This window comes from Petrotoga sp. DB-2 (genome assembly GCF_054051725.1).
Window position 1 is genome coordinate 1 of sequence record NZ_JBSVZD010000017.1, and the last position, 47,064, is coordinate 47,064.

At 34.9% G+C, this 47,064-nt stretch carries 44 protein-coding genes; 30 read left to right on the forward strand and 14 right to left on the reverse strand.

The features are described from left to right. Positions 1-112 precede the first annotated feature (112 nt). Positions 113-1,663: an alpha-amylase gene (locus ACW9JY_RS06725; protein ID WP_457283787.1), complete on the reverse strand. Its 1,551-nt coding sequence runs from the start codon at positions 1,661-1,663 to the stop codon at positions 113-115. A gap of 274 nt (positions 1,664-1,937) precedes the next feature. Here ACW9JY_RS06725 and ACW9JY_RS06730 point away from each other — a divergent pair, with 274 nt between their 5' ends. The 6 genes from ACW9JY_RS06730 (at position 1,938) to ACW9JY_RS06755 (ending at position 7,231) form a co-directional block, all read left to right on the forward strand. Continuing rightward, on the forward strand, positions 1,938-2,630 hold the full coding sequence (locus ACW9JY_RS06730) for a DUF554 domain-containing protein (protein WP_457283788.1): 693 nt from the start codon (positions 1,938-1,940) through the stop codon (positions 2,628-2,630). Positions 2,631-2,838: 208 nt separating this feature from the next. After that, positions 2,839-3,981, forward strand: a complete 1,143-nt coding sequence (locus ACW9JY_RS06735; protein WP_103077662.1) for a hypothetical protein — start codon at positions 2,839-2,841, stop codon at positions 3,979-3,981. 19 nt (positions 3,982-4,000) lie between these two features. Beyond that, entirely contained in the window at positions 4,001-4,978 is a 978-nt protein-coding gene (locus tag ACW9JY_RS06740) for a glucosyl-3-phosphoglycerate synthase (protein ID WP_103077663.1), read from the forward strand. Continuing rightward, the gene (locus ACW9JY_RS06745; protein WP_457283789.1) at positions 4,975-6,471 is read left to right on the forward strand and encodes a hypothetical protein; all 1,497 of its coding nucleotides are present in this window, start codon (positions 4,975-4,977) and stop codon (positions 6,469-6,471) included. Before ACW9JY_RS06740 ends, ACW9JY_RS06745 begins: the two co-directional genes overlap by 4 nt. A gap of 42 nt (positions 6,472-6,513) precedes the next feature. Next, complete coding sequence (locus tag ACW9JY_RS06750) at positions 6,514-6,774, forward strand: DUF3783 domain-containing protein (protein WP_103077665.1); 261 nt, start codon at positions 6,514-6,516, stop codon at positions 6,772-6,774. 13 nt (positions 6,775-6,787) lie between these two features. Further along, a complete protein-coding gene (locus ACW9JY_RS06755; protein ID WP_457283820.1) occupies positions 6,788-7,231 on the forward strand; it encodes a reverse transcriptase-like protein in 444 nt (147 codons plus the stop codon). Positions 7,232-7,236: 5 nt separating this feature from the next. Here the strand turns inward: ACW9JY_RS06755 and ACW9JY_RS06760 are convergent, their stop codons facing one another. The 8 genes from ACW9JY_RS06760 to ACW9JY_RS06795 all read right to left on the reverse strand — a co-directional run bounded on the left by ACW9JY_RS06760 (position 7,237) and on the right by ACW9JY_RS06795 (position 15,401). Then, complete coding sequence (locus ACW9JY_RS06760; protein ID WP_457283790.1) at positions 7,237-8,187, reverse strand: sulfotransferase; 951 nt, start codon at positions 8,185-8,187, stop codon at positions 7,237-7,239. Positions 8,188-8,207: 20 nt separating this feature from the next. Then, positions 8,208-8,921 (reverse strand): ABC transporter ATP-binding protein, encoded by a 714-nt coding sequence (locus ACW9JY_RS06765; protein ID WP_457283791.1) that lies wholly within the window; start codon positions 8,919-8,921, stop codon positions 8,208-8,210. Next, the gene (locus ACW9JY_RS06770) at positions 8,906-9,640 is read right to left on the reverse strand and encodes an ABC transporter permease (protein ID WP_457283792.1); all 735 of its coding nucleotides are present in this window, start codon (positions 9,638-9,640) and stop codon (positions 8,906-8,908) included. Before ACW9JY_RS06770 ends, ACW9JY_RS06765 begins: the two co-directional genes overlap by 16 nt. Continuing rightward, on the reverse strand, positions 9,637-10,563 hold the full coding sequence (locus tag ACW9JY_RS06775) for an ABC transporter substrate-binding protein (RefSeq protein ID WP_457283793.1): 927 nt from the start codon (positions 10,561-10,563) through the stop codon (positions 9,637-9,639). The genes ACW9JY_RS06770 and ACW9JY_RS06775 overlap by 4 nt, the downstream gene beginning before the upstream one ends. Positions 10,564-10,722: 159 nt before the next feature. After that, a complete protein-coding gene (gene thrC, locus ACW9JY_RS06780) occupies positions 10,723-11,787 on the reverse strand; it encodes a threonine synthase (RefSeq protein WP_457283794.1) in 1,065 nt (354 codons plus the stop codon). Then, on the reverse strand, positions 11,774-13,069 hold the full coding sequence (locus tag ACW9JY_RS06785; RefSeq protein WP_457283795.1) for a homoserine dehydrogenase: 1,296 nt from the start codon (positions 13,067-13,069) through the stop codon (positions 11,774-11,776). The genes thrC and ACW9JY_RS06785 overlap by 14 nt, the downstream gene beginning before the upstream one ends. A gap of 426 nt (positions 13,070-13,495) precedes the next feature. Next, entirely contained in the window at positions 13,496-14,455 is a 960-nt protein-coding gene (locus ACW9JY_RS06790; protein ID WP_457283796.1) for a carbohydrate kinase family protein, read from the reverse strand. A gap of 10 nt (positions 14,456-14,465) precedes the next feature. Beyond that, positions 14,466-15,401, reverse strand: a complete 936-nt coding sequence (locus ACW9JY_RS06795) for an aldo/keto reductase (protein ID WP_457283797.1) — start codon at positions 15,399-15,401, stop codon at positions 14,466-14,468. A gap of 161 nt (positions 15,402-15,562) precedes the next feature. Here ACW9JY_RS06795 and ACW9JY_RS06800 point away from each other — a divergent pair, with 161 nt between their 5' ends. The 5 genes from ACW9JY_RS06800 to ACW9JY_RS06820 all read left to right on the forward strand — a co-directional run bounded on the left by ACW9JY_RS06800 (position 15,563) and on the right by ACW9JY_RS06820 (position 21,660). Beyond that, positions 15,563-17,569 (forward strand): HD domain-containing phosphohydrolase, encoded by a 2,007-nt coding sequence (locus tag ACW9JY_RS06800; protein ID WP_457283798.1) that lies wholly within the window; start codon positions 15,563-15,565, stop codon positions 17,567-17,569. Positions 17,570-17,834: 265 nt separating this feature from the next. After that, positions 17,835-18,104 (forward strand): co-chaperone GroES, encoded by a 270-nt coding sequence (groES, locus tag ACW9JY_RS06805; protein ID WP_012208976.1) that lies wholly within the window; start codon positions 17,835-17,837, stop codon positions 18,102-18,104. Positions 18,105-18,127: 23 nt separating this feature from the next. Next, on the forward strand, positions 18,128-19,750 hold the full coding sequence (groL, locus tag ACW9JY_RS06810) for a chaperonin GroEL (RefSeq protein ID WP_457283799.1): 1,623 nt from the start codon (positions 18,128-18,130) through the stop codon (positions 19,748-19,750). 92 nt (positions 19,751-19,842) lie between these two features. Then, entirely contained in the window at positions 19,843-21,021 is a 1,179-nt protein-coding gene (locus ACW9JY_RS06815) for a DUF401 family protein (protein ID WP_457283800.1), read from the forward strand. A gap of 21 nt (positions 21,022-21,042) precedes the next feature. Beyond that, the gene (locus ACW9JY_RS06820; RefSeq protein WP_457283801.1) at positions 21,043-21,660 is read left to right on the forward strand and encodes a phosphatase PAP2 family protein; all 618 of its coding nucleotides are present in this window, start codon (positions 21,043-21,045) and stop codon (positions 21,658-21,660) included. Position 21,661: 1 nt separating this feature from the next. On the opposite strand, the gene fsa is transcribed toward ACW9JY_RS06820, so the two are convergent. Beyond that, positions 21,662-22,327: a fructose-6-phosphate aldolase gene (gene fsa / locus ACW9JY_RS06825; protein WP_457283802.1), complete on the reverse strand. Its 666-nt coding sequence runs from the start codon at positions 22,325-22,327 to the stop codon at positions 21,662-21,664. Between the two features lie 51 nt (positions 22,328-22,378). After that, complete coding sequence (locus ACW9JY_RS06830; protein WP_457283803.1) at positions 22,379-23,041, reverse strand: Crp/Fnr family transcriptional regulator; 663 nt, start codon at positions 23,039-23,041, stop codon at positions 22,379-22,381. A gap of 168 nt (positions 23,042-23,209) precedes the next feature. On the opposite strand from ACW9JY_RS06830, the gene hcp reads away from it, so the two are divergent. From hcp to ACW9JY_RS06850, 4 genes are all read left to right on the forward strand, one after another. Continuing rightward, positions 23,210-24,841, forward strand: coding sequence for a hydroxylamine reductase (hcp, locus tag ACW9JY_RS06835; RefSeq protein ID WP_457283804.1), 1,632 nt, complete (start codon positions 23,210-23,212; stop codon positions 24,839-24,841). 402 nt (positions 24,842-25,243) lie between these two features. Beyond that, positions 25,244-26,425, forward strand: coding sequence for a quaternary amine ABC transporter ATP-binding protein (locus tag ACW9JY_RS06840; RefSeq protein ID WP_457283805.1), 1,182 nt, complete (start codon positions 25,244-25,246; stop codon positions 26,423-26,425). Next, a complete protein-coding gene (locus ACW9JY_RS06845) occupies positions 26,422-27,306 on the forward strand; it encodes an ABC transporter permease (protein ID WP_103077695.1) in 885 nt (294 codons plus the stop codon). Before ACW9JY_RS06840 ends, ACW9JY_RS06845 begins: the two co-directional genes overlap by 4 nt. 5 nt (positions 27,307-27,311) lie before the next feature. Further along, on the forward strand, positions 27,312-28,157 hold the full coding sequence (locus ACW9JY_RS06850) for a glycine betaine ABC transporter substrate-binding protein (RefSeq protein ID WP_457283821.1): 846 nt from the start codon (positions 27,312-27,314) through the stop codon (positions 28,155-28,157). A gap of 344 nt (positions 28,158-28,501) precedes the next feature. Here ACW9JY_RS06850 and ACW9JY_RS06855 read toward each other — a convergent pair whose 3' ends face one another. After that, complete coding sequence (locus tag ACW9JY_RS06855) at positions 28,502-28,642, reverse strand: hypothetical protein (RefSeq protein WP_457283806.1); 141 nt, start codon at positions 28,640-28,642, stop codon at positions 28,502-28,504. A gap of 291 nt (positions 28,643-28,933) precedes the next feature. Here ACW9JY_RS06855 and ACW9JY_RS06860 point away from each other — a divergent pair, with 291 nt between their 5' ends. From ACW9JY_RS06860 to trhA, 15 genes are all read left to right on the forward strand, one after another. After that, the gene (locus ACW9JY_RS06860; protein ID WP_457283807.1) at positions 28,934-30,346 is read left to right on the forward strand and encodes a TldD/PmbA family protein; all 1,413 of its coding nucleotides are present in this window, start codon (positions 28,934-28,936) and stop codon (positions 30,344-30,346) included. Beyond that, entirely contained in the window at positions 30,346-31,680 is a 1,335-nt protein-coding gene (locus ACW9JY_RS06865; protein ID WP_103077697.1) for a TldD/PmbA family protein, read from the forward strand. The genes ACW9JY_RS06860 and ACW9JY_RS06865 overlap by 1 nt, the downstream gene beginning before the upstream one ends. A 192-nt stretch (positions 31,681-31,872) precedes the next feature. Continuing rightward, positions 31,873-32,889 carry a 2,4-diaminopentanoate dehydrogenase gene (ord, locus tag ACW9JY_RS06870; protein ID WP_457283808.1) on the forward strand — a complete coding sequence of 339 codons (1,017 nt, stop codon included), beginning with the start codon at positions 31,873-31,875 and terminating at the stop codon, positions 32,887-32,889. 14 nt (positions 32,890-32,903) lie between these two features. After that, positions 32,904-33,194: a 2-amino-4-oxopentanoate thiolase subunit OrtA gene (ortA, locus tag ACW9JY_RS06875; protein WP_457283809.1), complete on the forward strand. Its 291-nt coding sequence runs from the start codon at positions 32,904-32,906 to the stop codon at positions 33,192-33,194. A gap of 176 nt (positions 33,195-33,370) precedes the next feature. Then, positions 33,371-34,789 (forward strand): 2-amino-4-oxopentanoate thiolase subunit OrtB, encoded by a 1,419-nt coding sequence (gene ortB, locus ACW9JY_RS06880; RefSeq protein WP_457283810.1) that lies wholly within the window; start codon positions 33,371-33,373, stop codon positions 34,787-34,789. Further along, positions 34,786-35,172, forward strand: coding sequence for an ornithine aminomutase subunit alpha (locus ACW9JY_RS06885; RefSeq protein ID WP_457283811.1), 387 nt, complete (start codon positions 34,786-34,788; stop codon positions 35,170-35,172). Before ortB ends, ACW9JY_RS06885 begins: the two co-directional genes overlap by 4 nt. After that, positions 35,153-37,351, forward strand: coding sequence for a D-ornithine 4,5-aminomutase subunit OraE (oraE, locus tag ACW9JY_RS06890; RefSeq protein WP_457283812.1), 2,199 nt, complete (start codon positions 35,153-35,155; stop codon positions 37,349-37,351). The genes ACW9JY_RS06885 and oraE overlap by 20 nt, the downstream gene beginning before the upstream one ends. 90 nt (positions 37,352-37,441) lie before the next feature. Further along, entirely contained in the window at positions 37,442-38,554 is a 1,113-nt protein-coding gene (gene dnaN / locus ACW9JY_RS06895; RefSeq protein WP_457283813.1) for a DNA polymerase III subunit beta, read from the forward strand. Between the two features lie 3 nt (positions 38,555-38,557). Beyond that, the gene (ispF, locus tag ACW9JY_RS06900; RefSeq protein ID WP_103077702.1) at positions 38,558-39,046 is read left to right on the forward strand and encodes a 2-C-methyl-D-erythritol 2,4-cyclodiphosphate synthase; all 489 of its coding nucleotides are present in this window, start codon (positions 38,558-38,560) and stop codon (positions 39,044-39,046) included. Then, positions 39,036-39,701: an endonuclease V gene (gene nfi, locus ACW9JY_RS06905; protein ID WP_103079070.1), complete on the forward strand. Its 666-nt coding sequence runs from the start codon at positions 39,036-39,038 to the stop codon at positions 39,699-39,701. The genes ispF and nfi overlap by 11 nt, the downstream gene beginning before the upstream one ends. A 5-nt stretch (positions 39,702-39,706) precedes the next feature. Next, positions 39,707-40,846: an MFS transporter gene (locus tag ACW9JY_RS06910; protein WP_457283814.1), complete on the forward strand. Its 1,140-nt coding sequence runs from the start codon at positions 39,707-39,709 to the stop codon at positions 40,844-40,846. Between the two features lie 29 nt (positions 40,847-40,875). Continuing rightward, positions 40,876-42,375, forward strand: a complete 1,500-nt coding sequence (locus tag ACW9JY_RS06915; protein ID WP_457283815.1) for a YifB family Mg chelatase-like AAA ATPase — start codon at positions 40,876-40,878, stop codon at positions 42,373-42,375. Continuing rightward, positions 42,372-43,220 carry a thermonuclease family protein gene (locus tag ACW9JY_RS06920; RefSeq protein ID WP_457283816.1) on the forward strand — a complete coding sequence of 283 codons (849 nt, stop codon included), beginning with the start codon at positions 42,372-42,374 and terminating at the stop codon, positions 43,218-43,220. Before ACW9JY_RS06915 ends, ACW9JY_RS06920 begins: the two co-directional genes overlap by 4 nt. Positions 43,221-43,260: 40 nt before the next feature. After that, entirely contained in the window at positions 43,261-43,830 is a 570-nt protein-coding gene (locus tag ACW9JY_RS06925; protein WP_103077707.1) for a GNAT family N-acetyltransferase, read from the forward strand. Next, positions 43,827-44,474 (forward strand): PAQR family membrane homeostasis protein TrhA, encoded by a 648-nt coding sequence (trhA, locus tag ACW9JY_RS06930; RefSeq protein ID WP_457283817.1) that lies wholly within the window; start codon positions 43,827-43,829, stop codon positions 44,472-44,474. Before ACW9JY_RS06925 ends, trhA begins: the two co-directional genes overlap by 4 nt. Positions 44,475-44,477: 3 nt before the next feature. On the opposite strand, the gene ACW9JY_RS06935 is transcribed toward trhA, so the two are convergent. Further along, complete coding sequence (locus ACW9JY_RS06935; RefSeq protein ID WP_457283818.1) at positions 44,478-45,362, reverse strand: bifunctional enoyl-CoA hydratase/phosphate acetyltransferase; 885 nt, start codon at positions 45,360-45,362, stop codon at positions 44,478-44,480. A 26-nt stretch (positions 45,363-45,388) separates the two neighbouring features. After that, complete coding sequence (locus ACW9JY_RS06940) at positions 45,389-46,756, reverse strand: MATE family efflux transporter (RefSeq protein WP_457283819.1); 1,368 nt, start codon at positions 46,754-46,756, stop codon at positions 45,389-45,391. Positions 46,757-47,064 lie beyond the last annotated feature (308 nt).

Consider the following 47,064-nt stretch of genomic DNA (forward strand, 5'->3'; position numbering starts at 1 on the left):
AAGTATGGGCATTGTCAGTTACGCTAATTTTTAACAATTTTTTTGATTTTTACCTCTTGACATATCACCGATTAGCTTTTTAAGATTTTGGTATTTGATTTTTTCCTTTTAATCAAAGAGGTACCCATACTGACCAACCTTCATTTTCACTCATTATAACTTTGAAATCCCCGTACCCATTTTCATCAGTTGTTACTGTACCTTGTATATGACCTGTATAATCGTAGAATGTTGAGTTAGGCTGGCGTGAATTAATACGTTTGGTTCTCACTTCATTTGTTTCTCCATCTGAAATCAATAAAACAAGCCCGTCTTTTTCCACCTCTGGTAGCCCTTCTCTTACATAGCCGTACACATCTTCATCGTTGTTATCAACTTCATACCCTCGCCCATATGCGTAATCTCTTCTTACTTCTAATAGTTTGTCTATTCCTTCTTTCATTCCATATATGTAGTAATCTTTCCAAAAAACAACCGGTGTTCCGTACTCTCTGGTTAAAATATAGGCATAAGCTTGATACTTTCTTCTGTAGATTCCAGGCTTATTGTCTTCGTCTCTATTAGTATCGTGGTTATCAATGAAAGTAACCGCCCTATCCTCATACCCATCTTTGTTCACCAATCCGACAAATTTTAGATTTTTTAAATCTGCGCCATCGATCATATCTTCAAAAAAGGTTCTCAAAGGAAAGTCGAATACTTTCAAACTCTCATTATCTACAGTGTCAAGAAACCTAGCTAATTCGTTTGTATTTTCTATCCATGCTTCCCCGACATAAAACAAATCTTTCGTTGAACTGTCTTGTACATCGTTTATCCATTCATTAACAAACCTATAATCAACATGCTTTACAGCATCTAAGCGAAATCCATCAAAGTTTATATCGTTTACAATCCACTTCCCCCAATTAGTAACATCTTCTTTCACAGCAACATTTTCATAATCAACGTCTGCTCCCATCAAGTAATCATCATTCAAATAAAATGTATAATCCCAATTTTTGCCTTCAAACAAATACTTGCCTTTTGTCTTGGTTTTTTCGTCCCAATCAACTCCATCAAAAGATTGCCAATTCCAAGTAAAATCACTGTATTTACCGTTTCTGCCTGGGAAGTTAAAAACCGTCCATGCTTGTATAGTTCCGCCTGGTTTGTCAGGGCTACTTTCACTCAACTTAACCTCTTCGGTCCCATCGGCACCCATCCTATGATTCAATACCGCATCGTAATAAACCTTTATGTTGTTTGAATGAAGTGAAGAAATTGCATCTTCTAACTCTTCTTTTGTCCCATACTTTGTGCGTTTCGTACCTTTTTGATAAAATTCTCCCAAATCCCAAAGGTCGTATGTTCCATACCCTACATCATCTTCTCCATGCATACCTTTGTTTGCAGGGGGTAACCAAACCGCTGTAAAACCTTTTTCAGATAGCTCAGAAGCTCTCTCTTCCAACAGGACCCATAAATCTTCTTCTTCAGGATGACCCACTAAGTAATCACCTCTTGCCATCTCCCAGTAAAAGGCTTGAAGAATTGTTTCGTTCTGCGGCGAGGGGATCTTTTGATCAAGTGGAAGTTTAAGAAAAGTACCACTGCATCCAAAGAGTACACTAATCAACAGAAATATTAGTATACCAACAAAAACTTTTCTTTTATTTACCAAAACTAAAACTCCTTCCTGTTAAAGATAATTGTCATAAATGGAAATGTTTTCATTCAATTATAACACTAATGGAAACATTTCCACAAACCCGAATAAGAACGATTATGGACGATTGTAAGAGTTTAGAGCAAAATAAATGCAATTAGAAAGCAAAATCTTAAAATTTCTTTATCTTTGTAAGTTATTTGTAATTAACCATATGATTGTTTGTTTGGTATAATTATTAAAAAACTTTTAATGGATTCAATGCCGCAAAAAGGGAGGGGAATTAAAAGTGTTCAACATCGCTGTCATTGTAAACACTTTAGCCGTTTTAATTGGGGGTACATTGGGAACATTTATTGGGAATAAATTGCCAGATAACTTGAGACTTATTTTATTTCAAAGTGTTGGTCTGACTACTTTTTTGATCGGAATAGGGATGGGGTTAGATGCAAGCAATTTGATCGTGGTTTTGGTATCTTTGGCACTGGGAGGAGTAATTGGAGAGTTATTGAGAATTGAAAACGGTCTAGGAAAATTGGCAAACATCGTTGAAAGATCACAGGGAGAAACACCTTTTGTAAGAGGATTTATTACCGCCACCGTTCTTTTTGTTATAGGCCCTATGACGATAATCGGATGTCTAAATGCCGGTCTTTCAGGAGATAACTCTGTTATTTTCTTAAAATCTGTTCTGGATGGAATTTCTTCTATGGTCTTGGCCTCGGTTTATGGTGTGGGGGTTACCTTCTCTGCTGTGAGTGTATTTTTGATTCAAGGTTTGATAGTTAGTTTGGCGGGAATGCTTTCTTTCCTTTCAAATCCTTATTATTTGAATGATTTTACAGCCGTTGGCGGGGCGATGATAATTGCCATTGGAATAAGACTTTTGGAGATAAAAGATATAAAAGTAGGAAATTTCCTTCCTTCTTTGATAATTGTCGTTTTGATAAATTATATTCTTACCTTTTTTGGCAGGTTTTGACAAATTCCTATAAAATATGTTATAATGTTTAATAGAAAGACTAACAAATGTTTTCTTCTTATTTAAACTACTATTCATATCTTTGCCGCCCATACTATATTCACCTATATTTCTAATACTGATGAATTAAACAAAACTAATTATCAAACCTTTTTCGAAAGGTCCTTGTTTTTGTTACTTGTTAAAAAGGCAGAAAGGAGGAATCTAAATGCTTAGATTAGAAGATGCTTTATGGAAACTGGAAAAATATGAGGATGAACTGTTATCTAATACGATACTTTACAATCAGCTTCCTTTAAAAAACTTCGACGAGCAAAAAAATTTTATAATAAACAGATTGAGAGAAATGAATCTACCCAATATTAAGGAAGATGATGAAGGGAACGTATATGTCTCGTTTGTTAACGACGATACATCTCCTACGGCACTTGTTTTCACAACTATAGATGAGATACACGATCCACTTGTTGAAAGATTTGCCAGGGTATTAAAAGGAAAAATAGAAGGTTTAAAAATCGTTTCGTCTTCACTTAAAGTAGCAGCTCTCTTAACTATGATAAAGTTCTTACACTCAGAAAATGTAGACTTAAGAAAGAACGTATTTTTCCTCTTTCTTAACCAGGCAAGAAAAAACAAATTTTTGAGTTTAGGACAGTTTTTACAAGAAAATATCAAAAGTTTGGACTATGCCATTAAAGTCAATGGTATCAATTTAGGAGATCTCGGTCATCGTTCTTTGGGAAAATATGTCTACAAATTAAAATTTTATTCCCGAGATTCAATACACAAAACTTCTAAAACTCCATCAACCCTAGAAATATTGTACAGAATAACTTCTAATCTGAAAGAAAATGCAGATATGGAAGGCACGTCTGTAAGCATCTTAAAACTTGACAGATTTGAGGACAACACTGAAGTGATAATGGAGATAAAGAGCGAAGGAGACCAAGATTTAGAAACTATAAGTGAAAATTTAAGATCCACCGTCACGGAATTGGCTGAAAGATACAATTTAAAGATAAAATTGAATCTACTTTCATACATTCCGACCACTTTCATACCAAAAGACCATCCCTTGATCGAACAGATCAGAGAGGTTCACAGTCATTTAAACATCAAAACCAAATTGGTTGCTTTAGACAAAGATGAAGCATTGATAATTAAATCAGGTATTCCAGCAGTTTCCCTAGGTATAGCGAAAGGTGAAATATTAGATGGCACAGAATATTTTGAAAGAGATGGTGTAATGAAAGGTCTGAATCAAATTTTGATGGTAGTTGATAATGTAACAACAGAAAACTTTGCTGAAGAAGAGATAGATCAGGACATTATAGGAGAAGAAAAAGATTAAACAGAAAGGAAGATAAAAGATGAAGGACAATATTTTAAAACGTTCTTTTCACCATTCAAAGTTTGAAAACATTAAAGAGCTTGTTAAATTAAAAGAAAAACAAGATGTAAAAATATCCCTTGCCTTTCCTTCTTTAAACGAAGAAAAAACAATTGGTAAAGAGATAATCATTATGAAAACAGAACTTATGGAAAAATATCCATTATTGGATGAAATCGCTGTAATTGACTCTGGCTCAGAGGATGAAACAGTTTCTATAGCAAAAGAGTACGGTGCAAAAGTTTTTTACTCCAGTGATATTTTACCCGAATACGGTTTTTACAAAGGAAAAGGGGAAAATTTATGGAAAAGTTTATACGCACTTAATGGTGATATAATCGTATGGGTGGATTCAGACATAGAGAACATACATCCAAAATTCGTATACGGTTTAGTTGGTGCTTTGTTGAATTATCCAGAAATAGGCTACGTCAAAGCCTTTTATGATAGACCCATTGTTGGGAAATCAGCAATGCAACCAACGGGTGGAGGAAGGGTTACCGAATTGGTTGCAAGGCCTTTATTTTCTTTGTTTTACCCGGAGTTATCAACGATAATTCAACCGTTAAGTGGTGAATATGCAGGAAGAAGGGAAATTTTAGAAAAACTACCGTTTTTTGTGGGATACGGTGTGGAAATTGCTCATCTCATTGACATAGCTGAAAAATTTGGCACCGAGATAATAGCTCAAGTGGACCTTGAACTTCGAATACACGACAACCAACCTTTACACTCACTGAGTAAAATGGCTTTTGAACTCACAAAGGTAGTATTAAAAAGATTGGAAAAATATGGAAAATTAGATTTAAAAACCGAATTGAACGATAAACACCTAATGATTCAAAAAAAAGAAAATGAGAAGATATTAGTTCCAACGGAGATACTAAGTGTTGAAAGACCTCCTATCATCACCATCCCAGAGTACAAAGAAAAGTTTTCAAAAGGGGAGAAGGTATGAACAACCTTTACATCTTCCACTATCATTACATAAAAGGTGGAGTTTCTACCGTTGTTAGAAATATTGTAAAATCTCTAAAAGACGAATACAAAATTACTCTCTTTGGTTCAAAAAAAATGGGGATAGATGGGATAGAAGAGGTCTTATCTTACAAAAATGTTGATTTTATTGATTTCCCAGAGCTCGGATACATATATTATGACAGCACCGATTATAAAACTTTTCTTGAACTCAAAGAATCTATAAAAAACAAATTGAACAATTATCACGATGAAAGGGCTATATATTGGGCCCACAACTATAATTTAGGCAAAAATCCTGCATTCACACAAGCATTTAAAGAATTTATCACAACAAAAAATGTACCCACAATTATTCAAATTCACGACTTTCCTGAATGTGCAAGATGGGAAAACTATTCTTTTATAAGAAAATTCATAAATTCTTCCCTATACCCAATAAGAGAGAATATACAGTATGCAACTATCAATCTATCCGATTACAATAGGCTTATAAAAAGTGGTATACCTTCAGAAAATACTTTTTATCTTCCAAACGCTGTTGAATTTGCTAAAAATAAAGATAAAATAAAAGACATTGACAAAGATGAAGTCATAAATAAACTAAAGAAATTGGGATATAACGTTGATCCCACAAATAAAAACATTTTGTATCCTACAAGGACGATAAGAAGAAAGAATATCTTAGAAGCGGTACTTATAAATCGTTTGTATGGAAAGAGTAATCTTCTTGTCACATTACCAGCTAATTCTGATAAAGAAAGGCCTTATGAAAAAGTTGTAAAAGAAACCTTTGAATCTGAAAAAGTTAAAGGAGCTTGGGCTATTTCAGCAAAAGATCCTTCACTTTTTCCATATATACTGAATATTTCTGATCTTTTCTTTTCTTCTTCAGTATTAGAAGGATTTGGAATGATATATTTAGAATCCAAATTCAACGAAAAAAACTTTTTAACCAGAAAATTAGATGTGATAGAAGATTTCAAAAATATACAAGAAATAAGTTATTACGATAGATTTTTGGTTAGTCTTTCTCCTAAAGAAATAAACAAAGTAAAAGAAAAATACGAAGAACAAATTAACAAGATACCTATCTCTGAAGAAAACAAAAATCACTTAAGACAAGATTTAAACAACAAATTTGATAAAGATTTAATTGACTTTTCATTTCTCCCCGTAGAACTTCAAAAGAAATTCTGTATGGAAGAAGAAACAAAACTTAAAGATTTGAAAGAAATCAACAAAGAAATATTTGATAAAATAGAAACGTTGACTACAACAAAGCACGTTGACCAAGGAATAAACATAGAAGATTTCTCTTTGAAGGCGTATAAAAGTAAAATATTTTTATTATTAGATAAAGTGCAATCTAAAAAAGGTAATACAAAGGAAATAGAAGATACAATAATTGACGAAAATATTCTAAAATCTTTTCTAACGATAAACAATATAAGATTACTCTTTTCTTATTGAGCGGGGCGAAGGGGCGCTAACACAACTTAGGAGGCTATTCCCATGTATGAAGATATTAAAAACATTCCCACAATTATAATTAACGGTATGTCTAAAGAACAGATACTCAGAATAATGAAAACGATAAAAAATATGGAAAACTTACCTGAAAATATAATTTTTGCTTCCATTACTCCAACAAGTTCTCAGTGGACAGTCGAAGAACTAATCAAAGAGCTAAAACAGGAAGACATAGAAATGAAAAAAGTAACAGAAAATCTCAAAAAAGGGGTATACGACAATTACAAAAAAGACAGCAAGTGAGAATAAAACTCTCATCGCCTATGTCGATGGAAGTTATGACGTGGAAACAAAAATATACGGTAGCGGCATAGTATTTCTAGATGATGAAGAAAAACATCTCTTCTTTTCTGGTAATAACCCAGAATACTCCTCTAGCAGAAATGTTGCCGGAGAAATAAGTGCATCCATCTGCGCAATGGAATACGCTAAAGAAAAAGGTTACGAAAAGATAATAATAAATCATGATTACATCGGATTAGAGAAATGGTGTACTGGAGAATGGAAAACGAATAAAAAAATAACCATAGCTTATAAAAATTGCTATGATTATTTTAGTAAATTTTTAACAATACAATTCAATTGGGTAAGGGGGCACTCAGGAGATCATTACAATACATTGGCAGATCAATTGGCTAAAAAAGCATTAGAAAGCAAAAATTTCCGTGATTTAATAACGAAATATTTTTATACAAATTGATTTTTTCATGCAATTTCAAACCTGTATCCTTTCTCCACCTTTTCGCGCCATTCTGATTCTTGACCATAATTAAACTTTTTCATCAATTGTCCACAATGTTTTTCCACAATAACTGCTTCCTTATTTTTCCACTCTTTCCAATGGGGGATAACGTAGTTTTTGGAACTGGAGTTAATTTTTCTATTCAATAGTTGTGGTTTGAACTCATAATTCTTTGAAAAACCGTCTTCAAAATTGGTAATAAAATCCAAAAAATCTTTGAAATACTTTTCTCTATCCTGATTTATCAAGAGATCTTCATATCTAAAAACTTTAAAATTTGCTTTGCTGCTCATTTTTTCGAGAATAAAAGAATTAAGTTTGTTATAATACCAGCAGAGTTTTTCAAATTTCGACATATTTTTCCATTTTTGTGCGTAAGGATCATCTTTGAAATCAGTTGCCTTCATGCTTATATTTAAAAAAGGAAAATCTATTTTACTATACAGTAGGGATGCCTTTGTACTCATTACAGATCTGATCCATGTTCGGGGATCTCTAATAACAAATACAACCTTGCTGTTTGGAAATACTTTCTCAAGTAAGTCTACAACTCCATGTAGATGGTTATTCGATTCAACATAAAGCTCAGTGATAACATCTTTAAGTACGGACTTTCGCATTTGTTCTATATACCTTAATGCCTTATCATCGTTAACCCTTCCCGCACGTCTGTCGCTACTAAGTTTATACATAGAATATTTTGGAGTTAATTGACCTATTGTCATTCTTAAAAATCCATATTTTTTAATATCTTTCTTCCATTTGTTCCTATCTGTCACAAAAACTCCAGCGGGCTCATGAGTAGAATAACAATCATCGATCATAGAAGGAAGAACTTTACCTATGAACTTAGTGCCGGTCCTACCTGTGGAGACAATGAAAACTGAATGTTTGTAAATTGGAATAAACTTCACCTCCAAACCTCTTTATGCTTTTAAACCAATACATCTTCAGATTGGCTCATTACAAACTTTGTAATCTGGCTTTCTAACTCTAAAAATCTTTTATCATAAATATTTTTCTCTTCTTTCAAAAGATTTATATTAAAAACATTTAATATTCTAGCAGGTCTTTGCGACAAAATAACTACTTTATTTCCCAGCATCAATGCCTCTTTTATGTCATGGGTGACCATTAATATTGAAAAATAATTTTTCTTCCACATCTTTTCTATATCTTTTATTATTGATAGTTTAATATTTAGATCCAAAGATGTGAAAGGTTCATCCATAAGCAAAATCTGTGGTTCAACTAATAAAGATCTGGCAATATTTACCCTTTGTTTCATACCTCCACTTAATTTAGAGGGTAAAAGATTTTCAAAACCTTCTAAACCTATCATATCGATAATTTGTTTAATTTTCTTTTCATCGTCTAAAACTATTTTTAGGTTGTCGTAAATCGTTCTCCAAGGTAATAATCGAGGTTCTTGGAAAACGTAACCGATCTTATCAACAAAGGTCTCAACTGCTCCTTCACTTTGCCTTTCTAATCCTGAAACGATCCTAAAAAAAGTGGTTTTTCCACAACCAGACGGCCCCAACAAAACGATTTTTTCTCCTTCTTGCATATCAAGACTCCAGCCATCTATAACCAGAAGATCTCCAAACCTTTTGGTTAAACTATCAACTTTTAGTACATTTCCCATCTTTCTAACATCCTTCTTGAAATAATTTTAAATACACGCTCTGTAACTATACCTAATACAACAGCTATGATAGTAATTGCATAGATCTTAGGAACATCGACATACTGTCTCGCCCAAGCAAGTTCTACCCCCAAACCATTTCCACCAACTAGAAACTCTGTAACTAACACAACTTTCCATACATTCCCTATCGAAACTTCTATTGCTGCAATTACAAACGGAATGATCGAAGCTAAGTATACATGCCTAAATATTTTAGACCTTGATACTTTGTACAACCGTACCATCTCAAGCAATTTTCTATCGATGTTCTTAATCCCAGAAGCGGTTGTAAAAACCGTATTAGGTAAAATGGCCATAGTGCTTATTAAAATAGGGCCACGCCATCCAACCCCCCATAGAAATACAACAAAAGCAAGCCAAGAAACCACCGGTATGGCTTGTATCATCATCAGCATAGGCCTAAAAATTTCATATATCGTATCGCTCATTCCCATTAAAAACCCCAAAATTATTCCGATAAAAGAGGAAAGAAACAAAACAATTAAAGTTTTCCATACCGTGTTCCATAATGCCACATAAAACCTCGGTGTACTTAGCTGATTTATTAAATTGCCTAAAACTTCATGAGGAAAAGGTAACACAAAAGATGAACCTATGACAAAAGAAAGAAAGTACCAAAGTAAAACGATCAACACAATTCCAAAAATAGTTTTCATCGATAATAAAATCCTTCTGTCGGTAAAGTAGGCAACCCTTCCGGATAAAGTTCATGCATCGTATTTAAAAAGTTATCTACTTCTTCTTTACATTCCACAATATGAATGTATTCAAAAACCAATCTATTCATAGCTTCTTTAAGTATTGGAACGGGGATAGTTAAGTATTCGTTGGTTATTTTTAATGATTGATCTAAATTTGCATTAGCCCACTCAACACTTTCAGAAAACGCATTCTCAACTTTTGAAACGATATCAGGTTCTTTTTCTAAAATCTCCTTTTTAACAAAAAGTCCTGCTATAGGAAGACCATACTTTGAACCTGAGATTTTATTCCATTCATTTTGAAAGTCTAAAATTATTTCTCCTTCAGTCCCTGTTATAGCTAATGTGGCAAACGGTTCTGGTAAAGCAGCATATTCTACCTTACCTGCTTTGAACAGAGAAACTATCTCCTGGGGAGGAAGGTAGCTGAATTTTACATCTTTATCTGGAACCAAACCACTTCTCACCAAAAGATACCTCATCAAAACGTCTACAGTTTGACCTCGACCATGAGGAGAATAGATTTCATAACCTTTTAAACTTTTTACATCTTCAAAATCAACATTGCTACTTCCTACCAAATAAAATGCTTTCCACTCGTGAACACCTAACAATATTATTTCTAAACCTTGAGCGTATAAATTTGCACCTACGGTTATAGGAAGCACGGCAAAATCTGCTTGATTGGAAACCAATAACGCTACAGCTTCATTAGCATCCTTCCAAAGACTTACATTTATTTCTACCTCTTCTTCTATCGTATCTTCCATCAACCCTGTTACCGGAATGACGGTTGGACCTAAAGGATTAGTGACTGTAATAGAAAAGACCAAGAGTGTAAAGAAAAAAGAGACAATTAACAAAGTTATTTTTTTCATGGGTATTTTCCTCCTGCATCTCTCTAATTTAATATCTTTAGAAACTCCAAACTTTACATATAGCGCCCCTTTACCAGACGTTAAGGGGCAAACCCCTTAAAAACCCCAAAACCTTATTTTGTTTAAAAACTTCTTTTGCACAGAACAGCAAAACACTGATTACAGTCCTATCATTTTCAATATGGTACCAATTTCTGGTTCTACTGGATTGACCCTCGGTATCACACTAATTGCAGTATCGGGATCTTTTAAACCATGTCCCGTGAGTACCGCAACAATTTTACTTCCTTTTTTTATCTTATCCAATTTGAGCATCTTTTTAACACCAGCTACCGAAGCTGCAGAAGCAGGTTCTGCAAACACACCTTCGAGTGATGCCAATTCTTTATACGTGTTCAATATCTCCTCGTCGGTAACAAAATTTATAAACCCACCGGATTCTTTTGCGGCTTCTACAGCCTTCTCCCAATTAACTGGATTCCCTATTCTTATGGCAGTTGCAACGGTTTCCGGTTCCTTTATGACCTGATTTTTTACAATAGCTGCCGAGCCTTCCGCTTCAAAACCAATCATCTTGGGCAACTTGTCTGTTTTGTGATCTTTAAAGTATTCTTTGAAACCTTTCCAGTACGCTGTGATGTTTCCTGCATTCCCCACTGGAATCGCCAATATATCAGGAGATTTACCACCTAATTGATCACATACCTCAAAAGCTGCACTTTTTTGCCCCTCTATCCTGTATGGATTAAGTGAGTTTACAAGGGTTATAGGGTAATTGTCGGCAATCTTTCTAGTAATCTCTAAGGCAACGTCAAAATTACCTTTTATCGGTATAACTATAGCCCCGTGCATTAGAGCCTGAGACAATTTTCCGAGGGCGATTTTCCCTTCAGGAATTATAACCGCTGTTTTTAATCCTGCCCTACTTCCATAAGCCGCAGCGGAGGCAGATGTGTTACCCGTTGAAGCACAGATTATGGCTTTATCACCGTTCTGAACCGCTTTGGTTACGGCTAACGTCATTCCCCTGTCTTTAAAAGATCCCGTTGGATTAGCCCCATCATATTTTAGATAAAGCTCAATATCCCAAATATTACTCATTTTTTCTGCAAATATCAAAGGAGTGTTCCCTTCTTGCAAAGTAATTATTTCTGTTTTCTCATCGACGGGCATGTATTCTTTATAAGCATTTATTATACCCGACCAAAAACTAAAATTTCTCATTGAAATCCTCCACCCTTATTATATTTTTTATTTCTATCACATCATCTAATTCTTTCAACGAATCGATTGCTTTTTTCATTTTTTTCTCTTCGATTGGATGCGTAAGTAAAAATATTGGTACAACAGGATTAAGTCTGTGTTTTTGAATTACAGAAGCGATGCTAACTTCGTTATCTCCAAAAGCCTTGGCTATTTTTGCAAAAACACCGGGTATGTCATTCACTCTCAATCTTATATAGAAAGAGTTTTCAATCTCATCTGTCCCAATTAACTTCAAGCCGTTTAACCTTCCGATACTGTATTCGTTTTCAATATGGTATTTAATACTTTTGGCAGCTTCCATAATATCTGCAACAACCGCGCTTGCGGTTGGCATTTCTCCGGCACCTTGTCCGTAAATCATTATATCTCCAACAACGTCTCCGTGAATCTGTACGACGTTGTATACACCGTTGATTTTTGAAAGCGGATTACTCTTTGGTATAAAAGTTGGATGGACCCTTATATCCAACATCTTGTCTTCGTACCTTTTTCCAATAGCCAATAATTTGATAGTGTATCCTAATTCCTCAGCTATTTCTATATCTTCCCTTTCTATCTTATCAATTCCTTCTACATAGATTGAATTAACATCTATAAAACTCTCAAAGGCTAATGAAGACAAAATACTTATTTTATATGCACAGTCCAAACCACTTACATCAAAATATGGATCACTTTCCGCATAACCTAGGCTTTGAGCCTTTTTTAAAGCATCTTCAAAATCAATGGATTTTTCAGTCATTTGAGTTAAAATATAATTCGTAGTCCCGTTTAGAATCCCATAAATTCTTCCTATTTTATTTGCAATCATAGACTCTTTCAGAGTTTTAATTATTGGGATTCCACCACCCACGCTTCCTTCATAATATACCTTGACATTATTGTTCTTTGCTAGTTGAAATATCTCTCTACCATACTTAGCTAATATTAACTTATTGGCCGTTACAATATTTTTGTGATGGTTGATAGCTTCTTTAATATACCCTAATGTTGGGGTTTCTCCACCAATTAACTCCACCACGAGCTGAATTTCAGGATCTTCTACGATCTCTTTATAGTCTTCAGTAAGCAATGAAGCATCTACATCGTACTTCCTTTTTTTATTCTTTTCATTCACCAAGATCCTTTTGATTTGAATTTCCTCACCTAGTTTTCTTTCTATATCTTCCTTTTTAGTTGTGAGGATATTGTACACGCCTCCTCCAACCGTACCGCAACCAAGAAGACCTACTTTAATCATTGTAACTCCCTCCCTTTTCATTGACAATAACTAACCCCGGATGTTGATAGTTGAAAAAGTTATGAAATATTTTCTTGAATTATGAAATTGAATGTTCAAAAGGTTTTTAATCAAAAGAATTCTATAACAACTTGGTTTTCAACAATTTTATCAACGTACTTTTCAACCTTTAATGTTTAAAAGTACTTTTTCACTAAATTTGTCAATATCTTAGTCGATAACAAAGTTGATAATCAAAGATATCAACATAACATTCGATAAAATCATTAAAAATTTTTTTTGAACATCTTAGTTGATAACGACGTTCAAAATTTTTGCCACTTTTGAACCTAAACAAACTCTCATTAAAAAAGAAAAATAGAACTTTTGAACTATCAACATTACTCTATCTTCACTACTATCACATAATTAAATATAAAAACAAATTTATAAAAATTCAAATTGTCTAACTTCAGATAAAGTTGGCATAGCATTCGCAGCACCTTGTTTCGTAGCAACAACAGCTGCACACTTATTAGCAAAATTCGCATAGTCGACAAGTTCTTCTACGGAAATACTGTAAAAATCCTCCTTAGATAAATCCCTTAGCTTATACAAAATGCCTGCCATGAAAGAATCTCCACAACCTACAGTTTCAACAACTTTTACTTTATAACCCGGAACTCTTTCAATAATACCATCTTTATAAACCAAAGAACCTTCACTTCCTAAAGTCACAAACAAAATAGAACCTTTACTGATGGAAAGTGTACCAATAGCTTCTTCAACATCTTTTTTTCCAGTTATATAAAACAGATCATCATCGCTCATCTTCAATATATCAACTTCTTTAATTATACTCTTCACAAGATTGTTGTAACTTTCCTTATTTTTCAACAAAGACTTTCTAACGTTAGGATCAAAAGAGGTTAATAAACCTCGAGAGATAAAATTGTCAAACAATCTAGTCAAAGTACTCGATGTAGGTTCATCCATAAGAGCTATAGAACCGAAATGAAAGATATTAAATTTTTCATACTGCAAATTCGCTATGTCTTTTAATTCTAACCTAGTGTCTGCAGCATTATCTCTATAAAATTCATATTCAGCCTTTCCTTGAGCATCAACTGCAGCAAAAGCCAAACAAGTTTTCAACCCCTCAGCCGTAAAAGAATAGTCAGTATTCACTCCATTCTCTTTTAAGTACTCAAAAAGAAATTTACCAAATTGATCCTGAGCTATCTTCGTTAAAAAAGAAACATCGGCACCTAACTTTGCAAGACCTACAGCCACATTAAAAGGAGATCCTCCAGGTCGCTTTTCAAAAAGCTCACTTTCTCCAAGTCCTTTGTTTGGAGATTTCGATATAAAATCAAAGAGAATTTCACCCGCACAGAGAATGGCCATATATTACCTCCTATTCACCAACTATTTTTTCGATCTTTAGATAAATGTCATCGCTAAGCTCCCAATCTCCAGCTTCAATATTTTCCAAAACGTGTTTCTCATCTTTTGAACCGGCAATAACTGTTGATACTTGTTTGTGATGTAATAACCAATTTATAGCCATTTGAGATAAAGGTCTTCCAATTCTATTGGCTAAAATCTTTAATTCTTCAACTTTTTCTACACTTTTGATAAAAAGCTCTTTATTCTTAAATATTTCATCCATTGCTCTAGGATCGTTTTTCGGTGGTTCATAATCCTTGGAAATCTTTCCCGTTAACAACCCTTTGGCAAGAGGGCTGTATGGAATCACCGTTAAATCATACTTATCAACGACTGGAAACAGATCTTTTTCAACGTTTCTGACCAATAAGTTGTAATAATTTTGGGTGGAAACAATATCCACATACTTTATCAAAGTCTCTACTTGTTGTGCGCTAAAGTTAGACACACCGACGTATCTAGCTTTTTTGCTATCTAAAATCTGTTGCAACGCCTCAGCAGTTTCTTCTAATGAAGTATTGGGATCCGGCCAATGAATTTGATATAAATCAACATAATCACATTTAAGTCTTTTCAGTGAATCATCTATTTCTTTCAATACCCTTTCCTTTTTTAAATTATTTCTAATTCTTCCCCTTTGATCCCATTCCAAACCACATTTAGTAGCAATGTAAAGATCTTCTCTCTTTTTTCCTTTTAAAAATTCTCCAACTATTTCTTCAGATTGACCTCTACCGTAGGCAGGGGCGGTATCAAAAAAATTAACTCCATTATCGTAGGCTAGGTTCAATATTTTAACACCATTTTCCTTCTCAATAGGTCCCCAATTTCCACCTAACTCCCAAGCTCCGTATCCTACAACAGATACGTTCATATCTGTCTTTCCAAACTTTTTGAACCTCACAAAAACCACTCCTTTTCTAATTGGATTCTTAACTTACAAAAACAAGGGGTATTCCTTGTTATTATTATACCATATAGAAAAATTCGTTAGTTTGTTAATTAGTTTCACAAATATGATAAAATTATATTGGAGATAAGAAATTTTTTGGGGGAGCGCATATTGTGAAAATCAAAAATATTATAGTTACTTTAATTATTATTAGTACATCTATTTTTGCTTTTTCAAAAAAACTTAATATCATTTTAGCCGAATATTATCCGGATATATACATTGAGAATAGTGAAATAGAAGGCTTTGTGATTGATATTCTGAAGGAAATAGAAAAAAACTCAGATTTAACGTTTGAAATAACGGTGAAAAACTGGACTGATGCATACAATACTTTTTTAAGCGACGAAAATTACGACTTAATAGGACTAATAGCGCCAACTCCAGGAAGAAAAGATATTTTGAATTTTTATAAGACGGTTACTTTTATAGACTCATTAATAATGACAAGGTACGATAACAACCAAACGTACGAAGAATTGAAAAATTATCCAGTAGGGGTTTTAGATGGGAGCTTTTTAATAGATACTCTAAAAAATGAAGGATTTAAAGATATTAGAAAGTACACATCAAATGAGAACATCATATCAGATTTGTTAAACGAAAAATTGTCTTCTGCTGCCATAGAAGATGAAAGAATTGTTTCAAACTATGTTATTATTAATAATTTAAAACCTAACATCCGATATGTAAAGGTATTTGACTCGACCCCTCTAACCTTTGCCTCAAAAAAAAATAGCGAAAAAGAACAAGCCTTGAAGATATTTGAAAGTACTCTGAATAAAGTTCTGAAAAGTGAAAGATTCGACATGATTGAAAACTTATGGATGGGAATAAGCACTTCTTTGAGTGTTGAACGTCAAAAAAGTATCAATAGAATGCTTATTGTTTTGATAATAATTTTGATTGGTTTTGTTGTTACTTTAGTTTTCTTTTATTTTAGAAGTAGAAAAATGGTTAACACCATAAACAAAGCTAATATACAATTAAGAGATTCCTATAACAAAATAAGTGATCTTAGCAATGAAAAAGAGACATTGAGCGAAAAACTCATAACGATGTATCAAATATTTTATTCTTTCATTGAAAGTGAAGAAACAAAGACAATTTTAAATGATGCTATAGAAGGTTTAGTTAAATTGATACCCGAAGCCAAAGCAGGAAGCATAGGACTGATAACCGATCATCGATGGGAAATCTATGCTGCATATGGTTTCACCGAAGAAATAAACAATTTAACCTTGCCCGTTGATAAAGTCATAAAAGTAGGAAAACATGTTCAAGAGGTTCATGATTTAGATTCGTATAATGAAGATCTTTCAATGGAAATTACTAATATCTTAACTAAATCTGGTGCAGCCAATTTAGGAAGTAGTTTACTTATGGACTTATACAACAAAGAAAGATTTATAGGTAACATCTCGGTAAATTCAAAAGAAAATAAGGAGTTTTCTGATACTTCAAAAAAAGTAATGGAAATATTTGGAAGATTGATTGAAATTTTTATAGATCTAAAATTTGAGGAAAGAGAAGCTATTGAGGCTTATAATTATTCTCTAAAAAAACTTAGTGATGTTGCAGAACGTTTTGATATGGAAACCTCAGAACATATGAACAGAATCTGCGAAATAAGTTACGAAATAGCCAAAAATTTAGGTTTAAATGAAAGATTTGCTCAAGAGATAAAAACATATGCGTACTATCATGATATTGGAAAAATACTTATACCCCTTGAGATTTTAAGAAAAAAAGGTTCTTTAAATGTTTCCGAGTGGAAAGAAATAAAAAAACACCCCATATATGGGGCGGATATAATCGGAGACGCAGAAATTTTTAAAGTTGCCAGAAACATTGCACTTTACCACCAAGAAAGATATAATGGAAGCGGATATCCATATGGTTTAAAAGGTGAAAAAATTCCGATTGAAGCTAGGATAGTTGCCGTGGCAGATGTATACGATGCGCTCAGAAGTGAAAGACCTTATAAAAAATCTTTTTCACACGAAGAAAGCATGAAAATATTATTAGAAGGAGACGACAGAACCTCTCCAGAACAATTTGACCCTAAAGTATTAAAAGTGTTTGTCAAGATCGCAGAAAAGTTTAAAGATATGTACTAAAATAATTACATAAAAGTTAAAAAGGCAGAAAGAACGAGCAATTTGGAGAAAAAACGAGAAAAAAAGAGATTTAGCCTTCTAATCGAAAATAATCGCCGATAATCGTCTTTGATCACCTATAATCGTCTTTTTTGACTCTTGATACTTTTACTAATATGTGTTATGATACATATGAAAATTAGCACTCTTAATGTTTGATTGCTAATGAACAAAAAAATAAAAATTGAAATAAAATAATTAAAATAAAAAAAGGGGGTATCATAACATGACGGTGAAACCATTAGGAAACAGGTTACTCATTAAGCCAATTACCGAAGAAAGAAAAACTGAAGGTGGTATAGTACTACCAGATTCAGCAAAAGAAAAACCTCAAAAGGCAGAAGTTAAAGAAGTCGGGAAACTAGACGAAGATTATGATTTAAAAGTAGGAGACAAGGTAATCTTTTCTAAATATGCAGGAACTGAAATCAAGATAGATGATGAGGATTATATCATCATTGATGTGGAAGACGTACTAGCAAAAGTAGAAGACTAAAAAATGGGAGGTGTTGATATAAGATGGCAAAAATGTTAAAATTTAATGAAGATGCAAGAAGAGCTTTAGAAAGAGGCGTTAATACAGTTGCAGATGCTGTTAAAATAACTTTGGGACCTAAAGGAAGAAACGTAGTTTTAGAAAAGAGTTGGGGATCTCCAACTATCACAAATGATGGTGTTTCGATTGCTAAAGAAATTGAATTGAAAGATAAATTTGAAGCACTTGGAGCAGAATTAGTTAAAGAAGTAGCTTCCAAAACAAACGACGTTGCGGGAGACGGGACAACTACCGCTACAGTTTTAGCACAGTTTATGATTCAAGAAGGATTGAAAAATGTTGCAGCTGGTGCTAATCCAATATTGATGAGAAACGGTATCGCTAAGGCTACAGATAAAGCTGTAGAGCAGATAAGGAATGCTAGCAGAAAGTTATCAAGTAAAGAAGACATTGCACATGTAGCTTCTATATCTGCTAATAACGAGGAGATTGGAAATATTATAGCGGAAGCTATGGACAAAGTAGGAGAAGATGGAGTTATAACCGTTGAAGACTCTAAAACTCTTGAAACTTATGTAGAATTCACAGAAGGAATGCAATTCGATAGAGGATACATCTCTCCCTATTTTGTAACAAATACTGAAAAAATGGAAGCTGAAATGAAAGAACCTTATATATTAATTACAGATAGAAAGATTTCAGCTGTAAAATCTATAGTTCCAATTTTAGAAAAAGTTGCTCAAGCTGGAAAACCGTTGGTAATCATTGCTGAAGATGTAGAAGGAGAAGCTCTTTCTACGTTGGTTCTCAACAAGCTGAGAGGAACCTTGGAATCAGTAGCTGTTAAAGCTCCTGGTTTTGGAGACAGAAGAAAAGAAATGCTAAGAGATATTGCCATTTTAACTGGCGGTACTGTAATATCTGAAGAAATTGGTCTTACCTTAGAAGATGTTTCCATTAATGATCTTGGTCAAGCTGATTTGGTAAGAGTTGCAAAAGAAGATACTATCATTGTTGGAGGAAAAGGTGAACCTACAGCAATAAAAGAAAGAATAGCTCAGATAAAAGCTCAAATTGAAAATACAACTTCCGATTACGAAAAAGAAACATTACAAGAGAGATTAGCAAAATTATCTGGTGGGGTTGCTGTGATTAAAGCCGGAGCGGCTACAGAAACTGAGTTGAAAGAAAAGAAACATAGAATAGAAGATGCCTTATCTGCAACGAGAGCAGCTGTGGAAGAAGGAATAGTTGCAGGTGGAGGTGTAACGTTACTCAAAGCCAAAAAAGCCGTTGAAGAATTTGCAAACACATTGTCAGGAGACGAAAAAATTGGTGCACAATTAGTAGCAAAATCTTTAGATGCGCCTGTAAAGCAGATAATTAGAAATGCTGGTTTAGAACCTGCCATAATTATTGAAAAAGTACTCGAAAAAGATGATTCAAAATATGGATACGATGTTCTAAAAGAAAGATATGTAAACATGTTTGAAGCTGGAATAATTGATCCAACTAAAGTTACAAGAAGTGCACTTCAAAATGCTGCGTCGATTGCTTCTATGCTTCTAACAACAGAAGTTTTAGTAGCAGAAGAACCAAAAGAAGAAAAAGGTCCAGAAATGCCAGCAACACCAGATATGTACTAAATTAAGACAGTAATAAAAACAGGCGTGCCATTGTATATGGCACGTTTTTTTATGGTATAATAAAATAGTAAGTTTCACTAACAAAAAATGGGGTGAAAGATTTGGCTGTAGTTTCCATATTATCAGGTTTAATTAGTATGGTGATATCTATAAAATTGATAAAAAAAGTCCATTGGGCTATTCTTATTGCAACAATTGTAACCGCACTAGTTTCTTTGAATTTGAATTATATTGGTAGTAGTTTCCTAGAAACTATTACACAAAGCGATTTTTACGAAGTGATTGTTGTTATCTTTGGAATATATCTACTATCGGATACTATGAAGGCAAGTGGAAACTCACAGAAGTTTGCCAAAAACATAAGAACATTATTCAATTCAAGACAGGCAGTAGGATTGATGCCTATGATGCTGGGATTACTACCCATGCCGGGAGGAGCTATGTTCACTGCACCGATGGTTAAAGATATAGCTGATGAAAGCAACATTAATAGAGTTGAAGCTACGGCAATGAACTATTGGTTCAGGCACAGTATGGAATTTTTTTGGGTACTGTATCCTGCATTAATTTTAGAAAGTGCTCTTACGGGAATAAGTTTAACAAAATTATTATTAATACAACTTCCAATAGGATTATTTGCAATTATTGGTGGTTGGATCTACTTCAAAAATGGTAAAATCAGTCTAAAAAGAGACAAGAAATTATGGAAAGAACTTTTTGAATCTATACTCCCAATATTAATTATAATCGTTGGAGTAATTGCTTCTTTACCTGGTTGGCTTGTTGTTTTAACGGTATCTTTAATATATACTTTTTATCATAAAAACTACAAAGATCTACTAAATATAAGATGGGAAACTGTGTTGTTGTTATTGTTTGTTTTTTGGTACAAAAATTTTGTAACTGTGTCAAATTTATCCAACGATTTTGTAGACAATCTAACTACGTGGGGAGTAAGTCCATGGTGGATAATAATGATCTCTCCGATTATTATAGGATTGATAACTGGAATAACTCAGGCAGGTTTTGCGGTTACAATGCCGATAGCTTTGTCGTTCGTTGAAGCGGGAGTTATTTCTTTGGTGCCGGTTGCGATAACCACATATTTTTTCTCTGTATTGGGAGTTCTTCTATCACCTGTTCATCTCTGTCTTTTACTTACATCAAAATATTTTGAAGTCGATATGTTTAGTGTAATAAAAAAAATAATCATTCCCATTTTTTGTGCTATAATAGGGTATCTTGTAGTAATGCTACTTTTCATTTTTTGATCAAAAGGCGGAGGAATTAACATGAAAAAACGCTTTATACTTTTCTTAGTAGTGATTCTTGTTTTCTCAAGCATAATTACCGCTGAAGATACCGCAACTGAACAAAGTACCAACACAGCTAAATTTACTCTAAATGTAGACGATTTAAGCAGGAGCCTTGTTCAGCAAAGTACTAATTCTTATCTGGATATAATTTCCAATTTTTTAACTACATATGATTATTACTTTCTTGTTGGAACACCCGTGGTTGGATACACAGTTGGTTATCTTACAAACGATTACACACTAAAAAAGGTATCTGAAGATGCTATTATGTCTTCCGTTATTAGCGGAGGAATAACCTTGCTAACAAAAATCGTCGTTGGCAGAGAAAGGCCATATGCTGAAGACGGTTCATTTTCATTCAATCCATTTGCTCCCCTTACTCAAGGGGATGCTTATGCTTCTTTTCCTTCAGGACATTCTGCCATTGCCTGGTCTATATATACTCCATATGCGAAAGAATATAGCTGGTGGATTTATATTATACCAACAACTATATCGTTTTCTCGCATCTATGAAGATGTGCATTGGCTCTCGGACGTGGTAGCTGGTTCTTTCCTGGGGTATTATACTGCGTCTTATGTCTATTATTTTTAAGTTAATTATTTTTGTTTTTTAGATAATCTTGATACTTCTTCCAATCATTCAAAAATCTTTCAAGACCTATATCCGTCATGGGATGTTTGAACATTTTCTCAAGTACTTCAAAAGGCATAGTAACAACATCTGCTCCAATCAGACCAGCTTCTAAAACATGCTGAGGATGTCTAACGCTAGCCACGATAATTTTTGTCTCATATCCGTAATTGCTGAAGATAACTTCAATTTCTTCTACTATATCCATTCCGGTGTTTCCTATGTCATCCATTCTACCAATGAAAGGACTCACGTATGTAGCTCCTGCCTTGGCTGCAAGAAGAGCTTGTAAAGGGCTAAAAACTAAAGTTGCATTGGTCTTAATACCTTCTTTGGATAAAGTTTTTATCGCTTTAATTCCATCAGAGATTAAAGGTATTTTAACAACTACAAATTCACTTAAATTTGCTATTTCCCTTGCTTCTTTTACCATTCCTTCGTAATCTGTGGATACAACTTCGGCACTTACCGGTCCTTTTACAGTTTCACAAATTTCCTTGATCCTTTCTTCAAATACGGCATTTTCTTTTGAAACCAACGTAGGATTAGTTGTCACGCCGTCAACTATCCCCCAAGCAACACCTTTTCTGATTTCTTCTATGTTTGCAGTGTCTAAAAAAATTTCCATTCTCAAATTTCCCTCCCTACTTTGATTTTTGTTATTACAATTATAGCATATTCAGTTCTTCAATTTCTTTAAGATTATTTTATCGCCATTTTTAACGAATAAGCCTTCTTTTTGCATCTCTGAAAATACCCTCGATAAAGAAGGCCTTGCTACACCAAATAAATTAGCTAACTCTTCTAAAGTTAGAGTTATAGTTAACTCGCTGGGTTTATTTTGCTGATTGTAAAGATTTAAAAGATACATTGTAATCTTTTCTCTAATTGTATGAAAAGAATTCACCCGTAACTTCGCAGTTACGAACTGAAACTTTTCGCCTATATCTTCAAGAAAAGAGACTAAAAGAACCTTGTTACCTTGAAATAATCTTATCAAATCTCCTTTTTCAATATATAGCATAGCAACATCTTTAACCGCTAAAACATCAACAGGTAGTAAGTTATCTTTTGAAAATAACAAGGCAGAAGCTAAAATCTCCGGAGATTTTATCCTTTCTACTTCTAAAATTTTCCCATTAAAATCAACCATTTCTGTGATAACTTCTCCATCGATTAAGATCATTAAATTTTCAACTTTTTCCCCAGAAGTATAGATAAGGGAACCTTTTGAAAAATTTTTAATTGAATAACGAACATTACCAAAAATTTTCATCAATTCGGCTTTTGAAAAATTTTTAAATATCTTTAATTTACCTAGTCTATCAATATAGTTATCCACGATTCAATCACCTCAAAATTTTTAAAAAACAATGTGTGTAACATTTGTTACTGACAAAATTACTCCGATTTAATTATACTTAAAATGAAAGGGAATTCAAAATTCTTTAAATAAAGAAAAGTTTAAGTGTCAAGACAAATAAAATCTTAGTAAGGAGGAAAAAAGCGAATGGAGATGTTTTGTTATCAATGTCAAGAAACCTTAAGAAATGAGGGTTGTGTGGCTCAAGGTGTATGTGGAAAAAGTCCAGAAACTTCAAACTTGCAGGATCTATTGATTTATATACTAAAAGGGATTTCCTATTGGGCTAATAAAGCAAGAGAATTGGACGTAGAAGATGAAAGTGTTGACCTTTTTGTGGCAGAAGGCTTGTTTGTGACAATAACTAACGTTAATTTTGATAAAAAAAGAATAGCTAGATACATTGATAAAGCACTAGATAAAAGAAGAATTATAGAAAATAAATTCAAAGAAGTTTATGAAAAAAAATACAACGAAAAATTTCGGGAAAAAGTACCTGATGCCGCAGTATGGAATCCAAAGGATAACAATGAAGACGAATACTTAAATAAAGCCGTTGAAGTAGGTGTTTTATCGGAATCAGACGAGGATATAAGATCGCTTAAGAACTTTCTTGTAATTGGTTTAAAGGGAGTGGCTGCTTACACCGATCATGCCTATATCTTAAAACACTTCAACGAAGATATACTTGCCTTCATCGAAAAGGCTTTGGCGGAAACCCTACGTGAAGATATCACCGTTGATGAATTAATAAATTTAGCACTGAAAGCTGGCGAATATGGGATAAACGCTATGGCTTTACTAGATGAGGCAAATACTTCGATCTTTGGAAATCCTGAAATAACCCAAGTTTACACAGGGACATACGAAACACCTGCTATTCTAGTCAGTGGTCATGATCTTTTGGATCTGTATGAAATTTTAGAACAAACTAAAGGTAAAGGAATCAAAGTATATACCCACGGAGAAATGCTACCAGCAAACGCCTATCCCGAATTAAAAAAGTACGAACATTTAGCCGGTAATTTTGGAGGTTCTTGGTGGAAGCAACAACAAGAGTTTGAAGAGTTTGGTGGAGCTGTAGTAATGACAACGAATTGTATTCAAAAGCCAAGAAATTCCTACAAAGACAGAATTTTCACAACCGGACTTGTGGGATGGCCAGGGGTTCAACATATACCAAATAGAAAAAAGAATGGTCAAAAAGATTTTGCTCCTGTAATACAAAAAGCACTCGAAATTGGCCCCATCAAAAAAAGAGATGGAAAAACTATAACCATTGGATTTGCTCATGAACAAACAGCTAAAGTTGCTGATAAAATTGTCGAGGCAGTAAAATCTGGTAAAATAACCAAATTTTACGTCATGGGTGGTTGTGATGGAAGAAACAAAGATCGTGAATACTATACTAATTTTGCCAAAAATCTCCCAAAAAGCTCCGTTATTTTAACCGCGGGTTGTGCAAAGTACAGGTACAATATGCTTGATTTAGGGGATATTGATGGAATACCAAGGGTTATAGATGCAGGTCAATGTAATGATTCTTATTCTTTAGTTTTAACAGCTTTAAAATTGAAAGAAGCATTCGATTTAAAAGATATAAATGAACTACCTATAGAATACAACATAGCTTGGTACGAACAGAAAGCCGTAACTGTTTTATTATCATTGTTATATATGGGAGTAAAGGGAATAAGATTGGGTCCAACACTACCGGCCTTTCTATCACCAAACGTTTTGGAGACGGTTGCAAAAACTTTTGATATAAAAACTATATAAATAATTTTTCGTATAAAAGGCGTCCAATCTTTGGCGCCTTTCTTTTTTTAAGTGGTTACAATTGCAATTTGATAAGGAAGCTGGAAGAGAGTGAAGATCCTCGGATTTCATCACAGAAGGAACAACATATTGTAAACAATTATCATTTCTGAACTGAAATTATTCAACAAAAAATCATTGTAATACCTTTTTCATCATCTCTTCAGTCTATTTTATCAACCGTATTTGACAAGGCAGATTTGACATAAAAATTGAAATATGATATAGTGTTTTTGAAAGAACATCCTCAAGGGTAGGGTGACAATATTCAATAAAAAATTTTATAGCCTACCGTGAGTTAAAAATCTATAGCATGAGGATACTTAGAATTAATAACAATTATTATTTACATTTGGAGGCGTCATGTCGGTTAAAATTGAAGTTAAAGATGTTGTCAAGATCTTCGGAGACAAACCCGAGTTAGCTATAAAAATGCTTAAGGAAGGTCATAGTAAAAAAGAGATATTGAAGGAGATAGATCAGACCGTCGCTCTTCAGGATATTAGTTTTGAAGTAGAAGAGGGAGAAATCTTTATACTTATGGGGCTTTCAGGCTCTGGAAAATCCACATTGATAAGGTGCATCAATTCTTTAGTTAAGCCAACCAGCGGATCTGTATCTATTGATGGAAAAAGAATAGATGTTATGGATAGAAAACAGCTTAGAGAAATAAGAGGAAAAAAGACTGCTATGGTTTTTCAACATTTCGCCCTTTACCCTAACAGAACAGTTCTTGATAATGCAGCCTTCGGTCTTGAATTAAGAGGAATGCCCGAAGACGAAAGGTACAAGAAAGCAGAGGAAGCTCTTGAAAGAGTTGGTCTCGCTGGGTGGAAAGACAGATTTCCCACAGAGCTAAGCGGGGGAATGAAACAGAGGGTCGGACTTGCGAGAGCTTTAGCAGTAGATCCTGAGATCTTGCTTATGGATGAGCCATTTAGCGCTCTTGACCCACTGATAAGAAACGAGATGCAGGAAGAGCTTCTAGCTCTTCAAAGAGAGATGAAAAAGACAATAATCTTTGTTACCCATGATCTTGATGAAGGACTCAGATTGGGGGACAGGATAGCAATAATGAGAGATGGGCGTATTGAACAGATAGGGGATGGAAGAGATATTGTGACCCAACCGGCTAACGAATATGTTGAGCACTTTGTTGAGAAAGTAAATAGAACAAGCGTCCTTAGTGTAGAGGATGTTATGATCACCCCGAGAGATGTTCTTAGGGAGGGAGAAAGTTCCTGGACTGCAGTTAAAAAGATGCAGAGGAATGATATGAACTACATCTTTGTCATAAACAAAAACAACAAACTTATTGGGATGCTTATGCTCGAAGATGCTATGGAGCTTGTGGATGAAAATGAGAAAAATATTAAAAAAGCACTGAAAAAGCCGGAAATCTTGGAACCTTCTGCCTCACTTGAGGAAGCTTCCTCAAAGATCCTTAGCACAGGAATAGGTGTGGCAGTGGTCGATGAAGAAAGACACCTGATAGGTGAAGTGAGCTGGAAGGAAATTATGGAGATAATGGGAGGAAGCAGATGAATCTGATGGAAGCATTACCCAAAATACCAATAGGTAGAGGCGTGGAGATAGCACTGGACTTCATCATAAGAACTTTCATGCCCTTCTTTGATGCGATAACGATGGCATTTAATGGTACGATCTCAGCTCTAGAGAGTGCTCTGCTATTTTTGCCTCCCCTAGCGCTCATAATCATTATTGCGATTGTAGTGTGGCTAGTTGGGACAAAATGGCTCTCCCTTGGAACATTTGTTGGTCTTCTTTTAATTCTGGATCTAGGCCTATGGGAAGAGCTTGTGGAGACTATGGCTTTGGTATTCATAGCTGTCATCATAGCTCTTTTATTGGGCATTCCATGGGGAATCTGGATGACAAGGAGTAATATTGTTAACAAGATAACATCCCCATTGCTCGATTTCATGCAGACCATGCCTCCCTTTGTATATCTTATTCCCGCAGTTATGCTATTTGGTATAGGAAAGGTTCCGGGACTTGTTGCGACGCTAATCTTTTCTATCCCGCCGCCAGTGAGACTCACATATCTCGGCATAACACAGGTGTCAGAAGATTTGAAAGAAGCTGCAAGAGCTTTTGGAGCAAGTGAAAGGCAAGTTCTAACAAAAGTGGAACTACCTTTGTCCATACCAAGTCTTCTTGCTGGAGTGAACCAATGCATCATGTTAGCAATATCTATGGTTGTTATATCATCTATGATAGGCGCAGGTGGTCTTGGTGAATTGGTTCTGATGGGAGTCAATAGATTAGATATTGCGACGGGATTTGAGGGAGGCTTAGCAATAGTAATCCTGGCTATGGTCTTTGATAGAGCTAGCAGGTCTCTGGGTAATTATAGAGAGATAAGAAAAAAATTTAAACGTAAAGAAAAGGAGGCGAAAAATTGAAAATAATGGAAAAGAAAATGGCTTTTGTTCTGTTGGCAGTCTTGCTATTTTCATCTGTGTTGTCAGCAGCAGAAAAAGGCGAAATAGAGATAGCATATGTTCAATGGGCTTCAGCAGAGGCTCAGACGCACATTTCAAAGATCTTGTTGGAGGAAATGGGATACGATGTGACCATAAGAGCTGTATCTGCAGCTGTGATGTGGACAGGGTTGGCAAATGAGGATGTTGATCTTTCAGTATGTGCATGGTTGCCATATACACATGAGGGCTATTGGGAGAAGTATAGTGAGGACGTAGTTGATCTTGGACCCGTGTATGAAGGAGCAAGGATAGGGCTCGTTGTTCCAACCTATGTTTCAATCGATTCTATAGAAGAGTTAGCAGAACACAAGGAAGAGTTTGGGGAGAGAATAGTTGGAATAGAGCCTGGAGCAGGGATAATGATCCATACAAGGGAGGACGCTATGCCAGCATATAGGCTGGAGGATTGGAACCTTGTATCCTCAAGTGATCCGGCAATGATGGCCGAGCTAGAAAGGGCTGTTCAGAGAGAGGAATGGATTGTAATAACTGGCTGGACCCCACACTGGATGTGGTTCGCATACGATCTCAAGTTTCTCGAAGACCCAAAAAATGCTTATGGCGAGGAAGAGAATATAAGAGCAATAGGCAGAAAAGGTTTTAGAGAAGATTTTCCAGAGGTTGCAGAGTTCATTGAGAACTTTAAGATGAACGATGATCAATTAGGTGAGGTCACCTATGATATAAATGTGAACAGAACCAATCCTGAGCAGGCTGCAAAAAAATGGATTGAAGAAAACAGAGATGTTGTCGAGAAGTGGCTGCCCTAGATGTGCTTAGATCTGTAGAACACTAAACTGCAGCCGGGGCGTGTTAGATCATAATTAATTGTCATTGAAATCGGGTAATGGTTAGATAGTATTTATGTCTTCGAACTTGATTTGCTTTTTGTGAGTTGAATATTGTATATAATTTATCCACAAGAGCATTTTTTTGAACCCCTTTGGGGGGTTCTTTCTTAATTTTACCATGTTTAAACTTTCGTACGTTTTCTTTAGTTGAGATTTAGTTTTTTCGCTAACAGTATTGCTTTCAAGCAACCGTTGGAATGGAGTCTTAGGTTTCTCATATTCTTTTTTTATTGTTTTATCCTTGTCGTTCTTTACTTTGTTTTTTAGTTTAAAATTGGGTATGAAGAGTTATCTAGTAAGTCTGCTTTGCTGTAAATCTCGTTGAGCAGACTTACCTCTTCTTCACTCTCATCCCTGAAATACCCTACCAATTTTCTTACCTTATCCCCGTTCTTTTGTTCCACGTGAGCGTTATCATTTTTCTTGTAAGGCCTACTTCTTGAAAGATTAACTTTGTTATTCCCTTTTACCTTTTCAAAGGCATGTCTTCCAAGGTTTGCTGAAATTGCTACCTTTTGATATATAAATGCATTACCTTCTTTGCTTTTTCTGTTTTTAAAAGTTCATACAGTGAAAATCTGTTATTCTTTTTCACGGACATCTAATATGATCTAATGCGAATACAAGTTCCAACAAGAATAAATATGATATAATATGAAAGGAAGGATTGCTAACTTTTTATAGGAGGGATAGAAGTGAATTTAAGTAATGCTCAATACTTAGAGATTTTAAACCATTCTCTTTCATCAGGGGGAGAGTATTCGGAAATCTTCTATGAAGATTTTTACGGTACCTCGATTGTTTACGATAACGGTAAAATTGAAAAAATAAATTTTTCAAGTAGAAAAGGTGCAAGTATAAGAGTTGTATCAGCTGAGGAAACGATTTTTGCCCATACTAACGATCCCACTTACGAGAATCTTATGAATCTTGCAGAGACTTTGAGAAAGAACGCAAGTGAAAGGTTCGGTTCTAATAATATCGTAAAGGTTGAAGAATTGAAAGAGGCAGAAAAGAGGGATTTTGCACCATTTGAAATACCTTTTGACAATGTATCTGTAGAACAAAAAGTAGAAAAGGTTATTAAAGGTGTAGAATTACTAAAAAATGCTGATAAACGTATCAAACAGATCACCGTTTCTTATTCAGATAGTAGTCGAAAGGTAAAAATAGTGAATTCAGAAGGAAAAATAGTTGAGGATATCAGAAATTATCCACGTTATGCTGCTATAATATTTGCACAAGACGAGGAAGGGAATCTGTTTAGAGGTTATTCCTCTGATGGAGCAAACATGGGATTTGAATTTTTTACAGATGAGATGATAGAAAAAGTAACAAAAGATGCCGTCAGACAAGTAGTTTCACAAATAGAAGGAGTAGATGCTCCTGCAGGAGAATTCACCGTTGTTTTGTCCTCTGAAGCTGGAGGAACCATGATACATGAAGCATGTGGACATGGTATGGAAGCAGACTTGGTTCTTTCTGGTTCTGTTTACAGAGAAAAAGTTGGGAAGGAAATCGCTTCTCAAAAGATTACCGTTGTAGACGATGGAACAGATAAAAACAAAAGAGGAACACTTAATTACGATGATGAAGGAACACCAACCCAGAGGACCGTTTTAATCGAAAAAGGTGTGTTAAAAGGATACATGCACTCAAAAATAACTGCCAAAAAATTTGGTGTTGAACCCACAGGTAACGGTAGAAGGGAATCTTATATGGTTCTACCCATTGTCAGGATGAGAAACACGATGATCTTACCAGGAGAAGATGATCCGCAAGATATAATTAAATCTGTAAAATACGGTATATTTGTAAGGAAGATGGGTGGGGGACAAGTGGATGTAATAAGTGGTGATTTCCAATTCGGTGTTGATGAAGGTTATATTATAGAAAACGGTGAAATAAAACAATCGATCCGTGGAGCTAGCTTAGTTGGCAACGGATTAAAAGTCTTAGAAAGCATAGATATGGTTGGTAATGATCTGGGATATGGTGTTGGAACCTGTGGTAAAGATGGTCAAGGGGCCCCGGTTTCAGATGCTCAACCTACTATAAGAATACCGAAATTAATTGTTGGTGGAATAGTAAAAGGGGGTAACAATTAATGACTAATATAAAATCAATTATAGAAAAATCCATGAAAGAGATAAAAAATAAAGGTCTTAAAGGACAGATAAATGTGTTTTCCACTGAAAGTAAAAATGCTTCTTTCAGTAATGGAAAGTTAGAACAGTTAACTGAAGGAGAAAAAGGGGCAGCAGGTATCAAAGTTATTTCTCCTGATGGAAGAACAGCTACATCGTCATCTAATATTTTAACAGAAGAAGGTATAATGCAAGCGGTTGAAAAAGCAATTGAAATGATTAAATATACAGAAAAAGATGATGCAAACGACATCTCAAATGATGAAGAGTTCACATACATAGATTGGGCTTTCGATGCAGACACAAAGGATATGAATTTACATGAGGTTATGAAATTAGCTCAAGAACTAGAAAAAAAAGCAAAAAGTGAAGATGAAAGGATAAAATTTGTCCGTGGTGCTGAGTATGAAACCGCTTTAACAAGGATTCATTTTGGCAATACGAATGGTTTATACAAAAACGCTTTGTTTACTAACGCTGCTAGTTCGATTAGTTTAGCCGCAATTGAAGGAGAAGATTCCTCATTTGGTTTTGATTATCAATTATCTCAAAGCTACAGGCTTATAGACATAGACCGCATAGTAAAAAATTCTGTAGAAATGGCGGTGTCAGGTTTAAAATCAGAGGTTTTAAGTTCAGGTAGATACGATATTGTAATGAGTCCCTTTGCTTCTAGTATGTTTTTAGGTACATTGATAACCCCGTTGTCGGGGGAAAATGTTTACAAAGGCAAATCTTTTTTGAAAGATAAATTAGGTGAGAAAGTAGCCAATTCATCGGTTACCCTGATACATGATCCAATGAATGGTTCTGCACCAATCATAGCCTCCTTTGACAATGAAGGAACTAATACTTCAAGATTCAACGTTATAGAAAATGGGGTCCTAAAAGGATTCTTACATAACATATATTCTGCAAAAAAGTTAGGAGCAAAGCCAACCGGTAACAGTTTCGCATCGGTAGAATCTCCCAATCCTTCCATTGGAACGATAAACCTTCATTTTATCGCAAACAAGACAAGAAAAGATATTTTGAATGTTCCAAAGGCTCTATATGTTACCAACATAATGGGTATGCATACCGCCGATCCGGTTTCCGGAAGATTCTCTGTTCAAATAAGTGGAAGATTAATTGAAAACGGAGCGTTTGTAAGAAGTTTTAGAGGGATGACCTTAGCTGGAACGTTGGAAGAGTTGTTGAATAATTTAGAGTATATAGGTTCTGATTTCAAGTATTTGGGTTCGGTAGCGGGTTCTACTATATTGATAAGGGATTTAAGCGTAGGCGGTAAATAGTAGATAAAGATAAAAGTAGTGTAAAAAGGAGTATAAGGCGTTTAATCGCTTCTAAAAGCGTTTAAACGCCTTTTTTTCGTCTTAATTGGGAATTATCTAGTTTGAGAAAGAAAGCATAATGTTGTAAGATATAATTGATAATGAAAAAAATTTCATACATCCCTGGAATTTCAATGCAAGGAGGTTTTTAAATTGTACAAAGTAGGCATTTGGGGTTTTGGAGCAATGGGTAGTGGAATAGCAAAAAATATATTAGGTAAGAAAAATCTAAAATTGGTTGGTGTTAACGATCTTAGGAAAGAATATATCGAAAAAGATGTGGGAGAGTTGTTGGGTTTAGGAAAAATTGGAATAAAGGTTTACGATGATCCTATAACAATGGTTAAGCAAACTGATCCCGATCTTGTTGTAATAGCTACCAACTCTTTTATTTCGGTGGTGAAAGATCAAATCATTTCTATATTGAAAGAAAACAAAAACGTAATTACCATTGCTGAAGAGATGGCTTTTCCTTTTTCAAAGGATCCACAAGCTGCAAATGAAATTGACACCGTTGCCAAGGATCATAATGTATCGGTTTTAGGAACCGGAGTAAATCCAGGGTTTGTCCTTGATACGCTAATTATAACGTTGACAGGAATATGTTTGAATGTGCGGAGAATTAAGGCTGCCAGAATTAATGATCTTTCGCCTTTTGGACCAACGGTTATGGAAACACAAGGTGTTGGAACAACATCTGAAGAGTTTGAAGAAGGAATAAAAAGCGGAAAGATAGTTGGTCATATTGGGTTTGAACAGTCAATACACATGATAGCCAAGGCTTTAGGATGGGAAATTGATCGCATCGAGCAAAAAAGAGAACCTATCATTTCTAACGTCTTGAGAGAAACAAAGTATGTTAAGGTTCAACCAGGGATGGTAGCAGGGTGTAATCATACTGCAAAGGCCTTTTATAAAAATGAGCTTTTGATAGAACTTGAACATCCTCAGCAAGTACATCCTGAATTAGAAAACGTTCAAACAGGAGATTATATAACAATTCATGGGGATCCTGAAATCTCAATGTCTATAAATCCTGAAATACCGGGTGGCAAAGGTACCATTGCCATAGCCACCAATATGATTCCATCTGTAGTTGAAGCTCAGCCTGGTTTGTTAACTATGGTGGATTTACCAATACCAAGGGCTTTACTTGCAGAGGTTCGTTGAAGGAGGTCAGATTTATGGAGATAAAAAAAGGTGAATGGGTTCAAATTCATTACATTGCTTTAAATCCTGAAGAAAGAGTTTCACATTTGCCAGAAGATACCAAAAAAGTACCTTTTGAGCTTCGAATAAAAGGATTTTTGGAAGATGAAAAGTCTGAAATAGGCGATATCGTAACCATTAGAACCCCTATTGGGAGATTAGTTAAAGGAAAATTGGAAAAAGTTAATCCTAGATACGAGCATAACTTTGGAGAACCTATTCCCGAATTATTAAAAGTTAACAAGGATAAACTGCCTCTGTCTTGAGACAGAGGCGAAAAGCCTTGGAGTTAACCAGCCTAAATTCGAAATTTTGGAATGCTGGAGCCAGTTCCTTTACTCTGTTCGGTGGGTATCAAATATCTTGAAAGGAGGAAGAAAAATTACTGCATTTCTTTTCTTAATTAAAGTAATAAGCTTACTGCAGTAATTTTTCGAAAAAAATGGATAAATCTTACAAAGCCGTGATGGAAAGACAGATAGAGATCATCAAAAAATCTGTAGGACTTGATTACACTAAATATGAAATAGAAGGAATCGCATTTGATTACGAAAAGATGATGAATGAGTCAGGATTTTCAATTGAAGAAATTGAAAAGATTCAAAAAGAAACAGGTGTTGGGGACACTCCCCTTGTTGAACTAAAAAACATAAATAGGTTGATTAAAAAATTGTCTGATAAAGGGAAAGGTGCAAGGATCTTCGTTAAGGATGAACAAACCAACCCATCCGGTTCTTTCAAAGATAGAAGGGCTTCTATAAGTGTATATATGGCAAAAAAATTAGGGTATGAAGGCGTTATAGCAGCAACAAGTGGTAATTATGGCGCTGCTGTAGCTTCTCAAGCAGCTAAAAGAGGTTTAAAATCTATTATAATTCAAGAATGTTTCGATTCTCGAGGAGTTGGTCAGCCTGAGATCTTGGAAAAAGAAAGGTCGTGTGCAGCTTATGGAAGTGAAGTTGTTCAAGTAAGTGTAGGCCCAGAATTGTTTTATTATACCCTTCTTCTTCTTGAAGAAACTGGATTTTTTAATGCATCTCTTTACTCACCTTACGGCATTGCCGGAATAGAAACGTTGGGTGTGGAGATAGCTAATCAAACCAAAGAATTGACAGGGAAATTCCCCGACGTTGTTGTAAGTACCCATGCAGGAGGAGGTTTGACCACTGGAACGGCAAGAGGGTTAAAAAAGGTTGGGGCTTATTCAACTAAGATTGTTGGTGCAAGCGTTGATTTAAGAGGCTTACATATGGCTTCTGATAAAGATTTCAATAGAAAGTCTTTCACTACAGGACACACTGGATTTGGGATCCCGTTTGCGGTCTTTCCTGACAGATCTGATGTTCCGAGGAATGCGGCAAGGGTATTGAGGTATATGGACAGATATGTTCTTGTAACTCAAGGGGAAGTCTTTTATATGACTGAATTACTCGCAAAACTTGAAGGGCTACAAAGGGGACCTGCTGGTAATACCTCGTTGGTTGCAGCTTTTGCTTTGGCAAGGGAAATGAATGAAGATGAAATAATCGTTGTAAACGAAACTGAATACACAGGAGCAGGAAAGTTACCAACTGCCCAACTCACTTTTGCCAAAGAAAATGGGATTCAAGTAATATCAGGTGATCCAATAAAAGATGATAAACCAGGGGAAAGAATTGTGATACCTGAAGATCCTTCACAAATAGGTTATATTGAAATTCCAATGTCTCAATTGAAAGAATCGTATATAAACCAGCTTATAAAAAGACTAGGAAAAACCGATTTTACTCAAAAAGAAATAGAATTTATATCAGAAGAAATAAGAGAAGATGAGGATTCGGTAGTAAACTTGATTAAGAAGGTAAGGGAGGAGTCTTTATGAAAGAAAGAGTCGATGACTTCCAGGAAAGGTCAAAGAAACTTCAAAACATGACCGATGAGGAATTAGACAATTATTTTTGGAAATTAGTTGAAAAGGTAGTAGATCCCTTAGTAAATTTGGCCGAAACACATACCTCTCCTTCTATAGAAAGGTCTGTCTTGATGAGAATGGGGTTTAATTCCCTTCAGGCAAAGGCTTTGGTTGATAAGATTGTACAAGAAAATTTATTATCAAAAGGAGCAGGGAATGTGGTTTACAAAATTGCAAAACAAAAAAATATGGGAATAATGGAGACAGGCGAGGCATTATTAAACGGTCGTTTTTGGGATGATGTTGAGAATATCTTCAGAGGTGGTGATACAAGTGAAACTTCAACCAAATGAAAAGATCAACATAGAAGCGATTTTAAATGATTTGGAACATTACACACCGAGAAGAAAGGGATGGACTTGGAGAAAAAAATTACCTGAAGAAACTAAAAAAAGCGATTTTAATTACTATGAGATAAGTGAGGATCTAAAAAACTCAATTCCTCTTCCTGCAGCTCATTACTTTGATAACTTAGACCCACAACCAGACACGGTGATAACATCAGAAATCGCTTCAGGAAGATTTGAGGAAGATGTTAGAAGAATGCGCATGGCTGCCTGGCATGGAGCAGATCATATAATGGTCATAAGAACACTTGGGCAAAGCCATATAGATGGTCTTATAGAAGGAACCCCTGAAGGTATTGGTGGGATACCAATAACGAGAAAACAGTTGAGGGCAACTAGAAAAGCACTTGATTTAATTGAAGACGAAGTAGGTAGACCAATAAACTTTCACAGTTATGTTTCAGGTGTAGCAGGCCCTGAAATAGCTGTATTGTTCGCCGAAGAGGGAGTTAATGGAGCTCACCAAGATCCACAGTACAATATTTTGTACAGAGGTATCAATCCAATAAGATCTTTTGTGGATGCCGCTGTTGCTAAAAAAGTGATGGCTTGGGCGAATATACTCCAAATAGATGGTGCCCATAACGCGAATGCTTCTGCTAAAAAAGCTAGAAACGTGATGCCCGAACTTTTGGTACAACATGCTATAAACTCTCTATTTTCATTGAAAGTAGGCATGAAAAAAGAAAATATCGCTCTATCAACCGTCCCGCCTGTAGTTTCACCTTCTCCTGAGTTCAGAATCAACTTGGTCTACGCAATTACATTGAGAGAACTATTTAAAGGTTACAAGTTCAGAGCTCAAATGAACACAAGGTACATTGAATCTGATTTATTCGACGCCACAAGGATTCACGTTTTAAATACCCTCATTTCTCGGTTAACTTCAGCAGACATTCAATCAACTATTACTCCAGATGAAGGTAGAAATGTTCCTTGGCACGTTAATTCTATAAGGGGTGTAGAAACCGCTAAACACACATTGATATCAGCGGATAATATTAAACAATACCTCAAAATCGATGAAGAAAAAGTTAGAAAAGAAGTAAGAGAATTGAAGATGAGGGCTATATTGATGCTCGAAGAAATAATAGAAATGGTTGGATATTTTGAGGCCTTGGAAAACGGTATGTTCGTAGATAACGGGTACTATCCCGAAAGGGCAGGAGACGGAATAGCCAGAAAAAAGAATGGAGAAATAGCGGCAGGTTCCGTTGTACCAAGGGATAAGGATTATATGGCCCCCGTTTGTGAACATTTTGGGTACAACGCCTTACCTAAAGGATTAGATAAACCTTGCGATTTAATCGGTGGCTGTACCTTACATAATAGAGAAAAGATTCAATTTATTGACGAGTTAGATGAGAGTGATAACGTCGAAAAAAGGTTGCAAGATATAAAAGAATACAAAGAAAATAATCTTATAAAACCAGAAGTTGAATGGAGTTACGATGGTTGGATACAACTGGACATGACCATCCCTGAATCTGAAGAATACGCAAAGGCAGCTGCGGTCGAAATATGTAAAAAAATGGGACTCGAAGATATTCATGTTATTCATTCTGCCGTTTTACATCCATCAGAAGGGACTTATCTTGAATTGAAGGCAAAGGTACCTTTTTTTGTTAAAAAGGATGAATTAGAACTTCCCAAAAAGAATGATGTGATGAGTGATGAAGAGCTTTTTGAATTTTTTGGTAAACACAAGGTCAAAGTAGTGGCTGGAACGATAGGTAACGATGAACACAACATAGGTATCAGAGAAATACTAGATATAAAACATGGAGGTATAGAAAAATATGGAATAAATTACGTTTATCTTGGTACTTCTGTGCCACCAGAAAAAATCATAGATAGTGCAATAGAAGTAGGAGCCCAGGCGGTTTTAGCTTCTATGATTATTACTCATAATGAAGTTCATGTGGAAAATATGAAAAAACTACATGAAATTGCTGTAGAAAAAGGAGTTAGAGATAAATTATTACTCATCGTTGGAGGGACTCAGATAACCAATGATTTAGCGATAAATAATTACATGGACGCTGGCTTTGGAAGAGGTACCAAAGGGAATCACGTTGCCACATTTTTGGCTAAGAAACTAAAAGAAAGAGAGCAAAACGAATAATTTTTAATTAATTTATTCTTGCTTTAAATCTTTTTTTAGTGTAAAATTGAGATAGTGGAACCCTAATTCTTCCAAAGGGAGGAAAACTTGATGTCGTTTGAAATAGATACAAGGGTTTTAAAAAATGCTGTCCAATTAACTACCAACGCTGTTTCAAAAAAAACAGCTAACCCTATTTTGAAAGGAATAAAATTGGCTGTAGAAGACGATGAGTTACATATTTATGCTACAGATTTGCAAACCGGTTTTCACAAATGGCTGAAGGTTAAAGATAGCGATGAAAATTTTTCTACAGTGGTTGAACAGACGATTTTTTTAGAAATACTATCAAATCTCACTTCTGATACAATTACTATAACTTTGGATGGAGTTTTGAAGATTTCAGGTGGAAATTCTGTATTTCGATTACCTACCATGGACCCTGATGAATTTCCTTCCCTTGCTTTCGACGTTACAGGGAACTCAATTTCGTTAGATAGAACAGTTATTACTAATATGATTGATAAGGTAATTTTTTGTGCTTTAAAAGATTCTTCTTCCCTTTCGCGCAATTTAAATGCCGTTTATTGGGACTTTAGGCAGGGAGGGTTTTTGAATTTAGTCGCCACGGATTCATATAGATTAGCCCTTTCTGAAAGTAAGCTGGAAGATGACAATGTTCTTTCACCGTTTCTTTTATCCCTAAAAAGTATGGATGAATTAAAAACGATACTTTCAGCAGCAAAAACAGAGAAGATAAAAGTGGTTCAAAGTGGTTCTCAAGTTCTCTTTGATTTTGAAGAAGATAATAACCAGTTGATTTTTAACGTTATAGATGCCGAGTTTCCTAATTATTTGGGTATAATTCCCCAGAGTTTTATAACAAAGATCAAGGCTAAGACCTCAGAATTTTTGGCTATTATGAAAAGGATGTCTATAACAGCCGGAAGTGAGGAATATACTTTATTAAATATTGAAGATGGAAGAATACAGTTTTATGCAAGTTCTCCTGATGTTGGCGAAGCAAAAGAAGAGATTGATGTCGAGCAAGAAGGTAGAAATCTTGAGATCGCTTATTCACCGAGATATTTCAGGGAAGCGTTAGAAAGAATAGAGACTGTGGAATTTGAGTTCGATATATCCGATGAGGAAAAACCTACCATTTTAAAACCTGTAGAAGACAACAGTTATATGTTCATAATAATGCCAAAAAGGAAAAGTTGAAACATGTTAAAAATTGGTTTTGGTTACGATGTTCATCCTTTAGCTGAAAATAGAAGATTAATATTGGGTGGAGTTGTAATAAATCATCCAAAAGGTTATGGATTATTGGGCCATTCGGATGGAGACGTTTTTTTTCATGCGATAATTGATAGTTTATTAGGGATGTGCGGTTTGGGGTCGATAGGGGAGTACTTTCCTGAAAGTAAAGAATTTGAAAATATTAGTAGCTCTATACTTTTAGAAAAGACTATGGATTTGATAAGTAAAAGATATGTTATTAAGATAAATAATATTGATGCGGTAATCATATCTAAGAGTGTGAAGATCAGTTCTATATCTGAGCAAATAAAAAATAATACCTCACGCATCTTAAATTTAGAAGTGAGCCGAATAAACTTAAAAGGCAAGAGTGGCAATGGTCTGGGAATAGGCGGAAAGGACGAAGGTATAGAAGTTTATTGTACAACGTTAGGTGAGGTAGATGAAATATAAACGTATTCATAACTTCGATATGTCTCCCAAAGATATGATCAAAATTCAGAAACAGTTGGCTAAAGAGGTTAAATTGATTCATTTCTCAGATGAACCAAACTTAGTGAGTGGTGTTGATCTTTCCTTTCAAAAAGACGAAGGATTAGCTGTAATTGTAACAATGGATTTTAAAAAATTATCGGTAATCGATGTAACATATGCCGTGGATAAGATTACCTTACCATATATACCTGGCCTTCTTGCTTTTAGAGAGCTTCCTATCTTTTTAAAGGCTTGGGAAAAACTTCAAATTGAACCTGATATTGTTTTTTTTGATGGTCAAGGCTATGCCCATCCTAGAAGGATGGGCATAGCTACACATGCGTCTTTTTTTATTGAAAAGCCTACTATAGGAATTGCTAAATCTAGGTTAATTGGTGAATACGAAGAACCCGGAAAGAAAAAAGGGGAATTCACATTTCTGTACCATAAAGGTGAGAAAATAGGAATAGTGTTGAGAACAAGAGACAATGTGAAACCTGTATTTGTATCTCCTGGCAACTTGGTTGATTTCAATAACGCCTTAGATTTCACTTATCATTTCGCCACAAAGTATAAAATTCCTGAGATAACTCGAAAGGCACACTTATACACTCAAAGTTTAAAGCAGAGGTGACGTTGTTGACCGAAAAGAACACGCGAAATTTTATATACATCTCAATGATCGTATTTTCTATGGTCATGAACACCCTTGCGCCTCTTATGACTTCCATTCAAGAAAGATTTTCTGTTTCGATAACTATTTCTTCTTCATTACCGTTTATAAGTACCTTTGGTACCATGATATCCAACTTTATAGGCAGCTTTTTTATCGCCCAGATAGGTTATAAAAGTTTTTTGACCGGTGCTTTTATAATTGAAATTTTGGGTTTGGTTTTATTCGTAACTGCAATTAATTTTCCTATGATTGTATTATCAGTTTTTTTATTGGGGGTAGCGACTGGGGCAACTTTTATGACTTTAACTTCCGCTTTTTCACACCTTGATAGGAAAACCCAAAATTTTGGATTTTTAAACGCGAGTTTTGGAATTGGAGGTATAATAGCACCCCTTTTGGTTAGCTTATTTTTAGTTATGAAATTAGATTTTAGATTTGTGTATTTTATACACTTAATCTTAATTTCGTTACTTTTCATTTTTGTTTTAATTTATAAGCCCATTCAAAACATAAAGTATGAAGCGATTAAATTTAAAGAAGCTACAGGTATAATAAGAAAAAGATTTGTTTATTTATCATTGTTGATATTTTTATTCTATTCCGGAACTGAAATAGGTATAATAACATGGAGCGGGAACCTTTTCTACGATGTTTTTAATTATTCGAAAGAATTTTCATCTGTAATTATAAGTTTATTTTGGGTAGTTTTTACCTTGGGTAGAGCTATTACGGAATTTTTAAACAGAAAATTAACGGAATTGGGAACCATTTTTTACTTCTCTATTTCTCTTATAGTAAGTCTTGCATTGTTGCTAATATTTCAGCACTTTATTTTCTTTCTTTTCGTTGGTTTTAGTTTATCTGCCATTTTTCCAAGCATTCAAAAATACACCAATCAAAATCTCCCAAAGAGAATCTTAGGGATGTACAACGGGTTGGCTTTTGGTTCTACTGGGATTGGGGCTATGATAATTGCAACTTCCATGGGAGTAATTGGTGATATTAATTTTAATATCTCATATACCATTCCCTTTTTAACTTTTACTATCATCATTTTTATCACACAAAAATTGGGTAAGGAAAAGTTAGAAAGTGATAAGTGAAATTAAGTAATGTACAAAAAGGGGGAAAAATGAAATATTCTAAGATAAAAACTGGTTGCATAGACGGGTTTAAAGTAGAAAATATCTTAGTAGAAATCGACGTAAACTCCCGTTCTACCCAACAGACATTCAAAATAGTAGGCATGCCCTCCACATCAGTTTTAGAAAGTGAGAAACGAGTTACAAGTGCCATTAGAAATACTGGGTTTACAATTCCTAACGGATCGATAGTTGCGAATCTTTCACCCACCTCTATGAGAAAAGACGGCTCACATTTTGATTTACCAATTGCCGTTTCCTTGTTGGAGGCGTCAGGTCAGATAAAAGAATTAAGTGAAGATTACTATATATTTGGTGAACTTGGTTTGAATGGAGAAGTTAGACCAGTTTCTGGGATATCTCTTTTCTTGATGTATATAAAAGAAAGAAATCAACAAGCAAAATTCATAATTCCACGGGGAAATCAGGGGGAAAGTAAATTTGTAGAAAAGAACGAGGTTATCGTTATAGATAGCTTGAAAGATATCGAAAATATATCCCAGGATATCTTGGATGAATACTCTCCCAAGTACGAGGATATTGTACAACCATCTTACAACTTAGATTTTCGTGAAATCAAAGGTCAAATATTTGCCAAAAGGGGAATAGAGATAGCAGCCAGTGGATTTCACAATGTCTTAATGAGGGGATCTCCCGGTTCAGGAAAAACAATGATAGCTAAAAGGGTTCCAACAATATTACCAGATATGACGAGGGAAGAAATCATCGAATCAACGATGATCTATTCAGTTGCTGGATATATGAACACGATAATCGATAAAAGGCCTTTTAGATCTCCTCACCACACAGCCTCGACAGCTTCAATAATAGGGGGAGGCGCCGTTCCGAAACCTGGTGAAATAAGCTTGGCTCATAATGGTGTGTTATTCATGGATGAGTTCCCCGAGTACCGTACGGATGTAATAGAGTCCCTAAGACAGCCTTTAGAAGACGGAGAAGTGACGGTAACAAGAGCAAAATCCGTTGCTAATTTTCCTGCAAGGTTCATGCTTATAGCCTCTCAAAATCCATGTCCATGCGGATATTATGGAGACAAGGAGATAGAATGTACGTGTAATTTGAACCAGATCTTAAATTACAACAGAAAAATATCAGGACCCATATTGGACAGAATAGATATTAGAATAGATACACCAAGGGTAAAAATAGATGAGCTCATGTCCAAGGAAGACGGAGAAAGCTCCGAAAAGATTAAAGAAAGAGTTTCAAAGGCTTCCCAAATACAGATAAAAAGGCAAAACAAATTGAATGGGAAACTTAGCAATAAAGAAGTGAAGAAATTTGCGGCTCTTACTGAAAAAGCGGAAGACTTTTTAAAACAAGCAGCTATCAATTTAAAATTAACTGCAAGATCTGTAAACAGGGTAGTAAGAATTTCACGAACTATAGCCGACACTTGTGATTCAAAAAATGTAGAAATAAGTCATGTTTCTGAAGCCTTGAATTACAGAGGGAGAAAAATCATATGAGAAAAATGTCTTCAATTTTTCTATGGCTTTTATTGGTGTTAAGTGCGGTTTATGTTAATTCACAAGAATTAATAACAATTCCAGATATAGAAAACCTCGAAAAAGCAAAAGTTTCTTCTATATTCGATGGAGACACGATTAACACTTACCAGTACGCTGAAAGTATAAGATTGATTGGAATAGACGCACCAGAGATCAAAGCTGGGAGTAAGCCCATTAGCGAGTATGGCTATAAGTCGTATCAATTTGTGAAAGATAGACTAATAAATGTTGCAGACAGAAACGTATATTTAGAGTTTGATGAGGATAAGTTTGACGATTATGGCAGAGTTTTGGCGTATGTTTATTATGAGGATGAAGAAGGTAACTTAATATTATTAAACGAGGAAATATTAAAAAATGGATTAGCCCGACCGTTGTTTTACAAAGATACTTCAAAAAAACAAGAAATATTTGTTAAAGCTTATATCCAAGCATATGAAGATAGAAAAGGGATCTTTGAAAAATACGATGATGAAAGCATAGTGGTGGAATCTGATGCCTTAACCCAAAAGGATTTAGGTAGAATGAGGTGGGTGAAGGTCAAAGTAAAAGATGTTATAAAAGAAGGCGAAAATTATTACAAAATTATCTCTGAAGGCGAAGATTTTTACTATGGAATAAGAAAACAGGAATTTGATGCCTTTTTTGATGGTTACGATATCTATGATTTAGTTGGGGAAGAAGTTATGTTCTGGGGAGAAATATGGTTTGATCAGCGAACTGGGCAATACGAAATACTGGGAAGGGCTCCTTTTGAGATAAAAAGATTTGTGAATGGAGTGCAGGGAGAAGAGGGAGTTTAGTTTAAAGATTATATAACAGAATAAGAGGGGGATAGACAGTATGGGTAAATATTTTAAAAAAGTAGTAGGAGAAAAATGCTTTTTGTCACCAGTCAATCCTGACGATTTTGAAAAATACACGGAATGGTTAAATGACCCAGAAATATCAGAAAACATGATGGTAGAGGATAATATTATTTCTTTGCTTAAAGAAAAAGACATTTTAGAAAAAATGGCTAAAGGCAACGATGTTTTATTTGCCATAGTGGATTTAGAAACAGAAGAGCTGATAGGTAATTGTGGGTTGCATGACATTAATAGAATTAATCAATCGGCTGTCCTTGGGATTTTTATTGGGAATAGAGAATATCTGTCTAAAGGATATGGTACCCAAGCCATTAAGTTGCTTTTGAATTATGGATTCAACGTTTTAAATTTAAATAATATCATGTTGGAAGTTTTTGAATATAACAAAAGGGCAATAAGATCTTACCAAAAAGCTGGATTTAAAGAAATAGGTAGGCGAAGGCAAGCAAAGTTTTTTAAGAACAATAGATACGATATAATATTTATGGACATTTTGAGAGAAGAATTTCTTGAAATAAAAGATGCGAAAGGAGTATTAGGGTGAAAGATTTAGACAATATCGAAAAATTTACCCCTGGTGAAGAAATAGCTAATGCCGTTATACACGGTATAGGAGCATTGTTGAGTATAGCTGCTCTGGTGTTATTGGTAGTTTTTTCAGCGATTAACGGACAACCTTGGAGTATATTTAGTTCGGTTATATATGGTTCATCGTTGATTATTCTTTATTTATCTTCAACACTATATCACAGCTTTCAACGTAAAAAAATCAAAGATCTCTTTGAAATATTCGATCATTCTGCAATTTATATTTTAATAGCCGGTACCTACACACCTTTTGCACTAATTACGTTGAGCGGAAGGCTAGGTTGGATTATATTTTCTGTGGTATGGGTTTTGGCAGCTATAGGCATTATTTTTAAAATATTTTTCGTTAAAAGATTTAGGATTCTTTCAACAATTTTATACATAGCTATGGGATGGTTAGTTGTATTTGCTATGGAACCTTTAGTTACAAACTTGGATTTCTGGGGAGTCTTTTGGTTGGTCATAGGAGGCATTCTTTACACAGTTGGGACCATATTTTACGTGTGGAGAAAAATCCCATACCACCATGCTTTATGGCATTTGATAGTACTTGCAGGAAGCATATGCCACTTTTTCTCAGTGTTTTTTTATGTTATATGAGTCTCAGGAGTTTAAAACTCCAAGTGCCAGAGCTGCCAATTTCGATTGATCGTTGTCGGCTCTTGATACTAATACTATGGGAGCCTTTGCTCCCACTACAATCCCTGCCACGTTTCCTCCTGAAAAATATACAGCAGATTTTCCTAACAAGTTCCCCGAATGGATATCTGGAACAATTAAAATATCTGCTTTACCTGCAACCTCACTGTTTATATTTTTAATCTTGGCAGCTTGTTCGTTTATAGCGTTATCAAGGGCAAGAGGACCATCGACAACGCATCCTTTTATTTGGCCTCTCTTGTTCATTTGGGTCAATATGGCGGCATCTACTGTCTCAGGCATATCGGGATTAACTACTTCGACCGCCGCTAATAAAGCTACCTTGGGAGTTTTTATTTCAAGGTTCTTAGCTACTTCAAGGGCGTTGTATATAATTTGAACCTTTTGAGTTAAATCTGGGTGGATTATCATTCCACCATCGCTTATCAAAAGTAATCTATCCAAATAAGGTGTTTCTACTACTGCAACATGAGAAAGCAAATTTCCCGTTTTTAATCCCCAATCGTTGTTTAAAACAGCTTTTAGCAACTCAGAAGTTTTTATCTTACCCTTCATGAGCAGATCAGCAGCCCCACTTGAAACGAGACGAACACCTTTTTCTGCTGCTTCCTGTAGAGTTTCTGCCTCTATAATGTCAAATTCCTTTCCAACAATTTCCAAATTTTTTTTAATTTCTTCTTTATTTCCAACCAAGACAGGGTTTGCAAACCCTTCTTCACTTGCTTTTGATAAAGCCTTCAAAGCTTCAATATCTTCAGCACAGACAAGAACGACGTTCTTTGTTGGTTTGGACTTTGCTCTATTCAACAATTCTTCAAAGTTTTTCATGAAAGAGTCCTCCTTTGTTGACTATACTAAGCATTTCTTTGAGAAGCTTCTTCAATTACAGGTTTTTTCCAGTTCCCAAAAACTAGAAAACCCAGGGCTAATACAAGGGCAGAGAAATTACTTATTATCATCGCTATGAAAACACCTATGTACCCGTGAGTCTCAGCTAAGAAAAAAACCAAAGGTACCCTTATTCCCCACAATCTTACCATATCTATAATGGTCGACTGAATCGTATGCCCTGTACCCCTTAAAGTACCAAGAAAGACTGAAACTAATGAGAAGAACGGAAGTGAGAAAGAAACATATCTAAAAAATTCCTCTCCAACTTTAATTACTTCAGGGTCATTTATGAAAAATTTCGTTATATTGTGACCAAATAAAAACATAACCATTGAAGCACTTCCTACGATCAGTAAAGTTGCTAAAGAAGCTTTTCTAACCGTTTCCTCAGCCTTTTCAGGTTGGCTTGCACCCACATATTGACCTGTCATCGTAGCCGTTGCCAAAGATATTCCCATAGCGAACATCGTTATTAAATTGTTCATTCTATTTCCAATTCCATATCCGCTAATAACAATAGGTCCAAATTGTGCAATAACTCCCATAATTATAGCAAATCCTATAGCTGTAAAAGATTCACCTATAGAAGAAGGTAAGCCTACGGATAAAACTTTTTTTATAAGTTTTCGATCGGGGGCAAAATCTTTGGCGTGTAATTTAAAACCCTCTCTACCTTTGAACAATACAAATAGAAATACAACAGACATTATAACTTGAGATAACATAGTTGCTAGTGCTGCTCCAAATACGCCTAAATTGAATTGAAAAATGAAAAGAGGGTCAAGGGCCACGTTTAACAGTATTGATATACCGTTGTATTTCAGGGCTATAAATGAATTTCCCCATCCCCTAAATATACCCGCTACCGTTTGCATTAAAAAACTGAAAGGTAAACTAAATGCCATTATTTTTAGATACGTATTACTAAGTTCGAATATGTTTTTATCCAATCGTAAAAGAGATAATAATTGCTTGCTAAAGATCAACACTATTGCCATAATGGATAAAGCCACAAACGTCATTACCAAAATGGTTTGCGCTGCCGATTTTTCAGCTCTTCTTTGATCGCCGTATCCTGTATATTGGGCTATCAAAGAGGTTCCAGCGTAAGAAAATCCTGTGGCAAAAGATATAAAAACAAATATCAGCGGCCAAACTACAGTAGGAACAGATAATTCCAAAGGACCTAACTTTCCCAAAAAATATGCATCAGTTATATTATATATCGCTTGCATCATATTTGTCAAAATGATTGGCCAGGCTAAGGTAAATAAAGCTTTCCATATGGATGTTTTTAAAACGTCAACTTTTCCTGTATCTTTGATTTTCATTCGTTATCACCTTTAATGTAAAAATTAATTCGCTATCCTTATTAATATTTTATCAAATTATTTGGGATTTGGGTTAAGAATAAAGGTATATATTTTAAGCTTAGTAGTTAGATATTATTAAAAAATAAAGAAATAAAAAAGCGTCCATAAAAAAGGACGCCCAAAATAAAGATAAAGTTTTTATTTTTTAATACTAACTAATCTTAGACCAATTCTTCTTCTTGTTTTATCTGCTATGGCTAACCGAATACTGTACCACCCTGCTAACCTAATTATGTACCATATAGAAAGAAGAAGTTCTTTTCTTT

Bases quoted from the DNA above. Each gene is read 5' to 3' on its own strand.
- ACW9JY_RS06850 (WP_457283821.1), top strand. From the start codon at position 27,312: ATGGAAAAGAAAATGGCTTTTGTTCTGTTGGCAGTCTTGCTATTTTCA.
- groES (WP_012208976.1), top strand. From the start codon at position 17,835: ATGACGGTGAAACCATTAGGAAACAGGTTACTCATTAAGCCAATTACC.
- ACW9JY_RS06865 (WP_103077697.1), top strand. From the start codon at position 30,346: ATGACTAATATAAAATCAATTATAGAAAAATCCATGAAAGAGATAAAA.
- ACW9JY_RS06915 (WP_457283815.1), top strand. From the start codon at position 40,876: ATGAAATATTCTAAGATAAAAACTGGTTGCATAGACGGGTTTAAAGTA.
- ACW9JY_RS06840 (WP_457283805.1), top strand. From the start codon at position 25,244: ATGTCGGTTAAAATTGAAGTTAAAGATGTTGTCAAGATCTTCGGAGAC.
- ACW9JY_RS06940 (WP_457283819.1), bottom strand. From the start codon at position 46,756: ATGAAAATCAAAGATACAGGAAAAGTTGACGTTTTAAAAACATCCATA.
- ACW9JY_RS06750 (WP_103077665.1), top strand. From the start codon at position 6,514: ATGTATGAAGATATTAAAAACATTCCCACAATTATAATTAACGGTATG.
- dnaN (WP_457283813.1), top strand. From the start codon at position 37,442: ATGTCGTTTGAAATAGATACAAGGGTTTTAAAAAATGCTGTCCAATTA.
- ACW9JY_RS06935 (WP_457283818.1), bottom strand. From the start codon at position 45,362: ATGAAAAACTTTGAAGAATTGTTGAATAGAGCAAAGTCCAAACCAACA.
- ACW9JY_RS06820 (WP_457283801.1), top strand. From the start codon at position 21,043: ATGAAAAAACGCTTTATACTTTTCTTAGTAGTGATTCTTGTTTTCTCA.
- ACW9JY_RS06735 (WP_103077662.1), top strand. From the start codon at position 2,839: ATGCTTAGATTAGAAGATGCTTTATGGAAACTGGAAAAATATGAGGAT.
- ortA (WP_457283809.1), top strand. From the start codon at position 32,904: ATGGAGATAAAAAAAGGTGAATGGGTTCAAATTCATTACATTGCTTTA.
- ortB (WP_457283810.1), top strand. From the start codon at position 33,371: ATGGATAAATCTTACAAAGCCGTGATGGAAAGACAGATAGAGATCATC.
- ACW9JY_RS06775 (WP_457283793.1), bottom strand. From the start codon at position 10,563: ATGAAAAAAATAACTTTGTTAATTGTCTCTTTTTTCTTTACACTCTTG.
- nfi (WP_103079070.1), top strand. From the start codon at position 39,036: ATGAAATATAAACGTATTCATAACTTCGATATGTCTCCCAAAGATATG.
- ACW9JY_RS06925 (WP_103077707.1), top strand. From the start codon at position 43,261: ATGGGTAAATATTTTAAAAAAGTAGTAGGAGAAAAATGCTTTTTGTCA.
- ACW9JY_RS06885 (WP_457283811.1), top strand. From the start codon at position 34,786: ATGAAAGAAAGAGTCGATGACTTCCAGGAAAGGTCAAAGAAACTTCAA.
- groL (WP_457283799.1), top strand. From the start codon at position 18,128: ATGGCAAAAATGTTAAAATTTAATGAAGATGCAAGAAGAGCTTTAGAA.
- ACW9JY_RS06845 (WP_103077695.1), top strand. From the start codon at position 26,422: ATGAATCTGATGGAAGCATTACCCAAAATACCAATAGGTAGAGGCGTG.
- ACW9JY_RS06770 (WP_457283792.1), bottom strand. From the start codon at position 9,640: ATGAAAACTATTTTTGGAATTGTGTTGATCGTTTTACTTTGGTACTTT.
- ACW9JY_RS06740 (WP_103077663.1), top strand. From the start codon at position 4,001: ATGAAGGACAATATTTTAAAACGTTCTTTTCACCATTCAAAGTTTGAA.
- ACW9JY_RS06920 (WP_457283816.1), top strand. From the start codon at position 42,372: ATGAGAAAAATGTCTTCAATTTTTCTATGGCTTTTATTGGTGTTAAGT.
- ACW9JY_RS06765 (WP_457283791.1), bottom strand. From the start codon at position 8,921: ATGGGAAATGTACTAAAAGTTGATAGTTTAACCAAAAGGTTTGGAGAT.
- ACW9JY_RS06790 (WP_457283796.1), bottom strand. From the start codon at position 14,455: ATGGCCATTCTCTGTGCGGGTGAAATTCTCTTTGATTTTATATCGAAA.
- ispF (WP_103077702.1), top strand. From the start codon at position 38,558: ATGTTAAAAATTGGTTTTGGTTACGATGTTCATCCTTTAGCTGAAAAT.
- thrC (WP_457283794.1), bottom strand. From the start codon at position 11,787: ATGAGAAATTTTAGTTTTTGGTCGGGTATAATAAATGCTTATAAAGAA.
- hcp (WP_457283804.1), top strand. From the start codon at position 23,210: ATGGAGATGTTTTGTTATCAATGTCAAGAAACCTTAAGAAATGAGGGT.
- fsa (WP_457283802.1), bottom strand. From the start codon at position 22,327: ATGGAAATTTTTTTAGACACTGCAAACATAGAAGAAATCAGAAAAGGT.
- ACW9JY_RS06745 (WP_457283789.1), top strand. From the start codon at position 4,975: ATGAACAACCTTTACATCTTCCACTATCATTACATAAAAGGTGGAGTT.
- ACW9JY_RS06785 (WP_457283795.1), bottom strand. From the start codon at position 13,069: ATGATTAAAGTAGGTCTTCTTGGTTGCGGTACGGTTGGAGGAGGCGTG.